62 protein-coding genes and 1 tRNA gene (2 of these 63 running past the window's edge) are annotated in these 56249 nt (G+C 43.9%); 26 read left to right on the top strand and 37 right to left on the bottom strand.

Annotated elements, in window-relative coordinates; genetic code table 11:
- From nusG to AC0L6N_RS01015, 5 genes are all read right to left on the bottom strand, one after another.
- On the bottom strand, window positions 1–406 hold the 5' portion of the coding sequence (nusG, locus tag AC0L6N_RS01035) for a transcription termination/antitermination protein NusG (protein ID WP_006992802.1). Its footprint begins 167 nt before the window's first position; only the first 406 of its 573 coding nucleotides appear in the window; its start codon is at window positions 404–406; its stop codon lies off the left edge, out of view.
- Window positions 407–408: 2 nt separating this feature from the next.
- On the bottom strand, window positions 409–786 hold the full coding sequence (secE, locus tag AC0L6N_RS01030; protein WP_006992801.1) for a preprotein translocase subunit SecE: 378 nt from the start codon (window positions 784–786) through the stop codon (window positions 409–411).
- Window positions 787–1041: 255 nt separating this feature from the next.
- A tRNA-Trp gene (locus AC0L6N_RS01025) sits at window positions 1042–1118 on the bottom strand.
- 205 nt (window positions 1119–1323) lie between these two features.
- Window positions 1324–3165 carry an ABC transporter ATP-binding protein gene (locus tag AC0L6N_RS01020; protein WP_473478051.1) on the bottom strand — a complete coding sequence of 614 codons (1842 nt, stop codon included), beginning with the start codon at window positions 3163–3165 and terminating at the stop codon, window positions 1324–1326.
- 22 nt (window positions 3166–3187) lie between these two features.
- Window positions 3188–3808 carry an RraA family protein gene (locus tag AC0L6N_RS01015; RefSeq protein ID WP_011573494.1) on the bottom strand — a complete coding sequence of 207 codons (621 nt, stop codon included), beginning with the start codon at window positions 3806–3808 and terminating at the stop codon, window positions 3188–3190.
- Between the two features lie 488 nt (window positions 3809–4296).
- Here AC0L6N_RS01015 and AC0L6N_RS01010 point away from each other — a divergent pair, with 488 nt between their 5' ends.
- The gene (locus AC0L6N_RS01010; RefSeq protein ID WP_006992797.1) at window positions 4297–4635 is read left to right on the top strand and encodes a PilZ domain-containing protein; all 339 of its coding nucleotides are present in this window, start codon (window positions 4297–4299) and stop codon (window positions 4633–4635) included.
- A gap of 82 nt (window positions 4636–4717) precedes the next feature.
- Here AC0L6N_RS01010 and dbpA read toward each other — a convergent pair whose 3' ends face one another.
- From dbpA to pyrC, 5 genes are all read right to left on the bottom strand, one after another.
- Entirely contained in the window at window positions 4718–6097 is a 1380-nt protein-coding gene (dbpA, locus tag AC0L6N_RS01005) for an ATP-dependent RNA helicase DbpA (RefSeq protein WP_011573492.1), read from the bottom strand.
- 28 nt (window positions 6098–6125) lie between these two features.
- Window positions 6126–6815, bottom strand: a complete 690-nt coding sequence (locus AC0L6N_RS01000) for a crotonase/enoyl-CoA hydratase family protein (protein ID WP_473478048.1) — start codon at window positions 6813–6815, stop codon at window positions 6126–6128.
- 64 nt (window positions 6816–6879) lie between these two features.
- Window positions 6880–7647: a substrate-binding periplasmic protein gene (locus tag AC0L6N_RS00995; RefSeq protein ID WP_473478046.1), complete on the bottom strand. Its 768-nt coding sequence runs from the start codon at window positions 7645–7647 to the stop codon at window positions 6880–6882.
- A 147-nt stretch (window positions 7648–7794) separates the two neighbouring features.
- Complete coding sequence (locus AC0L6N_RS00990) at window positions 7795–8577, bottom strand: substrate-binding periplasmic protein (RefSeq protein WP_473478043.1); 783 nt, start codon at window positions 8575–8577, stop codon at window positions 7795–7797.
- A gap of 41 nt (window positions 8578–8618) precedes the next feature.
- Window positions 8619–9653, bottom strand: a complete 1035-nt coding sequence (gene pyrC / locus AC0L6N_RS00985) for a dihydroorotase (protein WP_473478040.1) — start codon at window positions 9651–9653, stop codon at window positions 8619–8621.
- Window positions 9654–9840: 187 nt separating this feature from the next.
- On the opposite strand from pyrC, the gene AC0L6N_RS00980 reads away from it, so the two are divergent.
- Window positions 9841–11595: a lysophospholipid acyltransferase family protein gene (locus tag AC0L6N_RS00980; protein WP_473478039.1), complete on the top strand. Its 1755-nt coding sequence runs from the start codon at window positions 9841–9843 to the stop codon at window positions 11593–11595.
- Between the two features lie 96 nt (window positions 11596–11691).
- Here the strand turns inward: AC0L6N_RS00980 and AC0L6N_RS00975 are convergent, their stop codons facing one another.
- The 3 genes from AC0L6N_RS00975 to AC0L6N_RS00965 all read right to left on the bottom strand — a co-directional run bounded on the left by AC0L6N_RS00975 (window position 11692) and on the right by AC0L6N_RS00965 (window position 13331).
- Window positions 11692–12030: a zinc ribbon domain-containing protein YjdM gene (locus AC0L6N_RS00975; protein ID WP_006992790.1), complete on the bottom strand. Its 339-nt coding sequence runs from the start codon at window positions 12028–12030 to the stop codon at window positions 11692–11694.
- Window positions 12031–12155: 125 nt separating this feature from the next.
- A complete protein-coding gene (locus AC0L6N_RS00970; RefSeq protein WP_473478036.1) occupies window positions 12156–12677 on the bottom strand; it encodes a hypothetical protein in 522 nt (173 codons plus the stop codon).
- A gap of 90 nt (window positions 12678–12767) precedes the next feature.
- Entirely contained in the window at window positions 12768–13331 is a 564-nt protein-coding gene (locus AC0L6N_RS00965; RefSeq protein ID WP_011573485.1) for a lipocalin family protein, read from the bottom strand.
- A gap of 502 nt (window positions 13332–13833) precedes the next feature.
- Here AC0L6N_RS00965 and AC0L6N_RS00960 point away from each other — a divergent pair.
- Window positions 13834–14409, top strand: a complete 576-nt coding sequence (locus AC0L6N_RS00960; protein WP_011573484.1) for a GbsR/MarR family transcriptional regulator — start codon at window positions 13834–13836, stop codon at window positions 14407–14409.
- Window positions 14410–14499: 90 nt separating this feature from the next.
- Here AC0L6N_RS00960 and AC0L6N_RS00955 read toward each other — a convergent pair whose 3' ends face one another.
- Window positions 14500–15621 (bottom strand): M28 family metallopeptidase, encoded by a 1122-nt coding sequence (locus AC0L6N_RS00955; RefSeq protein ID WP_473478034.1) that lies wholly within the window; start codon window positions 15619–15621, stop codon window positions 14500–14502.
- Between the two features lie 204 nt (window positions 15622–15825).
- On the opposite strand from AC0L6N_RS00955, the gene AC0L6N_RS00950 reads away from it, so the two are divergent.
- The 5 genes from AC0L6N_RS00950 to AC0L6N_RS00930 all read left to right on the top strand — a co-directional run bounded on the left by AC0L6N_RS00950 (window position 15826) and on the right by AC0L6N_RS00930 (window position 19731).
- Window positions 15826–16308, top strand: a complete 483-nt coding sequence (locus AC0L6N_RS00950) for a TlpA disulfide reductase family protein (RefSeq protein ID WP_473478033.1) — start codon at window positions 15826–15828, stop codon at window positions 16306–16308.
- A gap of 4 nt (window positions 16309–16312) precedes the next feature.
- Window positions 16313–16552, top strand: a complete 240-nt coding sequence (locus AC0L6N_RS00945) for a DUF4266 domain-containing protein (protein ID WP_473478031.1) — start codon at window positions 16313–16315, stop codon at window positions 16550–16552.
- Entirely contained in the window at window positions 16543–17841 is a 1299-nt protein-coding gene (locus tag AC0L6N_RS00940) for a DUF3570 domain-containing protein (protein WP_473478028.1), read from the top strand. The genes AC0L6N_RS00945 and AC0L6N_RS00940 overlap by 10 nt, the downstream gene beginning before the upstream one ends.
- Window positions 17842–17986: 145 nt before the next feature.
- Window positions 17987–18826 (top strand): FAD:protein FMN transferase, encoded by an 840-nt coding sequence (locus AC0L6N_RS00935; RefSeq protein WP_473481219.1) that lies wholly within the window; start codon window positions 17987–17989, stop codon window positions 18824–18826.
- Between the two features lie 134 nt (window positions 18827–18960).
- The gene (locus tag AC0L6N_RS00930) at window positions 18961–19731 is read left to right on the top strand and encodes a DNA/RNA non-specific endonuclease (protein ID WP_473478026.1); all 771 of its coding nucleotides are present in this window, start codon (window positions 18961–18963) and stop codon (window positions 19729–19731) included.
- 100 nt (window positions 19732–19831) lie between these two features.
- Here AC0L6N_RS00930 and AC0L6N_RS00925 read toward each other — a convergent pair whose 3' ends face one another.
- The 11 genes from AC0L6N_RS00925 to AC0L6N_RS00875 all read right to left on the bottom strand — a co-directional run bounded on the left by AC0L6N_RS00925 (window position 19832) and on the right by AC0L6N_RS00875 (window position 27684).
- On the bottom strand, window positions 19832–20110 hold the full coding sequence (locus AC0L6N_RS00925; protein ID WP_011573478.1) for an HPr family phosphocarrier protein: 279 nt from the start codon (window positions 20108–20110) through the stop codon (window positions 19832–19834).
- Window positions 20107–20952, bottom strand: a complete 846-nt coding sequence (gene rapZ / locus AC0L6N_RS00920; protein WP_006992777.1) for an RNase adapter RapZ — start codon at window positions 20950–20952, stop codon at window positions 20107–20109. The genes AC0L6N_RS00925 and rapZ overlap by 4 nt, the downstream gene beginning before the upstream one ends.
- Window positions 20953–20954: 2 nt before the next feature.
- Complete coding sequence (gene ptsN / locus AC0L6N_RS00915; RefSeq protein ID WP_006992776.1) at window positions 20955–21398, bottom strand: PTS IIA-like nitrogen regulatory protein PtsN; 444 nt, start codon at window positions 21396–21398, stop codon at window positions 20955–20957.
- 15 nt (window positions 21399–21413) lie between these two features.
- Window positions 21414–21701: a ribosome hibernation promoting factor gene (hpf, locus tag AC0L6N_RS00910; RefSeq protein WP_006992775.1), complete on the bottom strand. Its 288-nt coding sequence runs from the start codon at window positions 21699–21701 to the stop codon at window positions 21414–21416.
- A 25-nt stretch (window positions 21702–21726) separates the two neighbouring features.
- Window positions 21727–23220, bottom strand: a complete 1494-nt coding sequence (locus tag AC0L6N_RS00905) for an RNA polymerase factor sigma-54 (protein WP_011573477.1) — start codon at window positions 23218–23220, stop codon at window positions 21727–21729.
- 122 nt (window positions 23221–23342) lie between these two features.
- Complete coding sequence (lptB, locus tag AC0L6N_RS00900; RefSeq protein WP_011573476.1) at window positions 23343–24068, bottom strand: LPS export ABC transporter ATP-binding protein; 726 nt, start codon at window positions 24066–24068, stop codon at window positions 23343–23345.
- On the bottom strand, window positions 24068–24589 hold the full coding sequence (gene lptA, locus AC0L6N_RS00895) for a lipopolysaccharide transport periplasmic protein LptA (protein ID WP_011573475.1): 522 nt from the start codon (window positions 24587–24589) through the stop codon (window positions 24068–24070). The genes lptB and lptA overlap by 1 nt, the downstream gene beginning before the upstream one ends.
- Window positions 24590–24629: 40 nt before the next feature.
- Entirely contained in the window at window positions 24630–25193 is a 564-nt protein-coding gene (gene lptC / locus AC0L6N_RS00890; protein WP_473478022.1) for an LPS export ABC transporter periplasmic protein LptC, read from the bottom strand.
- Entirely contained in the window at window positions 25190–25744 is a 555-nt protein-coding gene (gene kdsC, locus AC0L6N_RS00885; protein WP_473478020.1) for a 3-deoxy-manno-octulosonate-8-phosphatase KdsC, read from the bottom strand. Before kdsC ends, lptC begins: the two co-directional genes overlap by 4 nt.
- Window positions 25744–26715, bottom strand: a complete 972-nt coding sequence (locus tag AC0L6N_RS00880; protein WP_473478018.1) for a KpsF/GutQ family sugar-phosphate isomerase — start codon at window positions 26713–26715, stop codon at window positions 25744–25746. Before AC0L6N_RS00880 ends, kdsC begins: the two co-directional genes overlap by 1 nt.
- Before the next feature lie 6 nt (window positions 26716–26721).
- The gene (locus AC0L6N_RS00875) at window positions 26722–27684 is read right to left on the bottom strand and encodes a calcium/sodium antiporter (protein WP_033186546.1); all 963 of its coding nucleotides are present in this window, start codon (window positions 27682–27684) and stop codon (window positions 26722–26724) included.
- A 331-nt stretch (window positions 27685–28015) separates the two neighbouring features.
- On the opposite strand from AC0L6N_RS00875, the gene AC0L6N_RS00870 reads away from it, so the two are divergent.
- From AC0L6N_RS00870 to murA, 7 genes are all read left to right on the top strand, one after another.
- Window positions 28016–28813, top strand: a complete 798-nt coding sequence (locus tag AC0L6N_RS00870) for an ATP-binding cassette domain-containing protein (RefSeq protein ID WP_011573470.1) — start codon at window positions 28016–28018, stop codon at window positions 28811–28813.
- The gene (gene mlaE / locus AC0L6N_RS00865; protein WP_473478016.1) at window positions 28814–29593 is read left to right on the top strand and encodes a lipid asymmetry maintenance ABC transporter permease subunit MlaE; all 780 of its coding nucleotides are present in this window, start codon (window positions 28814–28816) and stop codon (window positions 29591–29593) included.
- 13 nt (window positions 29594–29606) lie between these two features.
- Window positions 29607–30071, top strand: coding sequence for an outer membrane lipid asymmetry maintenance protein MlaD (mlaD, locus tag AC0L6N_RS00860; protein WP_006992764.1), 465 nt, complete (start codon window positions 29607–29609; stop codon window positions 30069–30071).
- 31 nt (window positions 30072–30102) lie between these two features.
- Window positions 30103–30744 (top strand): MlaC/ttg2D family ABC transporter substrate-binding protein, encoded by a 642-nt coding sequence (locus AC0L6N_RS00855; RefSeq protein ID WP_011573467.1) that lies wholly within the window; start codon window positions 30103–30105, stop codon window positions 30742–30744.
- Complete coding sequence (locus tag AC0L6N_RS00850) at window positions 30745–31077, top strand: STAS domain-containing protein (RefSeq protein WP_011573466.1); 333 nt, start codon at window positions 30745–30747, stop codon at window positions 31075–31077. It begins immediately after the preceding gene.
- Window positions 31078–31104: 27 nt separating this feature from the next.
- The gene (locus AC0L6N_RS00845) at window positions 31105–31362 is read left to right on the top strand and encodes a BolA family protein (RefSeq protein ID WP_011573465.1); all 258 of its coding nucleotides are present in this window, start codon (window positions 31105–31107) and stop codon (window positions 31360–31362) included.
- A 69-nt stretch (window positions 31363–31431) separates the two neighbouring features.
- Complete coding sequence (gene murA / locus AC0L6N_RS00840) at window positions 31432–32691, top strand: UDP-N-acetylglucosamine 1-carboxyvinyltransferase (protein WP_473478014.1); 1260 nt, start codon at window positions 31432–31434, stop codon at window positions 32689–32691.
- Window positions 32692–32783: 92 nt separating this feature from the next.
- Here murA and AC0L6N_RS00835 read toward each other — a convergent pair whose 3' ends face one another.
- The 3 genes from AC0L6N_RS00835 to AC0L6N_RS00825 all read right to left on the bottom strand — a co-directional run bounded on the left by AC0L6N_RS00835 (window position 32784) and on the right by AC0L6N_RS00825 (window position 35852).
- Complete coding sequence (locus AC0L6N_RS00835) at window positions 32784–33845, bottom strand: trypsin-like peptidase domain-containing protein (protein ID WP_041713236.1); 1062 nt, start codon at window positions 33843–33845, stop codon at window positions 32784–32786.
- A 102-nt stretch (window positions 33846–33947) separates the two neighbouring features.
- Window positions 33948–35318 carry a DegQ family serine endoprotease gene (locus AC0L6N_RS00830; RefSeq protein WP_011573462.1) on the bottom strand — a complete coding sequence of 457 codons (1371 nt, stop codon included), beginning with the start codon at window positions 35316–35318 and terminating at the stop codon, window positions 33948–33950.
- Between the two features lie 93 nt (window positions 35319–35411).
- A complete protein-coding gene (locus tag AC0L6N_RS00825; protein ID WP_473478011.1) occupies window positions 35412–35852 on the bottom strand; it encodes a ZapG family protein in 441 nt (146 codons plus the stop codon).
- Between the two features lie 243 nt (window positions 35853–36095).
- On the opposite strand from AC0L6N_RS00825, the gene zapE reads away from it, so the two are divergent.
- Both zapE and AC0L6N_RS00815 read left to right on the top strand, forming a co-directional pair.
- Window positions 36096–37202 (top strand): cell division protein ZapE, encoded by a 1107-nt coding sequence (gene zapE, locus AC0L6N_RS00820; protein ID WP_473478009.1) that lies wholly within the window; start codon window positions 36096–36098, stop codon window positions 37200–37202.
- Window positions 37203–37309: 107 nt separating this feature from the next.
- Window positions 37310–38041, top strand: coding sequence for a YebC/PmpR family DNA-binding transcriptional regulator (locus AC0L6N_RS00815; protein ID WP_473478008.1), 732 nt, complete (start codon window positions 37310–37312; stop codon window positions 38039–38041).
- Window positions 38042–38126: 85 nt separating this feature from the next.
- Here the strand turns inward: AC0L6N_RS00815 and AC0L6N_RS00810 are convergent, their stop codons facing one another.
- From AC0L6N_RS00810 to AC0L6N_RS00790, 5 genes are all read right to left on the bottom strand, one after another.
- Window positions 38127–39116: a 5'-methylthioadenosine/S-adenosylhomocysteine nucleosidase family protein gene (locus AC0L6N_RS00810; RefSeq protein WP_473481217.1), complete on the bottom strand. Its 990-nt coding sequence runs from the start codon at window positions 39114–39116 to the stop codon at window positions 38127–38129.
- Window positions 39117–39346: 230 nt separating this feature from the next.
- The gene (gene folE / locus AC0L6N_RS00805) at window positions 39347–39901 is read right to left on the bottom strand and encodes a GTP cyclohydrolase I FolE (RefSeq protein ID WP_011573457.1); all 555 of its coding nucleotides are present in this window, start codon (window positions 39899–39901) and stop codon (window positions 39347–39349) included.
- Window positions 39902–40097: 196 nt separating this feature from the next.
- Window positions 40098–40274 carry a hypothetical protein gene (locus tag AC0L6N_RS00800; protein ID WP_473478006.1) on the bottom strand — a complete coding sequence of 59 codons (177 nt, stop codon included), beginning with the start codon at window positions 40272–40274 and terminating at the stop codon, window positions 40098–40100.
- A gap of 232 nt (window positions 40275–40506) precedes the next feature.
- Window positions 40507–40935 carry a CopD family protein gene (locus AC0L6N_RS00795; protein ID WP_473478004.1) on the bottom strand — a complete coding sequence of 143 codons (429 nt, stop codon included), beginning with the start codon at window positions 40933–40935 and terminating at the stop codon, window positions 40507–40509.
- 39 nt (window positions 40936–40974) lie between these two features.
- Window positions 40975–42654, bottom strand: a complete 1680-nt coding sequence (locus tag AC0L6N_RS00790; RefSeq protein WP_473478003.1) for a chloride channel protein — start codon at window positions 42652–42654, stop codon at window positions 40975–40977.
- Between the two features lie 113 nt (window positions 42655–42767).
- Between AC0L6N_RS00790 and AC0L6N_RS00785 the strand changes: the two genes are divergently transcribed.
- The 3 genes from AC0L6N_RS00785 to AC0L6N_RS00775 all read left to right on the top strand — a co-directional run bounded on the left by AC0L6N_RS00785 (window position 42768) and on the right by AC0L6N_RS00775 (window position 45320).
- Entirely contained in the window at window positions 42768–43466 is a 699-nt protein-coding gene (locus tag AC0L6N_RS00785) for a DUF6776 family protein (protein WP_473478001.1), read from the top strand.
- Between the two features lie 114 nt (window positions 43467–43580).
- The gene (gene erpA, locus AC0L6N_RS00780; protein WP_006992748.1) at window positions 43581–43925 is read left to right on the top strand and encodes an iron-sulfur cluster insertion protein ErpA; all 345 of its coding nucleotides are present in this window, start codon (window positions 43581–43583) and stop codon (window positions 43923–43925) included.
- Window positions 43926–44234: 309 nt separating this feature from the next.
- A complete protein-coding gene (locus AC0L6N_RS00775; protein WP_473477999.1) occupies window positions 44235–45320 on the top strand; it encodes an EF-hand domain-containing protein in 1086 nt (361 codons plus the stop codon).
- Window positions 45321–45470: 150 nt separating this feature from the next.
- Here AC0L6N_RS00775 and AC0L6N_RS00770 read toward each other — a convergent pair whose 3' ends face one another.
- Window positions 45471–45992: a DUF2937 family protein gene (locus AC0L6N_RS00770; protein WP_473477997.1), complete on the bottom strand. Its 522-nt coding sequence runs from the start codon at window positions 45990–45992 to the stop codon at window positions 45471–45473.
- Window positions 45993–46111: 119 nt separating this feature from the next.
- Here AC0L6N_RS00770 and AC0L6N_RS00765 point away from each other — a divergent pair, with 119 nt between their 5' ends.
- Window positions 46112–46504, top strand: a complete 393-nt coding sequence (locus AC0L6N_RS00765) for a hypothetical protein (protein WP_473477996.1) — start codon at window positions 46112–46114, stop codon at window positions 46502–46504.
- Between the two features lie 137 nt (window positions 46505–46641).
- Window positions 46642–47247 carry a DUF2726 domain-containing protein gene (locus AC0L6N_RS00760; RefSeq protein WP_011573449.1) on the top strand — a complete coding sequence of 202 codons (606 nt, stop codon included), beginning with the start codon at window positions 46642–46644 and terminating at the stop codon, window positions 47245–47247.
- 96 nt (window positions 47248–47343) lie between these two features.
- Here AC0L6N_RS00760 and mdh read toward each other — a convergent pair whose 3' ends face one another.
- Window positions 47344–48279: a malate dehydrogenase gene (mdh, locus tag AC0L6N_RS00755; RefSeq protein ID WP_473477995.1), complete on the bottom strand. Its 936-nt coding sequence runs from the start codon at window positions 48277–48279 to the stop codon at window positions 47344–47346.
- A gap of 165 nt (window positions 48280–48444) precedes the next feature.
- Between mdh and argR the strand changes: the two genes are divergently transcribed.
- Entirely contained in the window at window positions 48445–48909 is a 465-nt protein-coding gene (gene argR, locus AC0L6N_RS00750; RefSeq protein WP_006992741.1) for a transcriptional regulator ArgR, read from the top strand.
- 90 nt (window positions 48910–48999) lie between these two features.
- Here argR and AC0L6N_RS00745 read toward each other — a convergent pair whose 3' ends face one another.
- Together AC0L6N_RS00745 and AC0L6N_RS00740 are read right to left on the bottom strand one after the other, a co-directional pair.
- Window positions 49000–50175, bottom strand: a complete 1176-nt coding sequence (locus tag AC0L6N_RS00745) for an endonuclease/exonuclease/phosphatase family protein (protein WP_473477992.1) — start codon at window positions 50173–50175, stop codon at window positions 49000–49002.
- Window positions 50176–50244: 69 nt separating this feature from the next.
- The gene (locus tag AC0L6N_RS00740) at window positions 50245–53409 is read right to left on the bottom strand and encodes a TonB-dependent receptor (RefSeq protein ID WP_473477989.1); all 3165 of its coding nucleotides are present in this window, start codon (window positions 53407–53409) and stop codon (window positions 50245–50247) included.
- A gap of 591 nt (window positions 53410–54000) precedes the next feature.
- On the opposite strand from AC0L6N_RS00740, the gene AC0L6N_RS00735 reads away from it, so the two are divergent.
- The 3 genes from AC0L6N_RS00735 to udk form a co-directional block, all read left to right on the top strand.
- A complete protein-coding gene (locus AC0L6N_RS00735) occupies window positions 54001–54696 on the top strand; it encodes a PhnD/SsuA/transferrin family substrate-binding protein (protein WP_081429917.1) in 696 nt (231 codons plus the stop codon).
- Complete coding sequence (locus tag AC0L6N_RS00730) at window positions 54686–55621, top strand: hypothetical protein (protein WP_473477986.1); 936 nt, start codon at window positions 54686–54688, stop codon at window positions 55619–55621. The genes AC0L6N_RS00735 and AC0L6N_RS00730 overlap by 11 nt, the downstream gene beginning before the upstream one ends.
- A gap of 334 nt (window positions 55622–55955) precedes the next feature.
- Window positions 55956–56249, top strand: partial view of a uridine kinase gene (udk, locus tag AC0L6N_RS00725; RefSeq protein WP_006992736.1) — the 5' end (the start) only. It continues 330 nt past the right edge of the window; the window shows 294 of its 624 coding nt (coding positions 1–294); its start codon is at window positions 55956–55958; its stop codon lies off the right edge, out of view.

Genomic DNA, 56249 nt, shown 5'->3' with positions numbered 1-56249 from the left:
ATGTTTTTGGTTTTGGCTTATCAACACCTTCTTCAAGGCGATTCAAAATAGCATTAGCTTCTTTTGTGGTGATAGGCGCTGGGCGGTCAGATGTACCACCGATAAAACCAAGCACACGAGGAACACTTTTGACTAAATGCCATGAATCTTCGTTCATATCCATTTGTACTAATACGTAACCTGGGAAGAACTTACGCTCACTCTTACGTTGTTGGCCAGAGCGCATTTCAATGACTTCTTCGGTAGGAACAAGTATCTCTCCGAAAGAATCTTCCATTTCGTGCATTTTAATATATTCAAGAAGTGTCTTTTTCACACGCCCTTCATATTGAGAGAACGCCTGAACGACATACCACTTTTTATCTGACTTCTCTGGCACGTCCGCATTTTCTGTAATTTCTGACATGATTAAATTCCTAAGCCGGTGATAAAAGAAACTAACTGTACGATAATGAGGTCAAGGCCCCACAGTACTAGTGACATGAAGGCTGTAGCAACTAAAACAATAATTGTCGTCTGTGTTGCTTCTTGGCGGGTGGGCCAAACAACTTTTCGTACTTCCGTGCGAGCATCTTTAGCGAAGGTCAAAAAGCTGCTACCTTTTTCCGTTGAAGCGGCAATAAAACCGGCAACAAGGACAGCTGCGACGACACCAAGTGCGCGATAAAGTACTGATATATCTTCATAGATGGAATTTGCTGCAACCGCACCACCTAACAAAACCAAAACAACTAGCCATTTAACTAAGTCTAATGGATTTGAACTATTTTCCGCTTTTTCGCTCATGCTATTACCTAATACTAACTTAATCGCGACGTCATCAATGGTGCAAACGTCTGCCTATACACTTAGTTTCAATGCCAAAAGTGGCAGGGGTGGAGGGATGATCTCAGTTACCTCCCTGTAACTGACCGCAAGCGGCGCTGACGCGGTTCAAATCGTTCCAGACGATTTGTCGAACCCTTGGGCGTTCTCGTCCCTCAACCTTCTACATTTTTACTATTCAGCTGCAGTATAACGCCTCTGAACTTTAACCTAATTTGGCAGGGGTGGAGGGATTCGAACCCCCAGCCATCGGTTTTGGAGACCGCTGTTCTACCAATTGGAACTACACCCCTAAAATAAAATACTGCTCTTAATCACTCACTTATCACGTAATTGAGTGATTAAATTTACTTACACCATCCTTATGACGTCTTAGATTTTTGTGGAAAAATTCAGAATCACTAATAAGGAGGGAGGCGTATTATACTTATTAGTCGGTGTTATACAAGATGAAAACGAGGATAAAGCGTACCGTGAATGTATGCTTTACCCTAGTCTTTACTCAACACCGATAAAACCACCGGTTTGATGGGCCCATAACTTGGCGTAAATACCATTGTGCGCCAACAGCTCATTATGTGTACCCGACTCAACTATACGACCATCGTCCAGCACTAATAACCGATCCATTTGGGCAATAGTGGACAACCTGTGAGCAATGGCTAAAACCGTTTTATTTTCCATTACCTTGTTGAGGCATTCTTGTATAGCGGCTTCTACTTCCGAATCTAAAGCTGATGTAGCCTCATCCAGAATAAGAATAGGTGCATCTTTAAGCATGACCCGCGCAATGGCGATACGTTGGCGCTGGCCCCCAGATAACTTAACACCACGCTCGCCGACTTGTGCGTCATACCCTGTATGCCCATGTAAATCGGAAAGGTTTTGAATAAATTCATGGGACTCGGCCTGTTTCGCAGCAGCCAGCATTTCTTCTTCACTGGCACCTAATCGACCATATAAAATATTGTCGCGTACAGAACGATGTAACAGCGATGTATCTTGGGTAACCATACTGATATGAGAACGTAAGCTTTCCTGACTAATTTCGCTCACGTCTTGCCCATCGACTAATATCTTACCGCTTTGCACATCAAAGAAGCGCAGTAACAAGTTAACCAGTGTCGATTTACCCGCCCCCGAACGACCAACTAACCCAACCTTTTCACCCGGTTTTATATCGATATTAAGGTTATTAAACACCTCTATCTGCTTATTTTCAGGTCCAGGGTAATTAAATGTCACATCAGAAAAGGTAATCGCCCCACCACTGACGCTAAGAGGCGGCGCATTGTCAATATCTTTAACCGCCGTCGGTTTAGACAAGGTATTGATCCCGTCTTGTACTGTACCTATATTTTCAAAAAGGGATGACACTTCCCACATGATCCACTGAGACATGCCGTTTAAACGAAGGCACAACGTAATAGCAATAGCTATATCCCCCGGCGTCACCACTTTTTCTAACCAAAGGTAGATGGATAAAGCACTGATAGAGAATACTAACAGTGCATTACTGAACCACACACAGGTATTAAGCAAGGTAACCAAACGCATTTGCGGATGAACCGTTTGCAAGAACCCATTCATACCTTCATAGGCATAATCGGCTTCACGGCTGGTGTGCGAGAAAAGCTTAACCGTAGCAATATTGCTGTAACTATCGACTATTCTGCCGGTCATCACACTACGTGCATCAGCTTGGCGCTGAGCAACGCGTTTCAATCGCGGCACAAAGTAGCGTAGAACACCTATGTATATGCACAGCCACAAGATTAAAGGCAAACTCAATCGCCAATCAATGCTAAACACCATGACCACGATACTGAGAAAATAGACACTGATGTACACCAATAAATTAAGTAGCTGCATGACCGACTGACGAACCGACAGTGCGGTTTGCATGACTTTGGTGGCGATGCGGCCGGCAAATTCATTCTGAAAAAAGCTGATACTTTGGCCAATCAAATACCGGTGCGCTTGCCAACGAATGCGCATGGGATAATTACCCATGAGTGTTTGATGGTTAATCAATGATTGCAGCGCTACGCAGCTAGGTAAAATCACCAGTACCACGGCTCCCATCCATATCAAGCTACTTTTTTCTTCGGCTAAAAAGGTGTCAGGATCTTTAGACGCCAGCCAATCGACTAACTGCCCAACAAATCCAAATAACGACACTTCTAACATGGCGATAGCTGCTGCAAGTATCGATACTGCAAAAATAGCGGGCCACATTCCTTTGGAGTAATAACGACAAAACGCCACCAAGCCTTCTGGAGGTTGCCCAGGCATATCCTGTGGGAACGGCTCTACTAACCGTTCAAAAAATGAAAACATATCAACTACTTATTTACTTAAATTAATCTTGGAAGCCTAAAGCCTTGAGGGTCGCTTCAATTTTGGCTTCATGAGCTTCGCGCCATTCACTTAATGACATTGCTGCGTCTTTGTCTGTTCTTTCTTTACCCAAGCGATAAGCTTCTTCGGCCAACGCTTTCGGAATAACCACAATACCCTCTTCGTCAGCCACGACTATATCCCCAGCACAGACGCGTACACCGCCGCAGTTAATTGGTTGATTAAAAGGTAAAATTTGCTCTTTTTTAGCTGGCACTGGAATAACACCACGGGCATAGACAGGAAATTGCAGATCTCGTACCTCGCCTAAATCACGGATGACGCCATCTATAACAAAGCCCGCAATCCCCCGTTGCTGAGCGACAGCACATACATTTCCCCCTGCGCTGGCAAACTCAGGGTCCGCTTCAACGACTATGATGTCTCCTGGAGCTGCACGGTATATAGCGGCATGTAGGCTAAGATGATCACCCTTCGCACATTTAACCGTAAATGCTGGCCCTGCAATTCTAGGCATTTGCGGCCATAACTCTCTAATAGCGCCATCTACAAATTGTTCACGCCCTAACCCTTCTGAATATTCACAGGGAGACACTTTTACAAAATCAGCCATGGTTAACATATATCACCCTATAATTTGACGTGCGCAAGGCACCTAAAAATGTACTACGTAAAACTCTCTCTATTCAAGGCGCCGCCTGGAAATCCCCCTCAAGATACACGTATAGGCTAAGTGTAGAACGGTTCAATTCCCGGCAGTGTAAAATGACAGAGGTCGAAATTCTTTCAACTGGATTCTTTTCTATATTAAATAGTATCTCGTTTACCCAATGCTGGCATCCGCTAATTGATAATACCAATCCACATTCATAAATCCCTCCTAAGAATGCGTTCAGTGGTTTTTGATCCCAGTGTGCGCCGTTAAACAGATCGTTTCGTATATAAGCTCGCCATGTAATAAGATTAGGGTATGCCCTTAGATATACATAAATCAGTTGAATGTTCACCATATTGTTCAAGGTCAATTTTAATCCCGAAAAAACATGACGTCTGATATATATTTTGTATACTTACAAGGCTTGTTACACAACGTCAAAAAGAGAGGTTTGAATGTCCTTGAATCACCGCACGAGTAACCGAGCCCCCTTAGCCCTTGAAGTGAAAGTTCGCCATATGGGAAAAGAAATGGGCGAAACCTGTACCCGTAATATAAGCCCTTTCGGCGCGTTTATTGAAATGCCACATCCTGAACTCCGTCCGGATGACTTTATAGAATTATATTTTACCGACGAGCAGCAAAATGACGCGCTGTTACTGCAAAAAGGCTTGATAACCCATTGCAGTCAAGAAGGGATTGGAGTGTTGTTTGCTTATGATTCTAATGAGTTCAGACAAATGCTGCATAAAAAGATGCCTAATAAGCATAGGAGTAGAGTGTTTTCGAGTTAAAGCACGGGTAAACTGATTCGAAAAAGGCGATGAGTGAGTCACTCATCGCCTTTTTTATATTCAAAACATTTTACTGGGCGTTTCAGTTAAACTTACGCACTTTAAACTTTTTCCCTTTGATTTTACCTTCACCTAATTGGCGCATGGCCCGCTTAACACTGCGCGTTTTTACTGCTACATAGGCGTGGAACTCAGTGATATGGATCTTACCAATATCATCCCCAGGGATTTCCGCTTCTTTGGTCAAAGCGCCAAGTAAGTCACCCGGCCTGAGTTTGGCTTTCTTACCGCCATCAACACATAAAGTACTGTATTGTGGTTGGATCAAGCGATTAGCATGAAAACGCATGGCTTGAATGCCTGTCCATTTCAATTTCGCTTTTTGGTAATCTTCAATGGCGTTTGCCCTGGCCATTTCATCTGGCGCAACAAGTGTTAGTGCAACCCCTTTTGATTCCGCTCGGCCCGTGCGACCTATACGATGGATATGTACTTCTGGGTCGGGCGTAATGTGATAACTAATCACAGCGTTTACTTCTTTAATGTCTAAGCCCCGTGAGGCCACATCCGTTGCCACCAACACAGAGGCACTCTTGTTTGCGAAACGCACCAGCACTTGGTTACGCTCACGCTGCTCTAAATCACCATGCAGAGCTAGTACTGATACCCCCATGGACTGCAGCTCATCAGCCACTTCCTGACAGGCTATTTTTGTATTACAAAACACAATTGCCGATTCAGGTTGATAATGACTTAATAGCGCAGCTACAGCTTTTGTACGATGTGCATCTTCTACTTCGAAAAATACTTGCTCTATGGTGTCGGTATCGTGGGTGGATTCAACAGTGACTTCTAATGGGCTTTTCTGCACTTGGCCACTGATCGCGGCGATTGAATCTGGGTAGGTCGCAGAAAACAGCAAGGTTTGACGCTGCTCGGGCACGCTTTTAATAACGGCATCCATTTCATCTTCAAAGCCCATATCAAGCATACGGTCTGCTTCATCCAATACCAGCGTATTAACTTCCGATAAATCCAAGCGGCGCTTGTAAAGATGATCCATTATACGCCCAGGTGTGCCAACGATAATATGAGCACCGTGCTCCAGTGAGCCAATTTGCGGCCCCATAGGCGTACCACCACATAACGTTAACACTTTAATATTGTGAATACCGCGCCCTAAACGGCGGATTTCGAGAGCAACTTGCTCCGCTAACTCTCGGGTAGGGCACATCACTAGAGCTTGAACACGAAAGCGCTTCACGTCTAAATTGTGCAATAGAGCCAAGCCAAAAGCAGCGGTTTTACCACTTCCGGTTTTGGCTTTCGCCACTACATCACGCCCCTCTAAAATAGCCGGTAGCGTTCCGGCTTGAATTTCAGTCATTTGACTGAACCCCATACTTTGCAAATTATCTAACAAGGCTGCTTCTAGCCCCAGGGAGGAAAATTCCTTACTCACAACATTCTCTCATTTATGTCTTTAATCGTTAAAGACTCGAACCACGGTCAACTTCAATCGCTTTGTCTAGCGCGTCTAACAGTCCGGCTCGGGCTTTTAACTTAGTTTGTTTATGGGCTTTCATATTTAATTTGGTCATCGCTTGCGCGGTGGCGGCGACGGTTTGCTCAAATGCGTCCGGTGCTACCGCCACGTCTAGGAAACCAGCGGTTACGGCATCATCAACTGATACCATTTCAGCTAATATCACGGAACGATTAAAAAACACTGGGGCTAATCGTCCACGCGCTAATTCTAAACCCGCTTGATGCATGGTCATGCCAATGGCAACTTCGTTCAAACCAATTTTAAACTTACCTTGAATCCCAATTCGATAATCAGAGGCTAACAGCACAAACGCGCCTTTAGCAACAGCGTGCCCAGTACAGGCAGCAATGATAGGATATTCAAAGGACAGCATTCTACGCGTCAATGTCGAACCTTTCTCAACTAATTTCATTGCGGCTTCCATACTTTCTTGCATCACGCTTAAATCGTACCCGGCAGAGAACATGCCTGGTTGGCCTTTGATGACCACTACAGCCTCATCCGCTGATGCTTTATCAAGCGCGCCATTGAGCTGATCGATCATAGCGTGAGAAAACGCATTCACCTTGCCGTTATTTAACGTTATGGTTGCTACATTGTTTTCACATTGGTATTGCACTAATTCAGTCATAGTTGTCCTTTCATATATTCGTTATTGTTTTTACTTGTTAACACATTAATTTAGTTACTTAAATTTATTCAGCACGCTGTTGATTCAAGTTCTTATCTATAACGTCTTGTATTTCACCGGATTGACGCATTTGCTCAATGATGGCATTAACTTGCGGGATCTTGTCTGTCCAACCAGGTGAAAAAGCCAACATTATCTCATCGGTTAACCCCATCGTGCCCAACTGGAACACGGCCTTATCATAATGATTTGCGTTCAGCGTCCAACGTGCTCTATATGTATTGGTGTATATCAGGTCGCAGCGCGCGAGTTGTAGCATGTCAAATAAGCGAGAATGACTAGACACATATACGGGAGACAACACCCCATTTTTAAGCCAAGGATCCAACTCTGGGTAGCGGTAATTTTCACGCAAGCAGACACTTTTGCCATGCACGGTATCTGCAAGTTTATCACCCTCTTGTGGCGCGTTGAGCCCATAAAAGGCGTGTTGATAACTAAAGACGGGATCGCTGAACAGCAGTTTTTCGGGCGAATCTAACCACTTAGGCGCTAAAAAGGCCACATCCGCTTTCTGTTCCAAAACGTCCTGCTCTATTTTATTTCGTGCGGTGGGTAAATAACGTAAATCACGGTCAAGTGACTGAGCTAAGTGTTGCAGTATATCTATAAATAAGCCGCTTGAGCGCTGGGTGTTTTCATCAAAGACGTAAAACGGCGGCCCTTCAGCATAAATAACCGCTAAAGCTAACTCTTCGTGATTAGATTGGGCACTGACCTTTTGATGGAATAAGCAACATAGGGAAAGGATTAAGGTTAAATTACGAAACACGGCATACGCTCCAGTGCATAATAAAAAACCCCGATTTGTTGGCTGAAAAATCATTATGTTATTAGTGTATTAATATGTAGGAGTCAGAGCTATCACTTTAATGAATCGCACCTAATCAATTCGAAATATGAAGGCTCCGCTTGACTACTACCAGAGGTTGAGCACCCCATGATCGATATGCAATTTAAATGGACCTTGAGAGCGTAGCTTCATTAACCAACGTTGTTGTATTTCCTTAAATTTAGCACCCCGTAAGAAATGTGCTGCGGCTGTCTTTAACTTACCAATATGTTGGGCATCAGTACCTTTTGACAAGGCAATATAACTGGTGAGAGTTTGGTATTCATAGAGCAAAGTAAAGTGTGAGCAATCCGCACCTTGTTTAAAACAAAAGTAACGTAAGCCAGCGTCAGAGAAAAACAAAGAGCTAAGCTTTCCCGATAAGAGCTCAGAAACGGCTGCGTCGTAATCATCAAAAGGCATGACACCTTCAATATTCTGATCTAGCAGCACTTTATGGCGAAAATCGTTTTTGAGCACGCCAATTGGCGATACCTTATTCAAGTCTTCTTTTCGTTTTACAAACTTTTTATCTTCAGTAGCACCAAGGACTCCGTAAATATTTGAAGTCAGTGGTAAAATCCAATGATAGTCGTTTTCTCTATCAGGGGTGCGCGCCAGTGGAAACATCAGCACATTAGGTTTACTTTGCGCTTCCTGTATTAAGCGCCCCCAAGGCGCAGCGAGGATCTCTTGCTCAATGTTTGCTTCGGTTAAAATACCGCTAACCACCTCAATCAAATATCCTTCAAGCTGCCCCTTGTCGTTACGTAAGCTAAAAGGTGGCTCCAAGGATGTCAAAACCCAAAACGCGGGTTCTGACGTACTTTCTTGAGCGAGCGCTTTACCGCAAAGAGCAAGAATCAACATGAATCCTAACCAAGCAGTGATGAGCGCCCGGCGTATGTGCATTACGCTTTGAGCGCCCAATTAACTGTTTGCCCTGCAAAAAATGGCACGATAGGTTCACCATTGGGCAAAGTAATCACTTCAGGAATAGTCCACTCCTCTTTTACCAAAGTTACTTGCTTGGTATTACGCGGTAAACCATAAAAATCGGCTCCATGGTGACTCGCGAAGCCTTCTAGCTTATCCAAGGCGTCTAATTCTTCGAATACCTGAGCATACAATTCCAACGCGCTCCACGCACTGTAGCAGCCCGCGCAACCACATGCTGATTCTTTCGCGCTTTTTTCGTGAGGCGCTGAATCCGTTCCTAAAAAGAATTTACTTGAACCTGTCGCAACTGCTTTTCGCAACGCTTGTTGATGGGTACTGCGCTTTAGCACAGGTAAACAGAAATTATGTGGTCTCACCCCGCCCACCAGCAAGTCATTACGATTAAGCAGCAAATGCTGAGGGGTTATAGTTGCCGCGACATTGTGCGAACTGGCACTTACGAAGTCCACTGCATCACTGGTCGTGATATGCTCAAGCACCACTTTCAATTGTGGAAATTGGTTCACAATTTTCACCAAGAATTGCTCAATGAAAAATTTTTCACGGTCAAAAATATCGACGTGGCTTTCAGTGACTTCACCGTGGATAAGTAACAACATACCCTGCTCGGCCATTTCTGCAAAAACGGGGAACAAGGCTTCAATGCCCTTCACTGCTGCATCAGAATTGGTCGTCGCGCCTGCTGGATATAACTTAGCCGCAACCACACCGGCTTTTTTCGCTGCTCGAATATCGTCAATAGAGGTGGTATTGGTTAAAAAAAGCGTCATCAAGGGTTCAAATTCACTGCCCTGGGGGCGCGCCGCTAGAATTCGGTCTCGATAGGCACTTGCCAGCTCAGCATTCACCACCGGCGGAACTAAATTAGGCATGACGATAGCGCGTTTGAAAGTCCTTGCTGTAGCAGGCACGGTTTCTAGCAACATATCATTATCGCGAAAATGTAAATGCCAATCGTCTGGCTGGGTCAAAGTGATTTGCTGCATTGTTATAGCCTTAAGTCATATTTGTTAGGTCATTGTTCTTACATAGTATGCCGCAATTTGCGCTTGGATATAATAGCCAAGATATTCCTAACGTCGCTGAATAATAAACCTCTTGATAACGGTCTAGTATTAAAACCAGTGCACGTAAAACGTGTCGCAGCCCTAAGCTATTGACCTCGGACCGCCCATGACCACAGCCATCACCTTACTGAATCTTGTTCCCCAAGAAAAACAAACTGCCATTTTAACCGGTGTAATGGGTTTGTTGGACAAACTACTGGCCATTCATCGTTTGGATCATTTATATCGCGAACATCATTTAACTGGCTTGAACAAAGAAGCGTTCGCCAAAGCACTACTTGAGGCGCTCAATGTAACAGTAGAAGGCACTGACGTTTTACAAAAAAAAGTTCCTAAAAACGGCCCACTTGTTATCGCCAGCAATCACCCCTTTGGCGGAATTGAGGGGGTGATTTTAGCTTACGTTATAGGGCAGGTTCGGCCTGATCTGAAAGTATTAGCCAATCAAGGTCTCGCCCTTTTCACTGAGTTAAAAGATTACTTTATTTTCACTAACCCGCTTTCTGAACGCGATCCTAAAAACGCCCCCTCTTTGCGTGAGAGCTTGCGCCACGTGAAGCAAGGCGGCGCATTACTGATTTTCCCAGCAGGGCGAGTGTCTTACTATCAAGCGGACAAAAAACGCATTAGTGAGCACCAATGGAATCGCATTGTTGCCAACTTAGTGACTCGCACTGGAGCCCAGTACTTAGCGCTGTTTGTAAGTGGTGAAAATAGCCCACTGTTTTACCGTCTTGGAAGAGTGTACTACCGCCTGAGAATGCTTATGCTTCCCAGAGAGTTATTAAATAAACGCGATACGAGCATTAAAATATCTGCGGCGACTTGCGTCCCCGCTAACGCTTTTGCCGCAAATACAGATGATATCGAATTGTCAGCGCTGCAACGTATTCAAAGTTACACCCAAGATCCGACTTGGCGACACACTTGGCCCGCTTCTAACGTGGTAGCAATGCAACCTTTAATAACCCAAGTGCCGGGCTCTGTCATCAATACTGAGCTCGCCCAGCTTGATGAAAGTCAAACGTTACTGAGTTATCGCAATTTAGACGTGTACTACGCCTACTATGAGCAAATACCGCAAACCGTCAAAGAAATAGCCAGATTGCGCGAACTGGTTTTTCGTGAACATGATGAAGGTAGCGGAAACTCGTTAGACACAGATGATTTTGACAAAACCTACACCCATTTGTTCATCGTTGAGCGCGATTTAGGCCGAATCATCGGCGCCTATCGAATGGGCCAGTCGGACCGTTTATTAGCAAATGCTTCGTTGAATATTGACCCTTTCTATTTGAGCGCGATGTTTAATTTCTCAGCTGATTTCATTAACCGCCAGGCGCCTTGTTTAGAAATGGGGCGCTCTTTTTTAATCCCAGAATACCAAAACAGCTTTCAGGGTTTGTTACTACTTTGGCGAGGAATAGGACGCTTTGTTTGTCAATTCCCTCAATATCGTACTTTGTACGGCACCGTCTCATTAAGTAAGTTGTACGACCCACGCAGTGTCAGTCTCATTGAGCATGCTTTGGTCACACCGACGCGTAACGCAACAGCCCGCACTCAATTGGGCTTCTCTGTACCACCTGAAATAGCAGACTTTGCTAAGCAGTATCCATTGAAAAAACACTTAACCAGTCTGTTAGCAGGTATTGAAAGTGATGGTAAAGACATCCCCATTCTGCTTAAGCATTATCAAAAGCTTGGCGCTAAATTTCATTGTTTGGGGATAGACAGCAACTTTAACCACACCCCAGGTTTGTTACTCAGCGTTGAGCTTGCTAAAGCCCCAGAAAAATTAGGCAGGCTGTATTTAGGGGATGGCTGGAAGGCGTACAAATGCCATAAAGAAAATCAATAAAACGAAGAAGTGATAGCGCCCAGTTAAAAATGGGGCGCTATTCGTCACCGTGCAATCAGCTATTTTACGTGATCACACACTTGTGATTAAGATGACTTAAACTTTTTTCACAAACTCAGACTTGAGTTTCATAGCACCAACACCGTCAATTTTGCAGTCGATGTCGTGATCGCCATCAACCAGACGAATATTTTTCACTTTAGTGCCCACTTTCACCACCAGCGATGAGCCTTTTACTTTCAGATCCTTGATGACCGTTACGGTATCACCGTCCACGAGTGTATTACCGTTTGAGTCGCGGATAACTGGCGTATCGTCTTCAGACGCGTCTTCACCCTGCGCCCATTCATGTCCGCACTCAGGGCAAACATACATATTTCCATCTTCATAGGTGTATTCAGAGTTACACGCAGTACAATTTGGTAAGCCACTCATGGTGCGTTCCTTTATTAACTAATGCCATGCTTGAACCTAAAAACAATATACGTTTCATAGATAACCAAGCTAAATTTGGCGCTATTATCCACAAAAAATATAAAAACACCAAATTTACTAATGACTTAAGCTTGCGCTCTTTGGTAGGTTGCCGTTGAGGGAGCCACCCCAAAAAGCGCATGAGTAGTTTGCCCTTGCAGCGATGCAATTATCGCCAGCAAAGAAAAGTGATGAATAGCATGGCTTGATACAAAAGCTAATTCACGCCCAAGGGTAGAGTTAACCTCATTCACATACGTTTGCTTGACTGACGTTTCACTCAACACCGTGAGCTTTGCATGCATATCAGATTGATAGACATCAAATAACCAATGCTCAATTCTATTCCACGCTTGTAAGGCCGAAGCAGTTGAATGGGCGACATCAGACTCACGATGGCGTAAGTTATAATCCACAACCCCTTTTTCTATTCCTTGTTTGAGCGCCAAGTAGTGGTCAATCACATGCCGCATATGAGCACCTGCACTGCTGACCACATGGGCCGTCATGACGTCTTGATAGGCATGATGTGAGATATGTTTTAAAAACGTTTTTGCTTGCTCTACTGTCTCTAAGTGACTATTAAGTGCCTGATTGTCGCTAAACATAGGGTTCCTGTTACTTCATGTATCTATTGGTAAAAGACCCTGCCTAAGAGGCGAACATTTCAAAAAACATTAATCACTTAGCCATTGCTTTCACTGGTTGACGAAAATTAACTTTTCTGTATCAAAGCCTGCATCGCGTGCCTTAGTCAGCAAGCGTTGCAGCACATCATCCTCAAGCTCAGGTTGACGGGCCAAGATCCAAAAGTAATCTCTGTTGGGTCCAGTGATCATCGCATAACCGTAGTCATCAATGTCTAACGAAAAGATCACATAACTCGCATAAAAAGGTCCAAAAAAAGACACCTTCAAATGACCGGTGTTTTGCTCGCCAACAAAATAAGCTTTGCCAATGGCTTCGTCCCACTCCTGCTCTTCTGGGTTGAAACCACGATTAATGACTTTCACACCGCCATCATCTCGCATACTGTATTGTGCTGTTACTTGTTCCAAGCCTCGTTCAAATGAGTGATCATGGCGTGCGATTTCGTACCACTTGCCCAGATAACGTTGCAACTCAAAATCTTTCACCGGTTTAATACCTTCAGGTAAAGAAGTACAAGCATTTAAAAGCACGACAAACAAGAGAATCGCTAGCCTGTACCCAGACTTTGGCAACCCCCTGAAGAAAGTGAGTAATGACGATTTTAATTGCATAAATGGTGTCCTTATAAAATTATTTTATGGCTCAACAAGGGTCTGTTTATCTTTATAGCTTAACGTTGCCGCTCAATGTTTTCATACACACCAGAGTTTAAGTAACCTGAATACTGGATAAGCCATTGAATTATAGGTTTAAATCCCATTGGACTGACACGTCTTATCCAGAACTCAGGTTAAGTAGTTCGACTATCCCCATTAAATAGACGACAACGCAGCATAAATGCTAAACATGTGCTGCTCGAAGGATCCTTTCAAGGATAGATTGAACAAATTTCGATTCTAAATGCTCAACAGGCCCTAGGTATCATACTGAACTAACAACTAATTCGATTTAATCTACGGCAAAAAAATTGGGGATAGATGCACTAAATCAGTCCCAATAGTAGAAAATAGCGTTTGTGATGAGCCCCTTATCCAGCGACAAAGGTGTTTGACAAAGCATCAGCGCAGGTTTAAATTTCAATAATTACTGAAACTTCTATATATAAGATACTTTATGCAAATGACACCTATGATCGAATCCTTCGTCATGCACTTTGGCGAAATGGGCAGCCGCTGGGGTTTCAATCGTACCGTTGGGCAAATGTATGCGTTGCTGGTCATCAGTGAAACGCCCTTAAGTGCAAACCAAATCGCAGAAGCGCTCAGCGTATCCCGCGGAAATGTCAGTATGGGCTTAAAAGAATTACAATCATGGCAGTTAATTAAGCAACATCACATCCCTGGGGACCGCAAAGAATATTACCAAGGTGCAGGTACTATTTGGGAAATGGCCAATCGGGTGTTTGAAGAACGACGTAAACGAGAAATGGACCCAACACTGACTTTGCTGCGCGGTATTATGCTTGAAACGCCTGAAAATAAAGAAGAGATATACGCACAACAGCGGTTACAGGAAATACACGATTTACTTGAAACCATCAGTAAATGGACCAGCGAGTTACAGCAAATGAACCCAGATACCTTAGGCACGTTAATGAAATTAGGTTCAGGCGTAGGCAAAGTCATCGACATGAAGAACAAGCTAATGAAAACTAATAAGACCCCTGAGAAAAAGCCCAATAAAGAATAGATTTACACTTGTATTTTCCTCAAACACTTCATTCTATTCCATTCGGAATTAGCCCGAATTTGAAAGCAATCCCTTCGTGGCAGTGCCGGCTCATTTACCCAACTTCGCCATGGTGTTAGGATCGTTAAGCGCCCCCACGATCAGAGTGATGTTGGCTTTAAGCTGATCCATCATACGCGTATTCAAAATGGGAGAAAGTCGGTCTAAGCGGTCAAATTGGGTATGCCAAATTTCTCCCCATTTCTTTTCGTTATCCGGGTCACAGCTGCCTATCTTTTTCCCTGAGTAACATGTCCAGAACTGCGCTTCAATGGATTGAGAGTAACCATCTTTTCCCCCTCGCCCATTAATGTCCATATTCGTCGCTTCGATGTACGCAATAGGGATATTGTTACAGGCGAATGCTTGATGATCTGACCAATCGCCGGTCTGACCTGCTGCAAAGACCTCTGAATCTTCATGTAATTCAAATCGAGCAGGTAATGAGGGCTGCGATGCGCCATAAGCCAAAAGTGCATCTCTAAATACACCACTGGTGTTTAGCTTAGCGTTTTCGATTTTCTTACAACTAAAATCAGTGGGTGAACTACTATGCACATACAACACATCGCCACCTATGACGGTGTCTAAATTTAGCATCGCAATAATATTGTTCAGCTCAGCTTGGGGCATAGCGCGAACAAAATAGTTAGAGCCTAACTTACCTATCTCCTCACTGCCGAAAAATACCACTTGAACGCTATAAGGAAGCGCTTTCGTTTGCACTAACTGTTCGCTTACTGCCAACAATACCGCTACGCCACTGGCGTTATCCGTTGCGCCTAAACTACCTTGTTCAACACCTGTGGAATCAAAATGCGCGCCTATTACTATTCTTTTTTTCGACTTCCCAGGGATCACGGCACTGATATTTATCGACGTAGCCTGTTTCTCGTTTACCTCAATGGCAAATGTTTGTTGCTCGGCTTTAAGCCCCACTCTTAGTAATTGCTGAAAAATATACTGCGCAGCTTGGTGTTCTTGTTTCGAGCCTGCTGACCTCGCCCCAATACCCTTCTTGTCATCTGCCAGAGCAATAATGTGAGTCAATGCCCCTGTGCCAATTAACGTATTAGGCGCTGAATCTTCAGTCGATAGAGGAACAGCGTGCACTAGCAGGGAGGACGAGCTTGCAAACAAGGCGCAAAGCGCAAGATACAATAACGGTTTCATTGGATGTTATTTTCACTTTAGGTTTCAACAACCTGCATAATAACTATGCCTTCTGCACTTTACTAGCTGTCGGCGCTAGCCAACGGCGATGTCGCGCTAACTCACCATATGACAAACCGCTTAGTCTGGATTAATTCCCCGTATTAAGAGTTTCTTAAGTTTCACGCTTTATGGTTAACGCTCTCTCTATTTTATCGGCTTAATATGCGTAATTTCATATCTATTTTCGTTTTGTACCTTACCTGCTATTCCAGCAGTGGCTATGCAACCGTCGCTCCAGATTTTAGCTATATGACACGCTCTGGCGCGGTGCATCTGAGCGATCTTAAAGGCAAAGTGGTTTATGTGGATTTTTGGGCGTCATGGTGTAAACCCTGCCGCCAATCTTTTCCATGGATGAACGACATGCAGCACAAATATGCTGAACAGGGTTTAGTGGTTGTCGCGGTGAATCTAGATACGGAACCTCAACTAGTCACAGCATTTTTACAGAAAATTCCGGCTAATTTCCCCATCGTACTCGACCCAGAAGCTGAAATTGCACAGCGCTATGATCTCATCGGTATGCCTAGCAGTTATTTAGTCGCCAGAGACGGCAGCATTCGCTTTAACCATAAAGGTTTTTTCAACGCAAAAGCATCTGCTTACGAGCAGCAGCTCGTCACCCTATTACAAGAAACGGAGTAATAACATGCTAGTTCAATTGACTAAAAAGCGCCTGATTTTGGCCGCGACTCTGGTGGCAAGTTTCACCCTAAACGGCTGTGCGGACCTAGGGGTTAAACCATGGCAACGAGATCTATTGGCAAAAGATGAAATGGCCTTAGATGCTGAAGGTATAGATATCGGGTTAGACGATCATATTTACTTCAGCAAGGAAGCCACGAGCGGTGGTCGCTCCTTTGCTGGTGGAGGCTGCGGATGCAACTAACTAAAAATAATAACATCAGCGTGTCTCTGGCTGCCGCCGCCTGCGCGCTGCTCAATTCAGGTGTACAAGCCCAAGAAAACACACAAGCTAACGAATGGCAGTTCGACACCGCCATACTCTATTACGGTGAAACCGACAGAGTGCAGTTAGGTGAGGGAGTGTTTAACGCTAATAAAGATTTTGGCGACGAACACATATTCAATGGCAAAATAGCCATCGATACTCTCACAGGCGCCTCAGCGTCAGGCGCTGTCGCCCAACAAGACGTACAAACCTTTACTCGCCCATCTGGCAATGGTCAGTACGTGGTCAATGCTGGTGAAACGCCGTTAGATGATACCTTTAAAGATACCCGCGTTCAGCTCAGTGCCCAGTGGACCCAGCCCCTATGGGAGAACATAACAGGTAGCACAGGCGTGCATCTCTCAAAAGAGTATGATTATTTATCCTTGGGTGTTAATGGCTCACTGGCCCGTGATTTTAATCAAAAAAACACCACCCTTTCTGCCGGTGTGTCTTACCAATACGACAGCATTGATCCTGTTGGCGAAGCGCCGATCGGTCTTACCTCAATGGTGGTCAACAACGGTCAATTTAGCGATGAAAGCGCATTTGAAACGGCATTTAATGCTACCAGAACCGCGGATAGCAAAGATAAAAATACGGTAGATTTACTTTTGAGTGTGACTCAGGTAATCAATCGCCGTATGTTAATGCAATTTAACTACAGTTATTCTGTTGCTGATGGTTACCTCACTGACCCGTACAAACTATTAAGTGTGGTCAACACTGAAGGTGTTACTCAGGATATTTTGCACGAGAATCGACCAGATAAGCGCACTAAACAAAGTGTCTACTGGCAAACCAAATACGCCTCAGATTACGGTATTGCCGATGTCTCTTATCGTTATGCGACCGATGACTGGGATATTGACTCGCATACACTGGACTCCAGGTTTAGAGTGAAGCTAACCGATAACAGCTATATCCAACCGCACTTTCGTTATTATCAGCAGAGCGCCGCAGATTTCTATCAGCCATTTTTGCTTGCAGGCTCACTGCTACCGTCAGTGGCCAGCGCAGATTATCGTTTAGGTGAAATGACCGCGTACACCATTGGCCTTAAGTATGGACAAGCCTTAGATAATGGTCGCGAGTGGGCGGTTCGGCTGGAATATTATCAGCAGAGTCCAAAAAATGCGGGGTTCGATGAACCAGGCGCTTTGCAAGGCCTAGATCTTTACCCAAGTATCGATGCCATTATTGCTCAGGTTAGCTATAGCTTTTGATATGAGATTGGCTCAAGGTATATTGGCGTAGGATGTATAGCGAATTCACCCACCAAAAATCAACGCATAACTAAGTAGGACAACCTTGAGTCAAGCTCCCGCCCTAATAGCTAAAAGTGACTATTACCATGGTCACTTCTTTTGCATGGCCAGTCCATGTGAATTGCTTATTGAAACCCCGAATCAATTGCTCGCCAATCGCTTACTACAAGAAGTTGTCTTGCAAACGAAACGGATCGAGCAAAAGTACAGTCGCTATATTGTTGGCAACCTAGTTCATCAGATAAACAATAGCCATGGAAAATGGGTCGATATAGATCAAGAAACACATCGATTGCTCGCCTTCGGGCAAACGTGTTTCGAACTAAGCGATGGCATGTTTGATTTAACGTCTGGCGTACTACGAAAGATATGGGATTTCACCGGGAAAGGTCAATTTCCACGTTCGGAGCACGTCAGCGAAGTATTGCAATACATTGGCTGGCAAAATGTGCAATTTACTCAGCAACAGATTCGCCTACCCAGAGGGTTCGAGTTAGATTTTGGCGGCATTGGTAAAGAATATGCTGTGGATTCAGCGGCCAAATTGTGTATGCAATTGGCACCGGATACCTCTGTGTTGATTAATTTTGGCGGGGATATTCAAGTTACCCAACCAAGGCACCATGAGGCGTATTGGCAAGTAGGTATTGAACGCCCTCACGTCAAGGGTGATTCAGCTAAAAGCGCGTTAGTGAAGATAGCGTCCGGTGGGTTAGCCACCAGCGGAGATACACGGCGCTTTATTGTCCACAACGGTGTTCGCTATAGTCATATATTGAGCCCCAAAACCGGTTATCCAGTTTCTGGGGCCCCCCGCTCTGTGACCGTAGCCACTGACTTTTGTATTCAATCCGGCATGTTAGCAACCATGGCATTATTGCAAGGCACAGAGGCCGAACACTTCTTACAAGCTCAGCAGCAAAAGCATTGGTGTTATTGGTGAACTGACTCCTGCCATCAATAATATTAAGCCATAAATTCACTGAATAATTTCATATAAGTGTAACGGTTTTATTGCGCTCTTGAGGTATGATCTACGCACTGATGTACGTGTAGAGTTTAACCCGAGTAACGTTAATGAAGTCCTACCTTGTATTAATACTGGCATTTGTCTGTAATGCCGGGTACGCCAATGTGTGTAGCTCTTTAGGATGCCCGACAGGTGCTCCTGACAGCAACGACTTACTTGAGCGCGCCATTTACACCATAAGCAATAATCAGAAAACGAAGTTTGCCGATTGGGCCGCATATAAAGTGACCACGCAAACGATAGATGGTCCTAGTCGTTCACGCAGTTGGCGCTCTGATCCAAACTTAAAGCGCGAGCACACGCTAGAAGCCGCTGACTATAAAGATGCTCACGCTCTCATCCGTACCGATCGAGGACACCAAGTTCCATTGGCAAGTGTGAGCAATACCGCTGATTGGCGCAGTACAAACTATCTATCAAACATTACCCCCCAAAGCTCTAATTTGAATCAAGGGCCATGGGTCCGATTAGAGTCTGCAGTGCGCGTATTAGCGCGCAGCGGAGAGTCCGTGTATGTAGTAACAGGCCCGCTATATGAAAGCTTTTTTGCTACGCTTCCAGGTGCAGATGAAAGCCACACTATTCCTTCTGGCTACTTCAAAATTGTCGCGACAATAAACCAAGCGGGTTATGTTAGAGCGTCCGCCTATGTCATGGAGCAAAATAGCGCGAGAGCCGATGACTACTGCAGTAAAGAAGTCACGATTGATAACGTAGAAACTCGCAGCGGTCTGAATATATTCCCAGAAATGAAGGGCAGCAAAGAATATGCGGTTGAAGCGCGTTTAGGTGGATTAAGCAGTCAATTGGGTTGCTGATAACCCAACCGCGCGTTTCAAAAAAATAGCGAATGAGTAGAAAGTCGAGATGAGTGGAAAAAGTCTAAATTGAAGTGCACGTTGCATTAAATCTAACTGATTACTCGCTTTCGTTGAATTTTCCGACAATAAGCTCTTCAACAGCATCCATCGCTTGGCGCGCGTCTTTCCCTTCAGATATCACTTGAATTTCTTTGCCTTGGCAACTCTCTAACATCATTAGGCCCAGCACACTGCTTGCTGAGGCACTTTTGTCATCCTGAACAATAGTGACTTCAGCTTCAAATTGATTCGCAAGCTTAACCAATTGAGTCGCTGCTCTGGCATGCAGCCCTAACTTGTTCACTATGAGTAAGGTTTTCTCTAATCGCTCACTCATCGGTTTAACTCGCGATGACGTATCTGCACATCAGGGTGCGAGGTGCTAAATGTTTTGGCTAACATTTCCACTACGTACACAGAGCGGTGCTGACCGCCAGTACACCCGATGGCGATTGTCACATAACTACGGTTATTACGTTCTAAATGTGGCAACCAAGTAGAAATCAGATTCTGAATTTGCCAAATAAATTTAGTGACTATAGGTTGTGAGCCAAGAAAAATCTCGACGGGGGAATCAAGTCCAGTAAGGGGTTTTAAATCTGGCTCCCAGTGCGGGTTGGGTAAGAAACGCGCATCAAATACATAATCCGCATCTTTAGGAATACCGTGTTTAAAACCGAAGCTTTCAAAAACCAAAACCAAGCGTGAGCTTTTTTTACCTAATATTCGCTCACGCACCAATTCGGCCAGCTGGTGAATTGACAATTGATCTGTGTCTATATATAAATCTGCACGTTCGGCTATTGGCGCTAATAACTGGCTTTCGGCTTGAATAGCACCAGACAATGATTTGTTTTGCTTAGACAACGGGTGCAAGCGGCGGGTTTCACTGAAACGCTTAATCAGTACGTCATCGCTGGCATCCAAATACAATATGGTCATTTCCCACGTTGACGGCAAGTAGTCGAGTATTTCCACCAATTCGTTGGGATCTTTGGGTAAATTTCGCACGTCAATGCTGACCGCGACCTGATCGTACTCGTCAGCGACGGTATGGGTCAAAGTGGGCAATAAGTTGACGGGGATATTATCAACGCAGTAATAGCCTAAATCTTCCAGTGAACGTAAAACGATGGACTTCCCTGAGCCTGAACGCCCACTGATGATAATAAGCTTCATAATTAACTGAGTACCTGAAATAATTCTTGGTCTGTGGTTGCACTGCGCAAACGATTTAAAATATCTTTATCAACGAATTTTTTGGCTATCGCCGACAAGGTTTGTAGGTGCTCTTGGGCCTTTTCCTCTGGTACTAAAATAGCAAAGAAGATATCCACTGGCATGTTATCGATGGCGTCATACTGGACCGGAGGTTGGCACGTTACAAGCACGCCTAGGGCTGACTCTAGCCCTTTTATACGGCCATGTGGTAGTGCTATACCACCACCAATGCCCGTACACCCCATTTTCTCGCGCCCCGCTAAACTGGATAAAATGGTCGCTTGGTCTACTTCAACAAGGTGCTCAGATGCCAATTGACTAATAAGCTCTAAAATGCGCTTTTTGCTGGACCCCTGAACTGCGCATACGACGCAGTCAGGGTGAAGAATATTTGATATTTCCATTATTTACCTGATGGGTTAATGGCGTTTAGCTTTTTCTTTATGCTTGATAACTTGCCGATCGAGTTTATCGATTAGGCCATCTATTGCCGCATACATGTCGTTGTGTTCCATGGTGGCAAATACATCTGCCCCATTCAAATGTATTGTCGCTTCCGCTTTTTGGTTGAGCTTTTCTACATTGAGAATGACGTGAACATTGTTGATCTGATCGAAGTGTCGCTCGAGCTTGGTAAATTTAGTATCGACATAATCTTTTAGTGAATCGGTTACATCCACATGGTGACCAGTAATATTAATTTGCATATCGCCTCTTCCTTCTTTAATCAGCCTACAATAGGCTTTTTCGTTGGTTCGACGGGGGTATCATCAGAGATTCCCGGTACTTTGCTATTGTTCGCCGAGCGACCATGATGCCTTGATCGGCCAACAATTGAGCAATCTTGCTGTCACTTAGCGGCTTGCTTGGTTTTTCAGCTGCGACCAGCTTTTTAATCAATGCGCGTATCGCCGTTGACGAGCACTCTCCGCCTGTCTCAGTTGCAACATGGCTCGAGAAGAAATATTTCAGCTCAAATATACCTCTAGGGGTATGCATATATTTTTGGGTGGTAACACGAGAAATTGTAGATTCATGCATATCCACCATTTCGGCTACGTCATTTAGTACCATAGGCTTCATCATCTCAGGCCCATGTTCAAAGAAGCCCATTTGCTGCTGTACTATACAGTTTGACACTTTCAATAAGGTATCGTTTCGGCTCTCAACACTTTTAATAAACCATTTGGCTTCTTGCATGTGTGAGCGAATAAATTGACTATCACTGGTGTTTTTCGCGCTACGACTCATTGCAGCATACTGTTGATTAACGTTCAATTTGGGTAGGCTGTCTGGGTTAAGCTCTACTGTCCAACGGCCATTTTTCTTACTCACTGACACATCAGGTATAACGTATTCTGCTTCACCTTTGATCAAGGCGCTGCCTGGACGCGGATTGAGCGTTTTAAGTAAACGCATGACCTCACGCAAATCATCCTCTTTAAGGCGAGATTTACGCATCAAAGTACGGTAATCCTTGCTTGCCAAAAGGTCGGCATAGTCCCCAATCAAGGTCTTCGCTTCTTCTAACCAGGGTGTATCAGGAGCAAACTGACGCAATTGCACTAGCAAGCATTCTTGTGGTGTACGAGAGCCAGACCCAATTGGGTCGAACATTTGAATACGCTTAAGTACGCATTCCACTTCATCGAGCTCTATTTCTTCATCATCCATGCTGGCCAGAACGTCTTCAGCGCTCATGGTCAAATAACCAGACTCATCGATAGAATCAATGATCGCTGTCGCAATCGCGACATCGGTATCACTAAAATGGGTTAAACGCATTTGCCACAGCAAATGATCTTGAATGTTATCTGTGGTTTCGCCTTGAAAGATCTGTTCGTCATCACCGCCGGCACCACTGGATATGCTAGAGGCAGGTGCGGAAGAAGCGCTGATGTACTCATCCCAAGTGGTATCCGTAGGTAAGTCTTCTGGGATTTCGTTTTTCTCGAACGCTTCACTTGAGTCTAAGTTGTCACTGCTGGTATCAACTATTTCATTGGTATCTTTAGAAGACGGGTCGAGGGAATTGTCATTTAACGCACTATCGCCGGATTCCTGATCCGTAGGCTCTTCAACTTCCAACAGCGGGTTGGAATCCAAGGCTTCTTGAATTTCTTGCTGTAAATCTAACGTAGACAATTGCAACAAACGAATAGCTTGCTGTAACTGTGGCGTCATAGTGAGTGATTGACTAAATTTTAATTGTAAAGAGGGTTTCATTTACTTCTTTATTCTGTCCGTTGCAAACTAAAAAATATGCTGTGGTTGATTCGATTGACTGTAAATGTCTCACCAAGCGCCTGAGTATAATCTCGATAAAATGAGCGGCTTTTTCAGCTTAACTATAGCCTGAATTGTTCGCCTAGGTATACATCTCTTACACGTTGATCACTTAATACTTCTTCTGCCGTGCCAGAAGCGATGAGTTCACCATGACTAACAATGTAAGCTTTCTCACACACATCGAGTGTCTCTCTTACATTGTGGTCGGTTATCAAAACACCAATACCACGGTCACGTAAATGTTGAATAATTTTTTTAATATCATTAACTGAAATAGGATCAACACCGGCAAACGGCTCATCGAGCAGAATAAATTCTGGATCGGCTGCCAGTGCCCGCGCTATTTCTACCCGGCGGCGTTCACCTCCAGACAAACTCATACCAGCACTGTTACGAATATGATTTATATTGAACTCATCGAGTAATGAATCCGCTTGCTGTTCTCTTTGTTCTGCACTGAGCTCTTTGCGTGTCTGCAAGATAGCCATCAAGTTTTGATAGACTGTCAGTTTTCGAAAAATAGAGGCTTCTTGGGGTAAGTAACCAATCCCTAAACGAGCGCGCATATGCATGGGCTGTAGGGTAAGATCTTGCTGATCAATACTGATTTCTCCCTTATCTAAGGGAACCAAACCGACAATCATATAAAACGTGGTTGTTTTACCTGCACCGTTTGGACCAAGTAAACCGACAATCTGGCCAGTGGACACTTCTAGACTGACATCACGCACAACTTGACGCGATTTATAGGATTTAGCCAAATGCGAGGCTTTTAACGTCGCCATTATGGAGTTTCATCCTGTTTTGGTTTGACTTCAGCATCACTGGACTTTTTCGCGTCAGTTTGCTTTTTACTGCTCGCTGATTTCTTAGCTGGTTGAAAAATAGTCGTAACTCGTCCGCTATTTTCACTCTCGCTCTCTCCTTGCGCGACAATTTGTTCAAGTTCCATGTTAAACACTATCGACTCACCTTTTACACTGCTATTGTTCTGCTTCAGCTGTGCATCGCCTTCTAAGGTTAGTGTGCGTAAATCTCTGCGATATTCAATGCGATTGGCTGATGCCTCAATACTGCCCCCTTGCTCTTGTTGTTGAGAGTATTTAGCCGGGCTACCCGTCGCGATGAAAACTTCGTTACCTTCGCCTTTACTCGCGTCGACTTCTACTTCATCGGCATACACATTCAAACTACCTTGATTGATGTGCACGTCTTCTCGAAAGATAGACTTTTTAGTTTTACCGTCCCCGAACTGAAACTTCGAGTCCACTTTTATCGCTTGCGTGAAATCTTCTTTGCCAGCCATGCTTAATGGGGAAAATGCTAATGTTGCTAAGGCAACTAAGCTAAGGCTGAGGTTGATAAATGGTTTGCACATGATCAAGTAGCTCATATTGTTGGGTCGTTAAATTGGCTTTAAAACCGTTACTGTTGATGACATAGTGCTGGCCAAATATTTTTACTGGTTGGTCAGACACCATGGTTTTATCGATCAAGTTTATCTCGATGAAGTCCGTGCGAATGCTACGAGCAAATCCTTGCTCATCTTGATTACGTATCTCGACATTATTCTCTAATTGGATCCGATTGTCTTCATACAAAGTACCGTCTTTGGCTGATACCTGCCAAGGCGCAGTCTGTGACGCAACAAATATCGTGTATTGAGGCTCTTTGAATAAAGTAAAACCGAGCAAATCAAAGTGTTCCATTTTAGTAGCAAAGACCTGATGGCTCAAACGGCCGTCTTTATCAAATAGAGTGCTTAGCATTTCACTTGCTTGGTAGTTTGGTTGCCAAGCAGATTCGGTTTCAGTTTGCGGTATCAAGTCTTCATCAGCTAGCCAGTCGGGTAAGTTGATGGCGATGACCAATAAAAACAATAACCCAATACTGAGGGTGACTCGATTCATACGCTACTACCACTGACTTTGTTTAACTTGCCTTTGGCGTGCAAAATTAGGTCGCAAACTTCGCGTACAGCACCAAAGCCCCCATTGATTTGGGTAATATACAGAGCTTGTTTCTGTACAAACGGATGGGCATCGTGTGTCGCTACGGCGACGTTACTCAAGGTAAACATTCCCACGTCGGGCATATCATCCCCAATGGATGCGGTAGCGTCTTTGCCTATATTTAACTGGCGCTGCAACGCCAAAAGCGCATCGTTTTTCTGTTCACAACCTTGAATAATATGCTCGACCCCTAACGCTGACATGCGTTTGTGCACTATTTTTGATTCACGTCCGGTAATAACCGCAACGTGCACACCTATGTTTAATAAGGCTTTGACTCCAAAACCGTCACGAGTATGAAACGCTTTCAATTCTTCGCCGTCATTGCCCATGTATATGCGCCCGTCAGAGAACACCCCATCTACATCACAAGCCAGTAATTTAATGCGGGAAAGCTTGTCCATTAACGAAGATGACTTAGCACCATATAACGTATTAACGTCGCCCATTATATCACTCCTGCTGATAACAAGGTTTGCATGTTGATAGCACCAACCGGATGGTGATTGTCATCAACAATAAACAGTGAACTGATTTTGCGTTTCTGCATGACGTTTAACACCTCAGCAGCCAAGGTTTCTTGAGATGCTGTAACACAATTAGCAGTCATAACACTTTCAATACTGACTGTGTGAATGTCGACTCTGGCATCCAGTACCCGACGTAAATCACCGTCAGTAAAAATACCCAGCAAACGCCCGTCATCGCCAACGATACCCGCCATTCCTAGCCCTTTGCGCGAAATTTCAAGTAGCGCCTGGCTAATCGTTTGGGTCGTGCCAACCAACGGCATCAGCTCCCCTTGGCACATGATGTCATCAAGCTTAAGTAAAAGCTTGCGCCCAAGCGCACCTCCAGGATGAGAAAGTGCAAAGTCATCCGGCGTGAAACCTCTTGCATCTAACAGTGCCACCGCCAGAGCATCACCCATGACTAAAGTTGCCGTGGTGCTCGCCGTGGGTGCCAAGCCTAGAGAACAAGCTTCTTTTTCAACTTTAATACACAAATTGACGTCGGCGTGCTTACCTAACGAACTAGCAGGGTTATTCGACATGGCAATAATGGCAATACCACGACGTTTCACCACAGGCAATAGTGCCAATAGCTCAGATGTTTCACCTGAATTAGAAATCGCCAGCAGAACATCTTGCTCTGTAAGCATGCCTAGGTCACCGTGATTTGCCTCCCCTGGGTGCATAAAAAATGCAGGCGTTCCCGTACTCGCTAATGTCGCAGATATCTTATGCCCTATGTGGCCAGATTTACCCATACCGCAAACAACCACTTTGCCTTTGCAGTTTTTCATGAGCTCGCATGCTGCAATAAAATTGTCGTCAATATATTGCGATAACTGCTTAATTGCCTGACCTTCAATTTCAAGCACCCGCAGGGCTGACTGAATATACTCTTGCTGACTCATGCCGCACTAACCTTGGTTAAAAACAAAGTATTGATAAGCGACAAAGCAGCCTAGAAAAGCGACAGCTTCATAACGATTGATTCGGCGAGAGCCTCTTATATTGAAACAAAACAGCACCAGCAAAATGCTCAAGCCCAACATAGTGTAAATATCTCGACTTGCTGCATCTGGGTCGACAGCCCCAGGCGATATCAAACCAGGCATGGCCATGACGGCTAATATGTTGAATATATTCGATCCAATGATGTTACCTAAGGCGAGATCATCTTCCCCTTTCAGCACACCAGCAATGCTGGCAGCCAATTCGGGCAGACTGGTGCCTATGGCAATAATGGTCAAACCAATCACCAAGTCACTTAGGCCAAAGTGGCGAGCTATTTCCACCGCTGATTCAACCATGAAATGCGCACTGAGGGGCAATAATACCAAGCCCACTAACAACCAAATCACCGCACTTTTTGTCGGCACTCCGTCTGGTACTTCGTCGTGAGTCTCTTGCTCTAAAGGATCGCCCTTTTCCATGTGGTATGACATCCACGCCAAACCGCCTATAGTGAAAAAGAATAGGATAAACAGCACTATACCTTCGTTTAGCGACAAATATAAATCAGCCAAGAAGTAAGTCGCAAGCAGAGACACGCCTAGCATCACTGGCATTTCACGTTTTAACGTCGTCGATGCTACCGTCAAGGGTTTCAGTAAAGCGGTTAAGCCCAGCACTAAGGCGATGTTGGTGATATTGGAGCCTATCGCATTGCCGATGGCCGTATCTGTGTTGCCATTAAGCGATGCAGTGGCAGAAACCATAATTTCTGGCGCTGAAGACCCCATTGCGACTATGGTTAAGCCGATAATCATTGGTGAAATGCCCATATTTCTTGCTAACGCAGATGAGCCGAATACGAATCTATCCGCGCCCCAACTTAATACGACTAACCACAACAAAAATAATAACGCTTCAACTATCACGAAAACTCACTTGTTTTTATACCAATATCTAATTGTCGCAAAAAGCACTGCCTTTGCCTATTCATTGTGTGACAAATAAACCAGCGCTACCTAATTAAAAATGAACGAAAAAACCATTCATCTGGTCATCTAACTAATACGTTAGTTGACACTATTATGTTTAATCGTTTGAGCAAGCGTTTGGCGGGCTAAGTAACGTTCTAAAAATACGAATATAACTTGTTACTTTTAGGTTTTGAGGTTTGCCCTTGAAAAAACATATAATGTCGCCAATTACCACAACCCTATATTATTAGTATTTGGTTCATCTGATAGGAAGACAACAGGCTTAATGGAAAATTTGCTAGAAATAGACAACCTGACCTTCTCGCGAAGCGGTCGTATTATCTATGATGATATCTCCTTGCGTATCGTAAAAGGGAAAACCACCGCCATTATGGGTCCAAGTGGTATTGGTAAAACCACTATGTTGCGCCTTATGGGTGGGCAACTAAAACCCGACAGCGGTGATATTCGTTTTAAAGGCGAGTCTATTCAAAGCATGAAACGAAATCGCTTGTTCACAGTTAGGCGCCAAATGAGCATGTTATTTCAAAGCGGTGCGTTGTTCACCGATATGTCAGTTTTCGATAACATTGCATTTCCGCTTCGTGAACATACTAAGTTGTCTGAGTCAGTGATTAAGACGTTGGTGCTATTGAAGCTGCAAGCGGTGGGGCTGCGCGGCGCGGCAGACTTAATGCCTGCTGAGCTGTCTGGCGGTATGGCGCGCAGGGCGGCGTTGGCCCGCGCTATCGCTCTAGACCCAGAGCTCATTATGTACGATGAGCCTTTTGCTGGGCAGGATCCTATTTCGATGGGTGTGCTAGTCAAATTAATAAAAGCGTTAAACGACTCATTGCAACTTACTAGCGTGGTTGTGACCCATGATGTGACCGAAGTACTCACGATAGCGGATTACATCTACATATTGGCAGAGAAAAAAGTGATCGGTAGTGGTACTCCCGAACAAATAAAACAGAGCGATTCGCCACTAGTACAACAGTTTTTAAAAGGACAAGCAGACGGCCCCGTGCCTTTTCATTATCCTGCTGACGATATTGAACAAACGTTTCTAGGAGCCAAATAGATGCAGTGGTTGGCAAGTATCGGACGCAATACAATCGACACAGTCGGTTCGTTTGGACGTGCTTTTTTGATGTTGATGGGGGCTATTTTCGCCAAACCTCAATTTATCAAAAACACGCCATTAACAATAAAACAAATTTACGTGGTTGGTGTTCAGTCACTGTTAATCATTGTGGTATCAGGATTGTTCATTGGCATGGTTATGGCGCTACAAGGCTATACCATATTAGTAGACTATGGCGCCGAAGGCAGCTTAGGTCCGATGGTCGCACTTTCTTTATTGCGTGAATTAGGCCCTGTTGTAACAGCATTGCTATTTGCTGGTCGCGCTGGCTCTGCTTTGACAGCAGAAATCGGACTGATGAAAGCCACCGAACAACTCAGTAGTTTAGAAATGATGGCGGTAGACCCACTTCGTCGCGTAGTTGCACCGCGTTTATGGGCAGGCATTATTTCAATGCCAATGTTGGCTCTTATTTTCAGCGCGGTAGGTATACTGGGAGGTCATTTAGTTGGCGTTGACTGGTTAGGCGTCGATGTAGGTAGTTATTGGTCTATCATGCAATCGAGTGTCGACTGGAACGAAGATGTCGTGAACGGCATCATTAAAACCCTCGTATTCGCCTTTGTGATTACTTGGATAGCTATTTTTAAGGGTTATGATGCAGTTCCTACATCGGAAGGGATAAGCAAAGCCACCACAGAAACCGTGGTATTTTCATCTTTAGCAGTGTTAGGACTCGACTTTATCCTGACTGCATTAATGTTTGGTATAGAGTAGGAGTGGAAAAGTAATGTCGTCACGCAAAGCAGAAATCATGGTTGGACTGTTTGTGGTATTGACCTTAGCAGCAGGGTTATTGCTTGCGCTTAAGGTGGTTAACCAAGGCATGTCAAGCGGTACTGACACATATACCCTGTATGCCAAATTTGACAATATTGGCGGCCTTAAGGCTCGCTCAGCGGTTAAAGTCGGTGGCGTTACGGTCGGCAGAGTAGACAGCATCAGTCTCGATCCAGACGGTTACACACCGGTTGTTGAATTAAAAATTTATCAGGAATACAACAAGTTTCCAGAAACAAGCTCGGTTTCAATCCTGACCTCGGGTTTGTTAGGTGAGCAATACGTGGGCTTTCAGCCAGGATTTAGTATTGATGGAATAGCAGACCTCGCTGAAGGCGACTACATTTCAGATACCAAGTCAGCCCTTGTCTTAGAAGACTTAATTGGCCAATTCCTATTCAGTAAAAATGACTAATTGATTGATAACTTTGGACTTAAAATACCTCATGAAACACCTAACACGAATATTTAGTGCAGCACTCATTTTAATTTTTAGTAGTGTTGCCACTGCAGAAGAGGCTAACCCTTATAAATTACTAGAAGACGTTGCTTCAGAAACCTTTGCCAGAATCAAAGATCAGCACGCTGAGATACAGAAAAACCCAGAAATTCTAAGGGACATCATCGAGCAGGACCTTCTGCCCTATATCGACTACAACTTTGCCGCACTTAAGGTTTTAGGTAAGCACTTTAGAACTGTCCCTAAAGACAAAATACCTGAGTTTATTCAAGTATTTCGCCAATACCTGATTACCACTTATGCACTGGCGTTAACCTATTACAATGGCCAAGAAGTGGTCTTCCAGCCGCTGCGCGATGCACCTGAAGACAAGACAGCAACAGTGCGAGCAGTGGTTAAAGAAGACGGTCGTCCAGACATCAAGATTTCATTCAAACTACGTAAAAATACCAAGACCAATGAGTGGAAGGCGTACGACATGGTTGCTGAGGGTATTAGCCTGTTATCCAGCAAGCAAAGCGAGTACGAATCAATATTACGTCAAGACGGTATTCAAAAAGTGATCGACATCATGAAAGAAAAAATCAAGCAACCAATTACGCTCGAGCATCCAGAAGAGGAAAGCTAAGTGAGCAATGCAACTTCACCAAAGTTGACGATTGTGAACGACTCATCTTCCCCTGAGAGTTTCTTACTCTCGGGGAATTTAAATCGAGATACTATCCCTAACTTTTGGCCCGATAGCCTACAGCAACTTACGAATGCGAAACGCACGAACAAACCATTGGTGTTGAATTTAGAAAAAATCACGCAAATTGATACCGCTGGTTTAGCGTGGTTAATCAATCTAATCCGAGACGCCAAGAAGCAGGATATCGAGTTTAGTTTGCTCAATCCTCCAGATACATTATTAAATTTGGCTAAAATAAGCGACGTAGACGGCTTTTTACCGTTACAATAACCGCTTGACTTAAATTTTAGGAAAGCTATGCAAAATTCAGAAATAGAACAATTACTTATTGAGAAGCTTGGCTTAGCAGAAGCCCATGTAACGGGTGATGGTTCACACTTTCAGATTATTGCTGTCAGCGATCAATTTGACGACATGAGTCGTGTTAAGAAACAGCAATTTGTATATGCGCCGTTAAGTGAGATTATCGCTCAGGGTACTATGCATGCAATTTCGATTAAGACTTTCTCAGAAAAACAATGGAAGAGAGAACGCCTGCTTAACATGCCTCAATAAATGGCTAGGCAGTACTCACGTTTTTAAGCACTAAATTCATCCTCGCGTACTATTCAAAAGAGCATTTCCATGGACAAACTACTCATTAAAGCGTCAAAGCCGTTACAGGGCTCAGTACGCATTTCAGGCGCTAAGAACGCGGCACTTCCTATTTTAATGTCGAGTATTTTAGCCGATACCACCTGCTACTTTGATAACGTCCCCGAGCTAAGAGACATCAACACCAGCCTCGCCTTGCTGGCTGAGTTAGGCGCTGACGCTAAACGTGTTTCTGGTCACGCTGTAGAAATAGACCCGAGCAGCATTAACAACTGCAACGCATCTTATGACTTAGTCAAAACCATGCGCGCGTCCATTTTAGTATTAGGCCCTTTGCTCGCCAAATACGGTGAAGCTAATGTGTCGTTGCCTGGCGGCTGTGCGATAGGTGCTAGACCGGTCAATTTGCACCTGCAAGGTTTAGAGAAAATGGGCGCAAAAATCGATGTAGAGGCCGGATATATTCGCGCTAAAGTGGATGGCCGTCTTAAAGGTGCAAACATATTCATGGATATGGTCAGTGTTGGTGCGACCGAAAACCTCATGATGGCCGCTTGCTTAGCCGACGGTGAGACGGTGTTAGAGAATGCGGCTAGAGAGCCCGAAATTGTTGACCTCGCTAACTGTTTAAATGCAATGGGTGCAAAGGTAACACATGCAGGCAGTGACAAGATCCGCATCCAAGGGGTTGAACGCTTACAAGGTTGTCGTTATGCAGTATTACCTGATCGCATTGAAACCGGCACATTTCTTATTGCGGCAGCCGTAACCGGCGGGAAAATTCGCTGTGAAAACGCGGCCCCGGAAACACTCGATGCCGTGCTTGATAAACTCGTTATGGCGGGCGCAGTGATTACCACAGGTGATGATTGGATAGAGCTTGATATGCAAGGCCATCCACTTACAAGCGTCAATATAAAGACCGCTCCACACCCTGGCTTTCCCACTGACATGCAGGCGCAATTTGTCGCCCTAAACTGTGTGGCACAAGGAACTGGTGTGGTGACTGAGAACATCTTTGAGAATCGATTCATGCATGTTCCTGAACTACAGCGTATGGGGGCTAAAATTGATTTAGAGACCAATAGTGCAGTGTGTCATGGGGTATCTAGACTTAAGGGCGCGCAGGTCATGGCAACTGATTTGCGTGCATCAGCCAGTTTAGTCATTGCAGGTCTAGTGGCTGAAGGTGAAACCGTAGTCGATCGTATTTATCATTTAGACCGCGGCTACGAACATATTGAAACCAAATTAAATGGACTCGGCGCAAACATTCAGCGCATTAAGTAGAAAAAGTCATGCAGGCTTGGTTTTCACGGTTATTTCTTCGAAAACCAAGCTTTTTAACGCTGCCCGCCCCTGCTTTCTATTAAGCACGCACTCTATTGGGCACCCAGTTCAGCAACGACTACCGTTAACGTAATTAATTGCCCACCACGACTCACCTCAACTTGCAGTTCAGTCCCTGGTTTTGTTTCTGCAATAAAGTCTAATGTTTGAGTGACGCTGTCCGTTGGCTGACCATTGATAGCAAGCATCACATCATCGGTGCGAATACCGCCTTTATCGGCAGAACTACCAGGAGAGACACTGGTGATGAGGATACCAGATCGGCCATACACCTCTGCAGCACCAACACCGAGCTGACCTCGGGTGACACGGCCATTTGCCACTATTTCGTCCATGACTTTTTTGGCTAAACCATAAGGAATGGCAAACGAAACACCGTCAACTTCCTTTACTCGGCGCTGACTATCCAGTGTTTTAAAATTAGCATTGTTAATGCCAATCAAATAGCCGTTGCTATCAATTAACGCGCCACCTGAATTACCTTCATTGAGCACTGCATCCATCTGAATAAAATCGAAATAAGCGGCTAAACCATTACGCCCAACACGGCTCACCACTCCCTGAGTGATGGTTTGTCCTAAATTATAAGGGTTTCCAATCGCCAGCACTAAATCACCTACTCGGGTACCAGGATCATCTAATTGGGGAATAACATGCAGATTATCTTCGGCAACTTTTAGCACGGCTAAATCAGTATAAGGGTCATATCCGATGATTTGCGCTTCTGCGCGACGACCATCTTGCAAACCCACTAAGATACTATTGGCATTAGCGATTACGTGCAGACACGTCAATATCAACCCGTCTTCGCTCATGATAACGCCTGAACCTAAGCTTGTGCGCTCAACAGCCTGACTGCGATTATAAATACTGCCACTTTCAATGGATTGACTATAAATGTTAACTACCGCGGGGCCAGAAACATTAACAGCATGATTAAAACTAAGCTTGTCTGATGTCTGGCGTGTGGGGTTGAACATCGACAAGTTCAAACTACTACCGTGACGCAGATCAGGCACCAAAAGGAGTATTACCCCAGAGATGATGGCACCGACAAAAGCCGATTTAAGCAAAAAAGTGAATGAATCTTTCAAGGGACCTGCTAATAAAAGCTTACTTATCAGAGGGTAAGAATAACACTGTAAGGAAAAAGTTAATAGCAGCCCAGTGTTTGGGCTGCCATTAATTTGGCAAAACTAGCGAATTACCAAGTAAAGTGTTGATACACCACGCTTAACATTAAGCGCAATCACGCCCTTAGCTTCATCTAGCGCGTTACGTAGATCTACTACATTATCAATTTTGTGACGATTCACGCCGATAATCACATCGCCGTCCTGTAAACCAATCAAGGATGATGGTGAACGTGCGACAAGTTCTGAAATAACTACACCGTCAACACCTTGCTTAGTTTTACCGTTGGTAAGTGTCGCGCCTTCTAAGGCTGGGTGTATTTCTTTAGCAGCCACAGTGCTCTGTGTTGCATCCCCTAACGTCACTTGAACGTCTTTCTCTTTACCTTTACGTAGCAACGTAAGGTTGACCTTAGTACCCGCGCCTTTACTGCCTATTTTAGCGCGCAACTCTAAGAAGCTTGTCACAGGGCGACCTTCAATTTCGATGATGATATCACCCGCTTGAATACCCCCTTTATCAGCAGCAGAACCTTCGCTTACTTCACTGACGAACGCACCGCGGCTCACATCTAGGTTCATGGCTTCAGCTAAACCTGAGTCAACATCTTGGCCTAAGATGCCTAGCAAGCCACGACGGACTTCGCCAAACTCGATGATCTGATCAACCAAGCTTTTCATCATATTGGCAGGGATAGCAAAACCGATACCTACGTTACCGCCATTAGGGCCAAAAATAGCGGTATTAATGCCGACAAGTTCGCCATTAAGACTAACCAAGGCACCACCAGAGTTACCTCTGTTGATGGCTGCATCGGTTTGGATGAAGTTCTCGTAACCGCCGATGTTTAATCCTGAACGGCCTAGCGCGCTTACAATACCTGAGGTAACGGTTTGACTTAAACCAAAGGGATTACCAATGGCCACAACAAAGTCACCTACACGCACCTTGTCTGAATCTGCTAGTGGCACCGCAGTAAGGTTGAGGTTATCTGTTTCGATTTTAAGTAACGCAATATCGCTTTGCTCATCAGCGCCAAGTTTCTTCGCTTTGACTTCGCGGCCGTCGTTTAGCTTAACCGTAATTTCATCTGCATTTTCAACAACATGATTATTGGTTACGACATACCCTTTGTCGGCGTCAATAATAACCCCCGACCCCAGACCTTTAAATGGCCGCTCTTGTACCTGTTCGCCGTTACCACCGAAGAAGCGACGAAACATTTCTGGCACTTGCTGACGCGAAACCTGCGTACCTTCCACCGAAATCGTCACGATCCCTGGGGTGGTCTTTTCCAGCATCGGAGCCAAGCTTGTGACAGGCTCATTATCACTAGAAAAGAAAGGCAAGGCTGCGCTTGCTGAACCGGCAATCATTAAGCTTGCCGCAAAAACACAACTGGTAATGGCAGTGCGGTTAATAACTTTACTCATTTAACGATAACTCCATGGATGACTTAATAGCTTAAATAAACACAACAAAGACTGTATGGCACTTTAAAAAGTTCCCTATCTTGTCTTACCAGGTTATTTTGATTGCTTTTCAGGGCGCACATTTTCGCTGCCACTGAACAAACCAGAGCTCTGATTAGAAAAATCTAACGGCTGCACATCAGCACTGTCTTTTTCACGAGTCACTTTTTGTTCTTTATTCTGCAAAAATGGCGATGCATGCTCCCCAAAGAAGCTCACATTGCTGCTCTGTACATCAGTGTTTAACAGTGACAGAGAACTTTCATAGTTGTCCAAATTTTGGCTCAATGTTTGGCATTGCTTTTGAAGTTGTTCTGCAATTTTACGGCTTTCAGTCACATGATTCAGAGACTGCTGAACCATCACATCTTTCAAAGTTTGCTCTTTCTGGCCGTCTTTTGATGTCTTTTCTTTATCAAAATAGACATATTTTGCAACAAAGAAACCAATCACCGCGCCTACCAGCACCAAAACCACACCTATTAACCAATCCATACTTACTCCAATCATAAGGTTGTAAAAGCGACATACACCTGAAAAGCACAATATCACTTAACTCTACAGTCGCCAGCAGCAATATTTAACAAACTTTGCACCGCTTACAGCGAAAAAAATACCATGTTTTGATATTATACCCCTGTCACGCATTTATGCGGTCATTAAATTTCGATTCAATACCTCAACAAGATTAGCTTGGTGATTTTTAAGGTCATTCAGTAAAAGGAAAAGACACGCCTTATGTCAGCTTCAACCCCTTGGCAAAAATATCAATCAGATTTACAGCGCGACGACTTTCATTCTGACCCAGCCCAAGCCAACGCAGTCAAACAGTTGCAACGCCTTTACGATGACCTTGTAGCGCCAGACAAAGAACCTAGCCTGTGGACCAAAGTTAAATTTGTACTAGGTAAAGACGATGAAGCCCAGTCCATAAAAGGCTTATATTTTTGGGGGGGTGTAGGTCGAGGTAAAACCTACTTAGTAGATACGTTTTACGACTGCTTGCCATTTGAGAAGAAGATGCGGGTACATTTTCACCGGTTTATGCACCGCGTTCACGAGGAGTTGAAATCTCTCGGCGGTCAATCTGATCCACTTAAAATAATTGCCGCGAAGTTTGCAAGCGAAGCCAAAGTCATCTGCTTTGACGAGTTTTTTGTGTCTGATATTACAGATGCCATGATCCTCGGTACGCTGATGGAAGAGATGTTCGCACGAGGAATAGTCTTAGTAGCAACGTCTAATATCATCCCTGACGAGCTTTATCGAAACGGATTACAGCGAGCGCGCTTTTTGCCAGCGATTGCACTGATAAACCAACATACCCAAGTGGTTAATGTCGATAGCGGCATTGACTACCGTTTGCGTACTCTTAAACAAGCTGAGATTTATCACTTCCCTCTGGATCAAACGGCCAACGATAACCTTTCAGTCTATTTTGCGCAGCTTGCCCCTGAAGAGTGCCAACACGATGATGCTATTACCATAAAGGGCCGAAAAATTCCCACGGTGCATCACGCTGAAGGCGTAGCCATGTTTGAGTTTCGCGCCTTATGTGACGGCCCTCGTAGCCAAACAGATTACATGGAGCTGAGTCGCTGTTATCACTCAATTTTACTGGCAAATGTGGAGCAAATGGGCAAATCGGTGGATGATATTGCCAGACGCTTTATCGCCATGGTCGATGAGTTTTATGAGCGTAACGTGAAGTTGATCATGTCAGCAGAGGTTCCCCTTGAAGAACTTTACACAGAAGGCGCATTAAATTTCGAATTTCATCGATGCCTTAGTCGATTGAAAGAAATGCAATCACATGATTATTTAGCGACTGAGCATTTACCATAAATAAGCATCAAGGCACAAACTGCCAACGTAAGGCGTTTGTACAAAGCGTGTATTTATCGGTAAAATCTTAGTCATATCCTTTTATTTGTAGCAAAAAGAGAACATTAATGGGCAGAAAGTTTGAAGTACGTAAGGTAGCGATGGCAAAAACTGCTGGCGCAAAAACCAAAGTTTACTCGAAATACGGTAAAGAAATTTACATGGTTGCTAAGAATGGCGGCACAGACCCTCAAGCAAATTTGTCATTGCGCCGCCTTATCGATAAAGCAAAAAAAGACCAAGTACCCAGCCACGTTATCGACAAAGCAATTGATAAAGCCGCTGGCGGTGCAGGTGAAGACTTCACCCCAGCACGCTATGAAGGCTTTGGCCCAGGCGGCTGCATGGTTATAGTTGACTGCCTAACCGATAATAACAACCGAACTATCACAGATGTACGTAACTGTTTCACCAAAACAAACTCAAAAATAGGTGTGACAGGTACAGTAAGTCACATGTTTGATCATCAAGCTGTGTTCTCTTTCCCTGGCGATGACGAAGACGCTGTTTTAGAAGTCTTAATGGAAGAGGACGTGGATGTAACGGAAGTAGAATGTGAAGAGGGCGTGATCACGGTTTTTGCCCCTCATACCGAATACTTTAAAACTCGCACAGCACTAACCGATAACAACCCAGAACTTGAATTCGATGCAGATGAAATCACCTTTGTGCCGCAAACAGAAACAGTGGTAACAGGCGAAGATGTTGCCACGTTTGATAAGTTTATGGATATGCTGGAAGATTGTGATGACGTGCAAGACGTATATCACAACGCTGTGGTGGAGCGCGAAGGCGAATAATAACTCGCAGCTTAACTAAAGTATTATACAAAAACACCGTCGAAACGACGGTGTTTTTGTATCTACATGAATGCGTTTATTTCAGTTACTGAACAGGCAAAGCAACCACTTCATCTAAGACGCCTAGCAGCAATTTAGCCCCAGTACCTGATGCGATACCGTCAAACACGTTCTCAACGTTTTTGCCTTGCTGACCACCGGCTAAATCGCTAATAGAGCGGATAACCACCCAGTCAACGTCGTTCACAAAGCAAACTTGTGCAACAGCGGCGGATTCCATTTCAGACACGTCAGCGTTAAACACCCGGCGTATCCAGTTTCGGTAATCTGCATTATCCAAGAATACTGAGCCGGTCACACCGTTTCCGCCGACCTTAACCTTTATTGCTTTACCCGATGGCATAGCAATAGGGCTGACCTTCTTAAGCGCCTTCTTGGTTAAGTCAAGTAGTTCACTTGAGGCGGTAAAATATGGCATTTGTCGAGGACTATCCCAGCCCTCTTTTATCACCGCCATTTCTTCAGGGTGAATAAAGCCAAAATTTTCGTAGGCAGGCGAATGAGGGTCTTGTTTACGGCGCTCTAAAAATGATGCCAATGACTTCTCATAATAATCAGGTAAAACGAACTCCCCTTCATGTTCCTTGTCGGGGTTGATGTACACAGACTCATCATGAAAATACCACCTGGCCGGTACAGCAATATCCCCAGGGGTAAACTCACTGCTAATAGCACCAGCAATGCCCATCATTATGACTCTGTCGATGGGGAAATAGTCGAGCGCCATTTGCATAGTCATTGCCGCATTCGGCACGCTTATGCCAGTGGTAAAGATAACTATCGGCTCACCCTTATACGTTCCTAGCTGATACTTTACGCCCTGAAAAGTGACGGTTTTGGTGATGTTAGCGTCAGGTAACTTGGCTATCGCAGCATCAATCGCTTTAATTTCAGGCTCATATGCAGCAACGATAGCGGTCCATTTGTTATCAACGTCAAATGTTCGAGGGCCATATTCGTTAGAAGGATCTGTGCTCTTCGCAGCAGCAGTGAAGGAGATAAGCATAATACACATCACTTTCACGGCTTTGATATTGCCCATTAGCCGGTAAAAGGAGGAGAGAGTTTTCAATGTCATTTCATTTTCCATACAAAAAAGATGCAGACGCACCATATTGGAGCACACGGTCTGTGCATTTAACGATTTTACGCAGCTTTATATGCGCTAAGGAGGTGAGTATGACAAAAGCATGCCAACACTTAATGATTTAACGGTTGGCGTGCTTTTTTGAGGTTGTTAACGCGTTACTTACCAATTAAACGAAGAAATTCATTACGTGTTGCATCTGACTTACGCATCGCACCTAGCATTACTGATGTCACCATAGACGAGTTTTGCTTTTGAACGCCACGCATCATCATGCACATATGTTTGCCTTCCATGATCACGCCAACACCAGCCGCCCCAGTGACTTCTTGAATGGCATCCGCTATTTGCTTGGTTAAACCCTCTTGGATCTGCAGGCGACGCGCGTACATGTCAACGATGCGAGCAAACTTAGATAGTCCTAGCACTTTCCCCTGAGGTAGATAAGCAATATGGCACTGTCCAATAAACGGCAAAATATGGTGCTCGCACAGTGAATAGTATTCAATATTTTGAATAACGACCATTTCGTCAGTGTCGGCTTCAAAAATAGCGCCATTCACTACGTCATTAAGGTTTTTCTCGTAACCATCGGTCAAAAACTGCATCGCTTTGGCGGCACGTTTAGGCGTATCTACTAAACCACCTCGCTGAGTATCTTCACCTAAGATCGAAAGAATTTGCGAGTAATGCTGGGTTAAATCATCTGACATTAAATCTGACTCTGTAATTAAAAATAGACGGACGACGTTGAAGAACAGTTAACTTGAGGTTAGGGCTATACTTGGGCGCCATATAATCGCCAGATGATAGCATTTTCTTAGCGGGGGGTTAAATGCTTGATGTCACATCAATGTCATATTCCTTATGCCGAATATATCGATGTGCAATAATGGTTTTTGAAAGGCGTTACTTTAAGCGTTGTTCAACTGATACTCGCATATTCGCGATGTACATATCTAACGCCATTTTTGCCGTTTCATATGCTTTTGCGCTATCGGCAGAATTGGGGTGCTTTTTGTACTCTTCAAAGGCGAGATCAGACTGGCGCAAAAGGGTTCGTAATTTTACCTGCACAACATCCATATTATGACATTCTCTGATTCAAATTTTCCTTCTTCAGATTAGCAAATCAGTTGACTAACGCAAACTAGATATATGTCTAATTACAAATCTTTACATTAAATCAATTCTGACGTGACCAATGAACGTAGCTTCTTTTGGGTTCGGAGCGCCGGGTTGTTTGAAAACATCTTGGCCTTGCAAGCATTTTATTTTCAAAAAAGTCCCGCAGTCGTAATGGTTTTGCTCACAACCCCTAGATAAACTTCACCACAGCTAAGCACACTATGGCTAGCAATATCAGCACTGGCGCTTCGTTTAAAAATCGATAAAAGCGTGAGGAATGCTTATTTTCATCTCGGGCGAACACTTTGACCAGATGATAAAGATAAAAGTGATACCCGTACAAAAGCGCCACCAATAGTAATTTCGCATGCAGCCAACCTGAATGAGCCAGCCACGACGCGCCATATTGATAAATTAAGCTTAAACCGAAAATCAAAGTCAATAATGCAAAAGGCGTGATAAAAAACCACAATTTTCGCTCCATTGTCTTGAATTGGTCACGCACCGCTTGATTATCTGTCTGGGCATGGTAAACAAATATTCTAGGCAGATAAAAGATACCCGCCATCCAAGCGATCATGAAGAAAATGTGTAACGCTTTTAGCCATAAAATAGTCATGGGATAACTCTCCAAATACTCTTGGCAAAGCACATCATATTAATATTGTGCTTTGTGTAAATAACTACGCAACATGTTCCAAGTAATCACACCTGTGATATTACTTGGTTCATTTTCATAAACATACACCGCGCCCTCACGACTGCTTTGCAGCAATTCATAGACTTCGCCCAGGGTTGACTGAAACGACACCCCTTGCATGGCATAAAAAGCCAAGGATGATTCTTCTCTGCTAAGACTAATATCGTATTGAACTAACGAATACTGCACGTCAATCTCAACACTGTTTCGCTGCACCACTGGGTGTGTTGGTGATGTCTCTAAAAATTGTAAAATATGGTGTTGTTGGGCGTTATTGAACAACTTAAATTCTTTGTCCATCACCGCTAGCACGCCAGTTCTTTGCAGAGCTTCCAATACAGATGACGTACTGTAAGGCAACTTTTGATAATCCAACTGGCGGATGAAGATAGAGCTGTTTCCAAGAAACTGAGTCGAAGTTACATAGGCAGGCACAATAACTAAGATAGCGGGCAAGATAAGTTCAGGGCTATAGGATAACTCCATCACGGCTGACAGAGCGGCTAGCGGAGCATGCACTACAGACGTCATCAAACCGGCCATGCCAAGCAGAGCAAAGCTACCGCTGAGTTGTTCCATATTATCTACAGCCAGTCCCAACGGGGCAGCCAATAAGGCTCCACTTAACATACCCAGTACGAATACCGGCCCCATGATCCCACCTGGAACCCCTAGCCCAATGGCAATAATAGTGATAAAAAACTTAGCGCAAAGCACCGCTACCAGTAAAACAACATCTTGCTGCTGTAGCACCATGTCATGTACAGAAAAGAAATGCGCGCCTAACGCTTGGGGCAGTATGTAACCCACTGCGCCGGTAATCAAGGCGGCAATAAGCAAGCGCTTTATCATGTTAAAACGCTGAAAAATATGCATAACTTTCATCAAGGCATTGTTGAAAAGAGTCGCTAACGCACCGAGCAATATTCCAAACAAAATCAAATACAGGTATATCCAGCGGCTGAATTCAAAAAATTCTATAAAGTCGAGCTCTTGCGCTTGACCAAATACCGCTCTGGTCATCACGGTGCCACAAGCCGCCGCTAACATGATAGGAATAAAAATATGGATCTTATATTCGCGCAGTACCACTTCCATTACGAAAATGACGGCAGCAAAAGGTGTATTAAACGAAGCAGATATACCAGCGGCGATTCCGCATCCCGACAAGATGCGAATACTGTTATCAGGCAGTTTTAACCATTGTCCAAAAAAACTACTACCTGCTGCGCCTAAGTGCACCGATGGGCCTTCTCTACCAACAGAAAAGCCGCTCGCTAATGCGAATGCACCACCAAAAAATTGATTGACCGTCGTACGAAAAGGGATATGTCCGAAGCGTTTTTTAACGCGGTGGATCACAAAAGGAATACCCATTCGGTAATGCTTAAAACCAGTAAGGTAGGCAACACACAAAATAAGCACTACGCCGATAACAGGCATGATCGCCCGCTCTAGAGCAGATAATGTCGTAAAATTATTCACTTCATCAAGATAAAGAAGCTGCAGCCATTCCACACTTAAGCGGAATAATATGATCACCGATGCAGCGCAAACACCGCCAATAATACCCAATACGCACAATTGAATAGAGGTGCGCGGTGTAGCCAGCTCTTGTCGAAAAGCATTAAGGGACATATATTAGCGCTATTAATACGTTAGGGAATGACAGCATCTTACCACAAGCCGCTGTAATGTAAGGAATTACCTTATATTTCTGGTTTTATTGTGCTGGCGAGGTAAAGTAATTTGTGAATTATACAGAGTTAAAACAGCGCTTCGGCCCTTATCAGTTTTACGCCTTATGTTTAGTTATTCTATTATCAACCGGCTACTTAGCGTTTTCTTTTGGCTATAGAGTCAGTGATGAACAACAAACACTCTTAAAGCAGCTTAAAAATAGTAGCGAGAGTCTGCGGCTAGAGAACGCGGAGCTATCACGCCAAGTAAATGTAATGAGTGTTGAGTTAGACATTGCGACGACCACCCAAAAAAAACTCGCTGAAGAAACAGAACTTGCGCTCGCTCGGGAAGTATCTTTGCGTAAAGAGCTTGGATTTTATCAACAAGTGATGGCCCCTGAGTTAAGTGCGACAGGCTTAGGTATTGATGGATTCGCTGTCGAGAAAACCTTAAGTGAAAACTATTATCGCTTTAAATTAGTACTTTTACAGCAAGATAAAATCAAAGCTACGCTCAATGGTACTGTACAATTAGTGATACATGGCAGTGAAAATGGACACCCCAAAAGCTATCCTTTAACGTCGCTCAGCGACCAGGGCCCACTAACATTTCGCTTTAAATACTTCCAAATGTTAGAGCAGGAATTTACCTTACCAATGGACTTTTTAGCCGAAAAAGTGGTCATCACTGCTGATGTTTATAAATACAAACGTAAACTCGGTGAACTAAATAAAACCTTTGATTGGGTACTATCGACGAGCGAATAGTTGATAAGATTAGTCAGGTATTAGATAATGGCGGCATTATGTAGCTCGCTTACAGTAAAATCTTAAGATCCGCGCTATCCCCTATTCACTTATTTGTATACACAGAGGTAATTTATGTCGGTGCAAACAGCAGTTCCAATCGAATTCTCCGACGCCGCCGCACGTAAAGTTAAGGCGCTTGTCGAGGAAGAAGAAAACCCTAATTTGAAATTACGCGTTTATGTTACTGGCGGTGGTTGTTCAGGTTTTCAATACGGCTTTACCTTCGATGAGAAAGTAAATGACGGTGACACGACCATAGACAAAGATCAGGTGACCTTAGTGGTTGACCCTATGAGCCTTCAGTACCTAGTAGGTGGCGAGGTTGATTACACTGAGGGTCTTGAAGGCTCTCGTTTCTTAGTCAATAACCCAAATGCGACCACGACATGTGGCTGCGGCGCTTCTTTCACCGTATAACCCCCGCTTATCAAACGTGAGACTGTAACGTGCGGTTTCACGTGCCTTTTTAATGCTCTTGGGTACTATTTTCTTCCCCGCTTTTTCTCCCGTGCTTTTTCTCCCATTTTTTTCTCCTATATTGCTTGATGAATTTTTTTCATTTTGCGTCTCCATTATTACGCAACATACTGTTAACAGAAAGAACTGAATATCGGTAACTAGCTGAATATTAAGAAAATTATTTAGTGGCACGAGATATGTATTATCGTCTTTGAAAGTCACATGTGTGTATTTTTATATGCAGATATACGAACCAAGGATTTGATTATGAAGAAACTCACCTTAGCATCGATTATTACCAGTGTATTAGCTACCTCAGCATTTGCGGCGCAACAGGATACGACGACTCAAGAAAGTGCGGCGCAAGAAAGTACAGGGCAAGCAACCGATAGTAATTTCGCGACGTTAGACACCAATGAAGATGGCGTCATTTCACAAGGTGAAGCCAGTAAAGATAATGTTTGGAATTATTTTGTCAAAGTCGATGAAGACGAGAACGGACAATTAAGCCCCAGAGAGTTTAACACCTATGCCAGCATCTACAGTAAAGCGGACATAGGATTGGCAGATACAGTTGTCACAGGCAAAAATGCCAACACCACTGATTCAAGCGACCAACTTTCCACATCTGACACTAACGCAGCGATAGGTGATACATCAGAGTCGATGGCCAAAGCTGACAAAGACATGGTCGATACCGAAAGCGCTGCAAAAGAAGCAAACGATAACCCCAAAGACATGGCCGACACGCAATTAAGTCAAGCCAAGCAAAATGCCATTTCGGCCAACGCACAAAACAGTAATGCCAAGCTTGATACCCAACTAACTGAACATGATAGTCATGATGACGTAAATGCCAGTGAAGGTGCAGGCATAAATAACAAAATGAAAGACGCAGAATCAAACGTCCAAAATGCACTTGATAATGCCAAAGAGCTAAGCGCGAAAGGACAAAGCTCACTCGATCACAGTGCAGATGCAATTAACAAAGAGCTCGACTCCACCGGGGTCGAAAGCCACGCAAACGAAGTCCCAGCGAAAAGCGAAACAGAACAGCAAAATTTCGCAGCTTCGTCAGATGTATCCATCAACGCAGATTTAGAAAGTAACAACCCTGCACTGAAAGCGCCTGAGCAACCAGCCCCGGTCGAGCAAGAATTTTCAGAGGTAGATGCGGACGCTGACGGATTTATCAGCAAAGAGGAAGCAAAAAATGCAGAAATATCAGAACACTTTGACAACGCAGATATAAACAGTGATGACAAAATTAGCCAAGAGGAATACGACACCTTTGTTAAGGGGCAGCAATTAACCATGCGTTATACCGTTCGCTATCCTTATGAATCAGAATAAACGCAATTATTTCGATAGGTGCAATTAACTGCATTCAGCCGGTTTGTCATCACGCAAGCCGGCTTTCACTTTTCCTGTATGACTTACGGCTATCAATCTTTATAAAAAACGAAATATTAAGAGTAAGTGAGCGCTCACATCAAATCCAAATTAACTGCGTTTACGTACCGCGTGAAAGCACACTGAGCAAGTTTTTGCACTTATACCTATCGTCATATCAAACAGGGCTGCAAACAATAATGCGATACATATCCCCCACCCTAACGCTACAGGGTTCAACGGCACCGTGTAACTATATTGAGTGATCGTCTCTTGTAAAATCTGAGGGTTATATTGAGTTGCCAAATAATACGCACGTTGTACGACGCCCTTGTTTAAATTGTCCCATTGAACTTGCAGCAGGCTGGCACGGTTAAAAATAAGCTGAACATTCTTAGCATCTTGGCGGAATATCGCATCTTCACTTTGCTGATAATGGCGAATTAATTTTTGCATATCGCCTTCGAAGTAACGCTCTGCCGTTTGCTCAAAGCCAGCTAAATTTTTTTTCGCTTCAAGTAAGTGAGCGTCAACGCGCTTCTGATACTGGTCAATAAAGGCTGGGATCTGTACGCCCGAAAGTAATCCAATGGCAAAAACAGCCAAACGCAAATACTCTCGAACAATATTCATTTACCCTCCTCCAACCGCGCTATACGCATAAATGGGATGCTATACCTAAGATACGGTATCAGAGATTGTCAGTTATTCATCATAAATCTATTATGCTGGTACTTTATACGGAGTATCAGATGAGGAATACAATAGCAGTCGTTAAGCGCACCACGCTTTGCTTACTTATTAGCGGAGTATATTCGGGCGTCCTAAGCGCACAAAACCACGCTCTAAGCGTTGACAGTGGTGCCCCAACGACTTGCCCCGCGGCTTTTCATGGGATTGATATACCAACAGACGCCAGTGCTTGTCTGTTATTTGCCGACGCGCTTCCAGCATCATTAACCTACCATAGCAAACAGACCTCCAATGAGCTTCTCGCGTTTTTCCGACAGCGTCTAGATGGGCCAATCTCTCAACGTTTATCCCAAAATCGCATTCTTATACGCCTGCAAAACGACCACAAAATTATTGTTATTTCCCCAGATGGAGCAGGCAGCCAAGTAGATATACTTATCAACTCTAAATAAATGGGGATTGATAAATGGGGATTAAAAGCCCCTGCTATTAAAACGGACAGACCTCTGGCACTCTCTTTGCAATATCTCCTATAGACATCAACACAGGCGGAAACTGTCAAAAATTTGGCAGGCCCATAGGAGCAGGTATGGAATTGGCAATTATCTTAATGATGATATTGATTGTGGTGGCAATCGGTGCAGTGAAATTAAATGAACCCAGCTTAACCTTCCCGTTTAAAAAGAAGACTAATTTATTTACTCCTGTAGAGCGCAGCTTTCTGGCTCTTATCGATGAGGCTGTGGGCAACCAATTTAGAGTAATGTGCCGAGTTAAACTGTCTGATGTGGTCGCCACAAGGGAAAGCACCAGCAAGAAAGCAGGCAAAAGTGCGTTGAGTCGTACGAGCGGCCGCCATTTAGATTTTGTTTTATGCTCAAAAGCCGATATGTCACCTGTGGTGGCTATAGACTTAGTGCATGCCACACAAAACGGCAAAGACGGTTATAAACGCCAACGCGATTGGTTTGTCAGCGGCGCACTAGATGCGGCTCGTATTCCCCATGTGCGCATTAAAGTGCGCTCAGGGTATACCGCGCATGATATACGCCAGTGCATTGATGCCAAATTAGCGTCAGTGCGTATTGCCTCAAAAAGCACCCCATTAGTTGCCGGCACTGCAGGTCAAGTTAAAGATCCTAACATCGCCACACGCCCGACTAAGCCCTTAGGACAAGACCCTATGGCCGCTTAATCCTAGAGAGCATTGCGATTAGGCAGTATTGATTTGCTGAATAGCAGATATAAAAAAACCAGCATCTGCTGGTTTTTTCGATTCTAGGAAAATGAATTAGTTATTAACGAATTCAACACCAAGTTTAATGTCGCCACGTAAACCTTCAAGCATAGACTCTTTTGCTTTTTGCTCGAAGTCACTTAGATCACCGTAAGGTAGAATTTCTTCTACGCCATTCTTGCCCAAACGAACTGGGTGTGAGAAGAATTGTGCGTCATCACTGTTGGTTTCAACATAGGTGTATTCAACTACATTTTCACCGCGCATTGCAGATACAAGCGACAAACAGAAACGAGCAGCGGCTTGGCCCATTGATAAGGTAGCTGATCCGCCGCCTGCCTTAGCTTCAACCACTTCTGTACCTGCATTTTGGATACGAGTCGTCAAACTAGCAACTTCTTCATCAGTAAACTCAACACCTTCCACCTGAGAAAGCAGAGGAAGAATAGTGGTACCGGAATGGCCACCGATAACAGGAACATGCACGTTGGCAGGGTTCAAGTCACGTAAATTGCCCACAAACGTTTCAGCACGAATAACATCTAGTGTTGTTACACCGAATAATTTGTTCTTGTTGTATACACCCTTAGCCTTCAACGCTTCTGCAGCAATTGCCACAGTGGTGTTAACCGGGTTAGTGATGATGCATAAACAAGCTTCTGGGCAATTGTCCGCAACACTGTCAACTAGGTTTCTAACGATACCAGCGTTGATGTTGAACAAATCAGAACGGTCCATACCCGGCTTACGTGGAACACCAGCAGGAATAAGAACAATGTCACTGCCTGTTAACGCTTTAGCTAGGTCGTCTTTACCAAAACCTTCAACTTTTACGTCAGTAGGGATATGACTTAAATCAACCGCAACACCAGGTACGACAGGGGCTACGTCGTAAAGGGCTAGCTCTGTACCAGCTGGCAATTGAGTTTTTAACAACAATGATAATGCTTGGCCTATACCGCCAGCTGCACCTAATACCGCTACTTTCATAATTCTCTCCTGTGGAATGCTAATCAATTCGCGAACGAAACACTAATGCAAGACCCGCGAAAAAACAAATAAATGCTGAGCTGAAAATGTTCGAATTTGGATGTGAGGGCAAATTGCTTAAGTTCAAGTACTAAGGCAAAATAGCCACTATAAATAGAGGAATATATGGCTACTCATAAGCAAGAAGAACTCATCAAGGCATTTAAGGATATCTTAAAGGCCGAAAACTTTGGCTCTCAAGGGGATATTGTCGACGCACTCAAAACGCAAAACTTCGACAATATCAGTCAATCCAAAGTATCCCGTATGCTCAGTAAGTTCGGTGCAGTGCGAACGCGTAATGCCAGAGGAGACATGGTCTATTGTTTACCTCCAGAGCTAGGCATGCCTACGGCTCGCAGCCCGCTTCGTCAATTAGTGTTAGATATAGTGCACAACAATGTGATGATCATCATCCGCACAAGTCCAGGAGCGGCGCAGCTCATTGCTAGATTGTTAGATTCCTTAAGTCAAAAAGATGGCGTTTTAGGCACAATTGCGGGCGATGATACGATTTTTATTGCTCCGTCTGATATCAACCAAATTGAAGAAATCCGCATGCGTGTCGAAGCGTTATTCGAAAATGTATGACGCGGCATGTTGCCTGAACACACTAGAGCCTGTACACACACTAGGACTGTACAGGCTCATCACTAACGTTTAGAACGCCGTTGAGCGCTATTACTCAGTAACGTCTACATCTACCCACACCAAGCGATGATCGGATGATGCCTGGCGATTTTGGATCAATCGATAGCTAGCCTGATCAGATGTTGGCCAAAATACGCCACTGGCGCTTACCTCACCCAGCTTCTTACTAGGAAGAACATAATCAGCCCGCATACGCCAAAAAGCGGTATGAGAAGCTCCCAGAGCGTTTTCAGGGCTATGCACTGCGCCGCCTGCACTCATAGGAATATTGTGGCTATTCACCTTTGAATTTTTAAGCAATGAGCCAATGCCGTCTTTGTGACCATCACCTTCTTCAGCAGAGGCATTCAAGTCACCCAAGACGACAAAATGCTCACTTCTTAGTCCGCCCCTTTGCTGTTTATCATCATAAATATAATCAGCGCCCTTACCACCCGATATGTAATCAGTCCAAAAACGGATCTCATCGTGGTTTCGCTTTCCATTTCGGTTTTCCGGGCCATCAAAAACCGGCGGTGTAGGGTGGCTTGCTAGAACATGAACTAGCTTATCATCGATGCTGATGGGTACATCCCAATGGGACTTAGACGACAACCTAAATATGGATTTTGCTTGGGGCGTGTACCAATCTACGCCGCCTTCAGTTTTTACGCTGTTAAGCAGCCCGTTAGGCATATCCTTCCACAAGAAGTGCTGAAACGTTCTTATTTTCTCGCGTTTAATGGGAAAACGGCTGAGCAAAACCATGCCGTATTGCCCTGGATACAAACCAAAGGCAAAGGTATCGCCACCATTGTCAGTGGACGTTCCATTATGGTTAAGGTCGACCCCAGAAGGAACGCCCGTATTCACAGGTGCGGTGTAGTAATAAGGGTAATCAATGCTCTGGTTGCCTTGTTGAGAGACGGACAAATAGTGATTGATGAATGCCTTTACACCCTTGTCATCATCTGAGGTGTAATCAAACTCGTTCAGTAAGATAATATCAGGGCGCACACGCTGAATAATCTCAGCAATATTCTTGATCTGTTGATTGTCACCGCTATTCAAGTTTTCAAACAGCTCCTGGCCGGTCGGTGTTACTCCTTTAGGTAAGTAATTACTCGCCTCCATACTCACATTAAACGTCGCTATCCGCACTGTTTTCGCTTCCGACACTAAAGACACTCCAGCAAATAAAAACAATAACCCCAAAAATTTGTACATTTTTACATCCTTAACACCAATAAAAAAGCCGGCTACAAGAGCCGGCTTTCAATCATAATCATTTAATGATTAGAATTTGTAGTTAACACCTACTCTGACTTCCCAAAGTGAGGCGTCTGCAACGCGCGTCTGTCCTGATGGAACGATGAACGAGTTATATACATATTGACCAGCATCGTTAATTGAAGCATCAACCACCGATTGTTGACGTGGGAATGACGCTTCTTTTAAGACTCCCCAATCATCGTTCAATAAGTTACCAAGGTTTTCGATAACCACAAAAGCATTCCCTTTGTGACCTTCATAGAAACCGGCGAATTCTTGATTGATTTTAAGGTCGAATTTAACCCACCAATCACTGTTTACGCTATTTCGCTCCATAATTTCACCGCGAGTTAAACCTTCGGCATCGATAAAGGCGTTAAATGCATCTAAATCAAAGCCTTCACCATAAATCACACTTGCATCATCAATAGTTGGAATATAAACCAATTGGCGGTCATTACTGTCACTTTGACCCAATGCGTCGTTTAAGAAATTATCACCGTCGTTGAAGTCTTGGTTATCAAACGTATAACTGTAAGGACGTCCTTCGTTAGCTGTTCCGAAAAGACTGAAGCTGGTGTTATACCCGTCAAAGAACTCATGTTTATATGACAAACGAAGTGTGATTCGATGAGGAATCTCGAAATTAGAAGTCGCAACTCCTGGATTCTGCGGATCAAATACCGCAGTACTCGTATAGTTCGAAAACGCAACAGAACTAGTCATTGGACTAACTTCACTAGAATCAGTGTAAGCGTAAGCTAATGAAGCATCTAGACCAAAATCAAATGATTTGCTAAGTGCTAAAGAAATGGATGTCGAATCGCCTGAGTCACCATCAACATTAGTTAGCAAGTAATCCTGTGAACGACCATTACTTGTATAAATTGGACGACCATCAGGAGCTGTTTCATCTGTAAGTATACGTGATACATCACTGATAATAGCTGCGTTCTGCTTATCAGAATATAAATAGTCAACCATCAATACATAGTCGTTTTCGAACGTATATGTACCACCAATTGCATATTTCCACTCAGATGGGATTTCAAAGTTAGGATCTTGGAAGTTAAGGCCACGGTTAGAAGCTGTTCCGCTAGCAACTCCATCAAATAAATCTTGAGGAATATCGTAAATTGGACGGCCCTCACCAGTGAACGCCATATCAAATACTGATGTGCCTGAACGATCTTGCTGTTCTACTTGTATTACTCCGTTATTTGAATAATTGTTAGACAACCAAACATTTGGGTTACCGCCTGAATACAAGCCTACACCACCGCGCAACTCTAACTGCTCGGTTAACATCCAATTAACACCTAGGCGAGGTTGTAGTAGATCGACGCCATCAAGGTTTTGCTGATTTGAGAAGCCATAGGTTTCTTCAACGAATGGGTTTTCCGGAGGCAAGTCATCACTTTCATACCAATCGTAACGCAGGCCGTAGGTAATGGTCATATCTTGATCTAACCAGTAGTACTCGTCCTGAATATAAGCAGTATGGATATCGTATGAGAAAGCCGCAGCTGCATCATTAACGTTGTTAGTAACCGCAGCATTTTCATAGGTTATACGTGAGGGAGTGCCCGCTTCGAAATCGTCGATAGATCCAAATCGATATTCGCCTTCCGCCTCTTGAACAAACAAGTTAAAAACATCTAAACTTTCATATTCGTAACCACCGGTAATGATGTGATCGCCTGTCGTATAAGTACCAGCTAATTTCAAAGTATCAGTACTGTAACTTAACTTATTAGCATGACGAGAATCATCCGCCCCCAAATATACTGTTGCACGAGCGCCATCGTTTTCAGTGGAAATCTGCACTTCACCAAACTCAGTACCGCCTAGTGGCACTACATTCGCATCGTAGTCAGAGGTACCGATACGTAACTCTGTTGAGAAGTTATCAGACCAATCTGAATATACTGAACCTACATAAGACTCTAATTTTCCACCTTGCTCGTAGTAGTGATTAGAGAATTCATACTCATCTGAGTCACCGTCAGATTCTCGGATGGTATTACCGTCGTTGTAGTTATAAACGAGAGACGCGCGGTGATCGGCATTAATTTGCCAATCTAATTTTAGCATTATTTTTTCGTCTTCTACTGGGATGCTAGTGGTAAAAGCGCCAGGATCATAACCGTATATATCGTTAGCAATTTGTTCAATTCGATCTAACTGTGCTTGAGAAACACCTGCGACTTGGACAGCTTGGTTTGAATCAGCTGCACCACGGTCAAACAAGGTTGCACCTTCAAGTTTTTCATATGAACCAAAGAAGAAAAGTTTGTCTTCTATTAACGCTCCGCCGACATTAAATCCAAAGCGCTTTTCATTAAATTTACCGACAGTGAGTTTATCACCCTCTAATTCATCACCACGAAGAGAATCATTGGTGTAGTCAAAGAATGCTCCACCGTGCCATTCATTTGTACCAGACTTGGTCACGGCATTGATGTTACATGCAGTAAAGCCACCGTACTGAACATCAAAAGGTGCCAGTTCAACAGCAACTTGATCGATTGAGTCATATGAAAAAGGAATTCGAATAGTTGGGTAACCATTACTGTTCAGACCAAAATTATCATTAGTGCGAATACCGTCTACAGTTAAGCTGTTAAAACGAGAATTAGCGCCCGCACATTGAATACCATCACCGAAAGCTTCATCAATGTAGATACGAGGGTCAATACGCACTAAATCTTTAATATCACGATTGATAGCAGGAGCAGATTCTAAATCAGCGAGACCGAAGTTGGCTACGGGCCCAGAAGCACCATATGTCGCATTGGTTACACGACCGCTTACTGTAATAGTTTCAAGATTCTCTTCTTGTTGAGCCGCTAAATCTAGATTAAGACTCTTGGTTTCGCCTAAGTTTAAGAAAACACCTTGCTCAACCGTTTTATTGCCTGATTGATCCATCACTTCAACGGTGTAAGGTCCACCAACGCGCATGCCACGAAGGTTATAGCGACCAGTTTCATTGGTCGAAATAACTTTTACAGCCCCAGTGCGGGTATCTGTAATAGTTACAGTGGCGTTTGACACTGATTGGCCATTTTGTGAAAGAACGGTTCCGCCGATACTTGACGACGTTTCCTGCGCAAGAGCAGCAGACGACATGCCTAATGACATGGCTACCGCAAGCGCGATGCTGGTGAGTTTAGTTTTTCTTAGCATTGTGTGTTTCCTAAGGTTTGTGAGTATTAAATCGTGTTAATTTTTATGCCGCTATTATTTTATTTTTATGTTGCATTTATATTACTGCACTGACCAGTAACCAAAAAATTTGACTAACTGGTCAAAAATTCCCTGCCCGCTTTCTAATTTTCTTTTTGAACGGTCACTTTTATTTTTATACGTCATGAGGTGACACGATTTGTGACAAACTTTGACTTAGCCAGTGTGAACAAATTTCGCTAAGTAAAAACCCCTCAACAACATTCATAACTTCTTATTATTAATCATTTTAAATCAACAAGTTAATACCTTCAAATAAATTTACCTATTGCTTTAAGTAAGACTAACTGGTCAAATCAGTTCAACAAGTAAACATACCGAACTTGAGTGCAGAATAGAATTTTGTCGATTAACGCGATTGCCTTGCCCATCCTATCCGGAATATTTATGCTCGCCAGCTGGTATGCAGGTGTCTTATCAAGCGTAATTAAAAGTGAAAATTTATCTAATTTAATTTCACAATCGCTCACTTGCCAAACACAATCGGTAAATAATAGTGACGAATTTGTTGTTTTTATAACCGATCAAGGTATGGCTAGCAAGCTCCTTTCATCTTTGTGCAGTAACCAGACGATTAACCGCCAGTATGGAATTGTCACTGTTCAGTGGAGCCACAACGAGCAAGAAATTATTCAATATGTCGGTAAAGGGATTGCTGATCTTGCCTTAGTGAAAGAAAACGTCATGTTAGCTTTTGCTGCGGAAACGACTTACCGATACCAAACTGTCGCTCAATATAAAGACTACTCCACGTATTTGATTTCCTTAAAAGAGAAACCGGAACTGACTAAACAATATTTATGGGGTAAACGCTTAGGGCTCTTAGACTATCCTAGCAGCCGCTCGGGCCATATTGTGCCTAAGGGGCTACTAAATGAATTGGGCATCTCAGAAGCGAATATGGATATCGTATATGTTAATTCTCATGAGGCTCTGCGCGACCTTCTTGCAACTGGTAGTGTGGATATCATCTCTTCATTTTGGAAAGAAGAAGACGCGGAGCGTTTTTCCGCTAATTACATCACCCCGATAAACACGAAGGTCAGTGGTAGTAAGTGGTATTTGAAGATGGAAACCCAAAATACCGATTTGATCTGCGAAATACAGAATACCTTGTCGACTCTATCGACCAATACGCAATCAGACTATTACCGCCAGCTTGAGCTAGTACCCTATCACTGCCCGTTGACAAAGAATTCAAATGAAGTGCTAGACCATGAAAACTAAACTGATTTACGTTGGCCTTTTTACCCTCATATGGTTAATTTTTCAGTTTGCCTTTGTTATTGGCGTTCATTTCCAAGCGACATCAAACCAAGCTCAATTCTTAGCTAACATTGAAAAACGTATTGCAATCGACCTACCCAAATTACGCTTAGCGAACCCCAAATTTAAAACGGTGGCAGATACACGCTCTGTCAGTCACTACATTTCAGATCTAAATCGTGTACTTGATGAACAACGCTCCCCTATCGATGTCATCTCAATACAAGGGATCGTAGAAGCGGATATTCAAAGAGCGGGGGCTAGTCGAGAAACCTACCTAGAAACTCATGATCAGAAAATCACCATCCAGTACGCTGTTAATGCTCCCTCGATAGTAGATTACATTGGGCTTACTCCACTCATACTTGCCACACTGCTTAGTTACCTATGTATTCAAAGGTTAAGATTAACTCACAGAAACACAGCTAACTTACACAAAGAATTAGAAACGCCCGTGAATCATCAATTAATTATTGACCTAAAAACCAAGAGCATAAGTTATGTCGATGGCACCACGCCAATAATATTACCAAACAAACCTTTTTGCTTTTATGCGGCCCTTGTGGACTATTGCATACAAGATAACAGCGCTAATTTGAGCAACAGCAGTGACGTACCTGAAGAGTTGATTCAGATAGCAAATAAATACTTCTATCGCTTGATCGATTTAGGGCATACCAAACGCAAACGTCCAGATTTTGCAGCCAACCTCGATAAAACGTTGAGTGAAATTCGCTCAGCGTTGGACGAGATATTCGTCGATCATCAAGAAGAAAAGGAGCTGTTCTATCCACCTAAGGCGCAAGGTGAAGGCTCTCGCTCTAAACTGCATAATTACGCGCTGCCTAATATCAGCGCAGAAAAAGTCCTCTTTATTGGAAAGTAACTTCTCTCACTGATAACCCACTTGCGTAAAATATACGCCCCCTAACCTCTCTAGTATTTATTTCCAGGATGTTGCAAAGCGCTCTAGGTAAATTTAATGTTTTCAAATTAGTAATGAGCTCACTTTGCATACATAAAAACCTAACTCAACAAAAACTTGACCATATGGTCCACAAATCGTAACCTTGTTGCGTTAATGTTAACCAGAGGGGCTAACATTGTGTGGATTTACCAATTGTCATAAAAATTGCTATATAAATGCGTTGTGAAAACTGACTTTTTGACCGTTCGCTGGTATCTTTCAGACAATCTCATCTCTATCATTTCGGAGTAGTATGTCTGCCCCCCTCGTTATCGCTATCTCCGGTGCTTCTGGCTCGGGTAAATCGCTGTTTACTGAAAACTTGCTTAAAGAATTCTCAGAAGACGGCAAACATGTACAAATACTTCGTGAAGATCATTATTATCGCGCCCAAGACCATCTACCCATGGAAGAGCGAGAAAAGAATAATTACGATCATCCCAAAGCGTTTGAACACGAGTTATTGGTTGAGCACTTACAGGCTTTGAAGAACTGGCAGTCAGTTGATTACCCTCACTACTGTTATAAAACTCATACGCGCTTGGCT

The sequence above is a fragment of the Paraglaciecola sp. G1-13 genome (genome assembly GCF_055809255.1).
The sequence above is the reverse complement of the archived record's forward strand: the minus strand, read 5'-3'. Positions and strand labels throughout refer to the sequence as shown.

Excerpts from the sequence above, each read along its gene's own strand:
- secE (WP_006992801.1), bottom strand. The coding sequence starts at position 786 with ATGAGCGAAAAAGCGGAAAATAGTTCAAATCCATTAGACTTAGTTAAA.
- AC0L6N_RS01020 (WP_473478051.1), bottom strand. The coding sequence starts at position 3,165 with ATGTTTTCATTTTTTGAACGGTTAGTAGAGCCGTTCCCACAGGATATG.
- AC0L6N_RS01015 (WP_011573494.1), bottom strand. The coding sequence starts at position 3,808 with ATGTTAACCATGGCTGATTTTGTAAAAGTGTCTCCCTGTGAATATTCA.
- AC0L6N_RS01010 (WP_006992797.1), top strand. The coding sequence starts at position 4,297 with ATGTCCTTGAATCACCGCACGAGTAACCGAGCCCCCTTAGCCCTTGAA.
- AC0L6N_RS01000 (WP_473478048.1), bottom strand. The coding sequence starts at position 6,815 with ATGACTGAATTAGTGCAATACCAATGTGAAAACAATGTAGCAACCATA.
- AC0L6N_RS00990 (WP_473478043.1), bottom strand. The coding sequence starts at position 8,577 with ATGTTGATTCTTGCTCTTTGCGGTAAAGCGCTCGCTCAAGAAAGTACG.
- pyrC (WP_473478040.1), bottom strand. The coding sequence starts at position 9,653 with ATGCAGCAAATCACTTTGACCCAGCCAGACGATTGGCATTTACATTTT.
- AC0L6N_RS00980 (WP_473478039.1), top strand. The coding sequence starts at position 9,841 with ATGACCACAGCCATCACCTTACTGAATCTTGTTCCCCAAGAAAAACAA.
- AC0L6N_RS00975 (WP_006992790.1), bottom strand. The coding sequence starts at position 12,030 with ATGAGTGGCTTACCAAATTGTACTGCGTGTAACTCTGAATACACCTAT.
- AC0L6N_RS00970 (WP_473478036.1), bottom strand. The coding sequence starts at position 12,677 with ATGTTTAGCGACAATCAGGCACTTAATAGTCACTTAGAGACAGTAGAG.
- AC0L6N_RS00965 (WP_011573485.1), bottom strand. The coding sequence starts at position 13,331 with ATGCAATTAAAATCGTCATTACTCACTTTCTTCAGGGGGTTGCCAAAG.
- AC0L6N_RS00960 (WP_011573484.1), top strand. The coding sequence starts at position 13,834 with ATGCAAATGACACCTATGATCGAATCCTTCGTCATGCACTTTGGCGAA.
- AC0L6N_RS00955 (WP_473478034.1), bottom strand. The coding sequence starts at position 15,621 with ATGAAACCGTTATTGTATCTTGCGCTTTGCGCCTTGTTTGCAAGCTCG.
- AC0L6N_RS00950 (WP_473478033.1), top strand. The coding sequence starts at position 15,826 with ATGCGTAATTTCATATCTATTTTCGTTTTGTACCTTACCTGCTATTCC.
- AC0L6N_RS00945 (WP_473478031.1), top strand. The coding sequence starts at position 16,313 with ATGCTAGTTCAATTGACTAAAAAGCGCCTGATTTTGGCCGCGACTCTG.
- AC0L6N_RS00940 (WP_473478028.1), top strand. The coding sequence starts at position 16,543 with ATGCAACTAACTAAAAATAATAACATCAGCGTGTCTCTGGCTGCCGCC.
- AC0L6N_RS00935 (WP_473481219.1), top strand. The coding sequence starts at position 17,987 with ATGGCCAGTCCATGTGAATTGCTTATTGAAACCCCGAATCAATTGCTC.
- AC0L6N_RS00930 (WP_473478026.1), top strand. The coding sequence starts at position 18,961 with ATGAAGTCCTACCTTGTATTAATACTGGCATTTGTCTGTAATGCCGGG.
- AC0L6N_RS00925 (WP_011573478.1), bottom strand. The coding sequence starts at position 20,110 with ATGAGTGAGCGATTAGAGAAAACCTTACTCATAGTGAACAAGTTAGGG.
- rapZ (WP_006992777.1), bottom strand. The coding sequence starts at position 20,952 with ATGAAGCTTATTATCATCAGTGGGCGTTCAGGCTCAGGGAAGTCCATC.
- ptsN (WP_006992776.1), bottom strand. The coding sequence starts at position 21,398 with ATGGAAATATCAAATATTCTTCACCCTGACTGCGTCGTATGCGCAGTT.
- hpf (WP_006992775.1), bottom strand. The coding sequence starts at position 21,701 with ATGCAAATTAATATTACTGGTCACCATGTGGATGTAACCGATTCACTA.
- AC0L6N_RS00905 (WP_011573477.1), bottom strand. The coding sequence starts at position 23,220 with ATGAAACCCTCTTTACAATTAAAATTTAGTCAATCACTCACTATGACG.
- lptB (WP_011573476.1), bottom strand. The coding sequence starts at position 24,068 with ATGGCGACGTTAAAAGCCTCGCATTTGGCTAAATCCTATAAATCGCGT.
- lptA (WP_011573475.1), bottom strand. The coding sequence starts at position 24,589 with ATGGCTGGCAAAGAAGATTTCACGCAAGCGATAAAAGTGGACTCGAAG.
- lptC (WP_473478022.1), bottom strand. The coding sequence starts at position 25,193 with ATGAATCGAGTCACCCTCAGTATTGGGTTATTGTTTTTATTGGTCATC.
- kdsC (WP_473478020.1), bottom strand. The coding sequence starts at position 25,744 with ATGGGCGACGTTAATACGTTATATGGTGCTAAGTCATCTTCGTTAATG.
- AC0L6N_RS00880 (WP_473478018.1), bottom strand. The coding sequence starts at position 26,715 with ATGAGTCAGCAAGAGTATATTCAGTCAGCCCTGCGGGTGCTTGAAATT.
- AC0L6N_RS00870 (WP_011573470.1), top strand. The coding sequence starts at position 28,016 with ATGGAAAATTTGCTAGAAATAGACAACCTGACCTTCTCGCGAAGCGGT.
- mlaE (WP_473478016.1), top strand. The coding sequence starts at position 28,814 with ATGCAGTGGTTGGCAAGTATCGGACGCAATACAATCGACACAGTCGGT.
- mlaD (WP_006992764.1), top strand. The coding sequence starts at position 29,607 with ATGTCGTCACGCAAAGCAGAAATCATGGTTGGACTGTTTGTGGTATTG.
- AC0L6N_RS00855 (WP_011573467.1), top strand. The coding sequence starts at position 30,103 with ATGAAACACCTAACACGAATATTTAGTGCAGCACTCATTTTAATTTTT.
- AC0L6N_RS00845 (WP_011573465.1), top strand. The coding sequence starts at position 31,105 with ATGCAAAATTCAGAAATAGAACAATTACTTATTGAGAAGCTTGGCTTA.
- murA (WP_473478014.1), top strand. The coding sequence starts at position 31,432 with ATGGACAAACTACTCATTAAAGCGTCAAAGCCGTTACAGGGCTCAGTA.
- AC0L6N_RS00830 (WP_011573462.1), bottom strand. The coding sequence starts at position 35,318 with ATGAGTAAAGTTATTAACCGCACTGCCATTACCAGTTGTGTTTTTGCG.
- AC0L6N_RS00825 (WP_473478011.1), bottom strand. The coding sequence starts at position 35,852 with ATGGATTGGTTAATAGGTGTGGTTTTGGTGCTGGTAGGCGCGGTGATT.
- zapE (WP_473478009.1), top strand. The coding sequence starts at position 36,096 with ATGTCAGCTTCAACCCCTTGGCAAAAATATCAATCAGATTTACAGCGC.
- AC0L6N_RS00815 (WP_473478008.1), top strand. The coding sequence starts at position 37,310 with ATGGGCAGAAAGTTTGAAGTACGTAAGGTAGCGATGGCAAAAACTGCT.
- AC0L6N_RS00810 (WP_473481217.1), bottom strand. The coding sequence starts at position 39,116 with ATGTGTATTATGCTTATCTCCTTCACTGCTGCTGCGAAGAGCACAGAT.
- folE (WP_011573457.1), bottom strand. The coding sequence starts at position 39,901 with ATGTCAGATGATTTAACCCAGCATTACTCGCAAATTCTTTCGATCTTA.
- AC0L6N_RS00800 (WP_473478006.1), bottom strand. The coding sequence starts at position 40,274 with ATGGATGTTGTGCAGGTAAAATTACGAACCCTTTTGCGCCAGTCTGAT.
- AC0L6N_RS00795 (WP_473478004.1), bottom strand. The coding sequence starts at position 40,935 with ATGACTATTTTATGGCTAAAAGCGTTACACATTTTCTTCATGATCGCT.
- AC0L6N_RS00790 (WP_473478003.1), bottom strand. The coding sequence starts at position 42,654 with ATGTCCCTTAATGCTTTTCGACAAGAGCTGGCTACACCGCGCACCTCT.
- erpA (WP_006992748.1), top strand. The coding sequence starts at position 43,581 with ATGTCGGTGCAAACAGCAGTTCCAATCGAATTCTCCGACGCCGCCGCA.
- AC0L6N_RS00775 (WP_473477999.1), top strand. The coding sequence starts at position 44,235 with ATGAAGAAACTCACCTTAGCATCGATTATTACCAGTGTATTAGCTACC.
- AC0L6N_RS00770 (WP_473477997.1), bottom strand. The coding sequence starts at position 45,992 with ATGAATATTGTTCGAGAGTATTTGCGTTTGGCTGTTTTTGCCATTGGA.
- AC0L6N_RS00765 (WP_473477996.1), top strand. The coding sequence starts at position 46,112 with ATGAGGAATACAATAGCAGTCGTTAAGCGCACCACGCTTTGCTTACTT.
- AC0L6N_RS00760 (WP_011573449.1), top strand. The coding sequence starts at position 46,642 with ATGGAATTGGCAATTATCTTAATGATGATATTGATTGTGGTGGCAATC.
- mdh (WP_473477995.1), bottom strand. The coding sequence starts at position 48,279 with ATGAAAGTAGCGGTATTAGGTGCAGCTGGCGGTATAGGCCAAGCATTA.
- argR (WP_006992741.1), top strand. The coding sequence starts at position 48,445 with ATGGCTACTCATAAGCAAGAAGAACTCATCAAGGCATTTAAGGATATC.
- AC0L6N_RS00745 (WP_473477992.1), bottom strand. The coding sequence starts at position 50,175 with ATGTACAAATTTTTGGGGTTATTGTTTTTATTTGCTGGAGTGTCTTTA.
- AC0L6N_RS00740 (WP_473477989.1), bottom strand. The coding sequence starts at position 53,409 with ATGCTAAGAAAAACTAAACTCACCAGCATCGCGCTTGCGGTAGCCATG.
- AC0L6N_RS00735 (WP_081429917.1), top strand. The coding sequence starts at position 54,001 with ATGGCTAGCAAGCTCCTTTCATCTTTGTGCAGTAACCAGACGATTAAC.
- AC0L6N_RS00730 (WP_473477986.1), top strand. The coding sequence starts at position 54,686 with ATGAAAACTAAACTGATTTACGTTGGCCTTTTTACCCTCATATGGTTA.